Source organism: Desulfitobacterium dichloroeliminans LMG P-21439, from assembly GCF_000243135.2.
GTDB classification, from domain to species: domain Bacteria; phylum Bacillota; class Desulfitobacteriia; order Desulfitobacteriales; family Desulfitobacteriaceae; genus Desulfitobacterium; species Desulfitobacterium dichloroeliminans.
In genome coordinates this window covers 1,367,790-1,424,044 of the sequence record NC_019903.1, presented here as the reverse complement: position 1 = coordinate 1,424,044, position 56,255 = coordinate 1,367,790, and the positions used below count along the sequence as shown (strand labels likewise).

General features: G+C 46.3%; 65 protein-coding genes and 1 riboswitch (1 of these 66 only partly in view). Of the genes, 10 read left to right on the top strand and 55 right to left on the bottom strand.

What is annotated here, in order from left to right:
- Positions 1 to 84: 84 nt before the first annotated feature.
- From DESDI_RS06765 to DESDI_RS06740, 7 genes are all read right to left on the bottom strand, one after another.
- Positions 85 to 1,740 (bottom strand): recombinase family protein, encoded by a 1,656-nt coding sequence (locus tag DESDI_RS06765; protein WP_015261898.1) that lies wholly within the window; start codon positions 1,738 to 1,740, stop codon positions 85 to 87.
- A gap of 21 nt (positions 1,741 to 1,761) precedes the next feature.
- A complete protein-coding gene (locus DESDI_RS06760) occupies positions 1,762 to 2,661 on the bottom strand; it encodes a recombinase family protein (protein ID WP_015261897.1) in 900 nt (299 codons plus the stop codon).
- Complete coding sequence (locus DESDI_RS06755; RefSeq protein WP_015261896.1) at positions 2,630 to 4,261, bottom strand: recombinase family protein; 1,632 nt, start codon at positions 4,259 to 4,261, stop codon at positions 2,630 to 2,632. Before DESDI_RS06755 ends, DESDI_RS06760 begins: the two co-directional genes overlap by 32 nt.
- 80 nt (positions 4,262 to 4,341) lie before the next feature.
- A complete protein-coding gene (locus DESDI_RS18045) occupies positions 4,342 to 4,503 on the bottom strand; it encodes an SHOCT domain-containing protein (RefSeq protein WP_015261895.1) in 162 nt (53 codons plus the stop codon).
- A 19-nt stretch (positions 4,504 to 4,522) separates the two neighbouring features.
- A complete protein-coding gene (locus tag DESDI_RS06750) occupies positions 4,523 to 5,227 on the bottom strand; it encodes a recombinase family protein (RefSeq protein WP_015261894.1) in 705 nt (234 codons plus the stop codon).
- A gap of 560 nt (positions 5,228 to 5,787) precedes the next feature.
- On the bottom strand, positions 5,788 to 6,204 hold the full coding sequence (locus DESDI_RS06745; RefSeq protein WP_015261893.1) for a sigma factor-like helix-turn-helix DNA-binding protein: 417 nt from the start codon (positions 6,202 to 6,204) through the stop codon (positions 5,788 to 5,790).
- Between the two features lie 305 nt (positions 6,205 to 6,509).
- Positions 6,510 to 6,719, bottom strand: coding sequence for a hypothetical protein (locus tag DESDI_RS06740; protein WP_041219331.1), 210 nt, complete (start codon positions 6,717 to 6,719; stop codon positions 6,510 to 6,512).
- Positions 6,720 to 6,791: 72 nt separating this feature from the next.
- Positions 6,792 to 6,879: riboswitch (cyclic di-GMP riboswitch) on the bottom strand.
- Positions 6,880 to 7,115: 236 nt separating this feature from the next.
- Here DESDI_RS06740 and DESDI_RS06735 point away from each other — a divergent pair.
- The 4 genes from DESDI_RS06735 (at position 7,116) to DESDI_RS06720 (ending at position 9,135) form a co-directional block, all read left to right on the top strand.
- A complete protein-coding gene (locus DESDI_RS06735; RefSeq protein ID WP_015261891.1) occupies positions 7,116 to 7,532 on the top strand; it encodes a helix-turn-helix domain-containing protein in 417 nt (138 codons plus the stop codon).
- Between the two features lie 50 nt (positions 7,533 to 7,582).
- The gene (locus DESDI_RS06730) at positions 7,583 to 8,095 is read left to right on the top strand and encodes an ImmA/IrrE family metallo-endopeptidase (RefSeq protein WP_015261890.1); all 513 of its coding nucleotides are present in this window, start codon (positions 7,583 to 7,585) and stop codon (positions 8,093 to 8,095) included.
- A gap of 27 nt (positions 8,096 to 8,122) precedes the next feature.
- Positions 8,123 to 8,356: a hypothetical protein gene (locus DESDI_RS06725; RefSeq protein ID WP_015261889.1), complete on the top strand. Its 234-nt coding sequence runs from the start codon at positions 8,123 to 8,125 to the stop codon at positions 8,354 to 8,356.
- Between the two features lie 473 nt (positions 8,357 to 8,829).
- Positions 8,830 to 9,135: a manganese efflux pump gene (locus DESDI_RS06720; RefSeq protein WP_282432557.1), complete on the top strand. Its 306-nt coding sequence runs from the start codon at positions 8,830 to 8,832 to the stop codon at positions 9,133 to 9,135.
- 859 nt (positions 9,136 to 9,994) lie between these two features.
- Here DESDI_RS06720 and DESDI_RS06715 read toward each other — a convergent pair.
- From DESDI_RS06715 to DESDI_RS06690, 7 genes are all read right to left on the bottom strand, one after another.
- A complete protein-coding gene (locus DESDI_RS06715) occupies positions 9,995 to 10,231 on the bottom strand; it encodes a FeoA family protein (protein WP_015261888.1) in 237 nt (78 codons plus the stop codon).
- 171 nt (positions 10,232 to 10,402) lie between these two features.
- Complete coding sequence (locus tag DESDI_RS06710) at positions 10,403 to 11,854, bottom strand: ferrous iron transporter B (RefSeq protein WP_015261886.1); 1,452 nt, start codon at positions 11,852 to 11,854, stop codon at positions 10,403 to 10,405.
- Positions 11,838 to 12,434: a FeoB small GTPase domain-containing protein gene (locus tag DESDI_RS06705; RefSeq protein ID WP_015261885.1), complete on the bottom strand. Its 597-nt coding sequence runs from the start codon at positions 12,432 to 12,434 to the stop codon at positions 11,838 to 11,840. Before DESDI_RS06705 ends, DESDI_RS06710 begins: the two co-directional genes overlap by 17 nt.
- 345 nt (positions 12,435 to 12,779) lie before the next feature.
- Positions 12,780 to 12,932, bottom strand: a complete 153-nt coding sequence (locus DESDI_RS17855; protein WP_015261884.1) for a hypothetical protein — start codon at positions 12,930 to 12,932, stop codon at positions 12,780 to 12,782.
- Positions 12,933 to 13,076: 144 nt separating this feature from the next.
- Entirely contained in the window at positions 13,077 to 13,451 is a 375-nt protein-coding gene (locus DESDI_RS06700; RefSeq protein ID WP_015261883.1) for a carboxymuconolactone decarboxylase family protein, read from the bottom strand.
- 226 nt (positions 13,452 to 13,677) lie between these two features.
- Positions 13,678 to 13,872, bottom strand: a complete 195-nt coding sequence (locus DESDI_RS06695; RefSeq protein WP_242825449.1) for an SHOCT domain-containing protein — start codon at positions 13,870 to 13,872, stop codon at positions 13,678 to 13,680.
- Positions 13,873 to 13,969: 97 nt separating this feature from the next.
- On the bottom strand, positions 13,970 to 14,293 hold the full coding sequence (locus DESDI_RS06690; RefSeq protein WP_015261881.1) for a hypothetical protein: 324 nt from the start codon (positions 14,291 to 14,293) through the stop codon (positions 13,970 to 13,972).
- A 241-nt stretch (positions 14,294 to 14,534) separates the two neighbouring features.
- On the opposite strand from DESDI_RS06690, the gene DESDI_RS06685 reads away from it, so the two are divergent.
- Positions 14,535 to 14,810: a LysM peptidoglycan-binding domain-containing protein gene (locus DESDI_RS06685; RefSeq protein WP_015261880.1), complete on the top strand. Its 276-nt coding sequence runs from the start codon at positions 14,535 to 14,537 to the stop codon at positions 14,808 to 14,810.
- A 164-nt stretch (positions 14,811 to 14,974) separates the two neighbouring features.
- On the opposite strand, the gene DESDI_RS06680 is transcribed toward DESDI_RS06685, so the two are convergent.
- The 4 genes from DESDI_RS06680 to DESDI_RS06665 all read right to left on the bottom strand — a co-directional run bounded on the left by DESDI_RS06680 (position 14,975) and on the right by DESDI_RS06665 (position 18,312).
- A complete protein-coding gene (locus DESDI_RS06680) occupies positions 14,975 to 15,604 on the bottom strand; it encodes a hypothetical protein (RefSeq protein WP_015261879.1) in 630 nt (209 codons plus the stop codon).
- Positions 15,605 to 15,880: 276 nt separating this feature from the next.
- The gene (locus DESDI_RS06675) at positions 15,881 to 16,315 is read right to left on the bottom strand and encodes a helix-turn-helix domain-containing protein (protein ID WP_015261877.1); all 435 of its coding nucleotides are present in this window, start codon (positions 16,313 to 16,315) and stop codon (positions 15,881 to 15,883) included.
- A 413-nt stretch (positions 16,316 to 16,728) separates the two neighbouring features.
- Positions 16,729 to 17,358, bottom strand: a complete 630-nt coding sequence (locus DESDI_RS17275) for a hypothetical protein (RefSeq protein WP_015261876.1) — start codon at positions 17,356 to 17,358, stop codon at positions 16,729 to 16,731.
- 765 nt (positions 17,359 to 18,123) lie between these two features.
- Positions 18,124 to 18,312 (bottom strand): metal-sensitive transcriptional regulator, encoded by a 189-nt coding sequence (locus DESDI_RS06665; RefSeq protein ID WP_041219326.1) that lies wholly within the window; start codon positions 18,310 to 18,312, stop codon positions 18,124 to 18,126.
- 312 nt (positions 18,313 to 18,624) lie between these two features.
- Here DESDI_RS06665 and sigI point away from each other — a divergent pair, with 312 nt between their 5' ends.
- Together sigI and DESDI_RS06655 are read left to right on the top strand one after the other, a co-directional pair.
- A complete protein-coding gene (gene sigI, locus DESDI_RS06660; protein ID WP_015261874.1) occupies positions 18,625 to 19,347 on the top strand; it encodes an RNA polymerase sigma-I factor in 723 nt (240 codons plus the stop codon).
- 12 nt (positions 19,348 to 19,359) lie between these two features.
- A complete protein-coding gene (locus DESDI_RS06655; RefSeq protein WP_015261873.1) occupies positions 19,360 to 20,592 on the top strand; it encodes an anti-sigma factor domain-containing protein in 1,233 nt (410 codons plus the stop codon).
- 106 nt (positions 20,593 to 20,698) lie between these two features.
- Here DESDI_RS06655 and DESDI_RS06650 read toward each other — a convergent pair whose 3' ends face one another.
- From DESDI_RS06650 to DESDI_RS06535, 25 genes are all read right to left on the bottom strand, one after another.
- The gene (locus DESDI_RS06650; protein WP_015261872.1) at positions 20,699 to 22,387 is read right to left on the bottom strand and encodes a methyl-accepting chemotaxis protein; all 1,689 of its coding nucleotides are present in this window, start codon (positions 22,385 to 22,387) and stop codon (positions 20,699 to 20,701) included.
- 87 nt (positions 22,388 to 22,474) lie between these two features.
- The gene (locus DESDI_RS06645) at positions 22,475 to 23,935 is read right to left on the bottom strand and encodes a sensor histidine kinase (protein WP_015261871.1); all 1,461 of its coding nucleotides are present in this window, start codon (positions 23,933 to 23,935) and stop codon (positions 22,475 to 22,477) included.
- Positions 23,920 to 24,603 carry a response regulator transcription factor gene (locus DESDI_RS06640; RefSeq protein WP_015261870.1) on the bottom strand — a complete coding sequence of 228 codons (684 nt, stop codon included), beginning with the start codon at positions 24,601 to 24,603 and terminating at the stop codon, positions 23,920 to 23,922. The genes DESDI_RS06645 and DESDI_RS06640 overlap by 16 nt, the downstream gene beginning before the upstream one ends.
- An 85-nt stretch (positions 24,604 to 24,688) precedes the next feature.
- A complete protein-coding gene (locus DESDI_RS06635) occupies positions 24,689 to 24,985 on the bottom strand; it encodes a hypothetical protein (RefSeq protein ID WP_015261869.1) in 297 nt (98 codons plus the stop codon).
- A 55-nt stretch (positions 24,986 to 25,040) separates the two neighbouring features.
- The gene (locus tag DESDI_RS18395) at positions 25,041 to 25,172 is read right to left on the bottom strand and encodes a hypothetical protein (protein ID WP_282432553.1); all 132 of its coding nucleotides are present in this window, start codon (positions 25,170 to 25,172) and stop codon (positions 25,041 to 25,043) included.
- Between the two features lie 207 nt (positions 25,173 to 25,379).
- Entirely contained in the window at positions 25,380 to 25,736 is a 357-nt protein-coding gene (locus DESDI_RS06625; RefSeq protein ID WP_015261868.1) for a YckD family protein, read from the bottom strand.
- Between the two features lie 102 nt (positions 25,737 to 25,838).
- Positions 25,839 to 26,750, bottom strand: a complete 912-nt coding sequence (locus tag DESDI_RS06620; RefSeq protein WP_015261867.1) for a cation diffusion facilitator family transporter — start codon at positions 26,748 to 26,750, stop codon at positions 25,839 to 25,841.
- A 221-nt stretch (positions 26,751 to 26,971) separates the two neighbouring features.
- A complete protein-coding gene (locus DESDI_RS06615) occupies positions 26,972 to 27,346 on the bottom strand; it encodes an ArsR/SmtB family transcription factor (protein WP_041219323.1) in 375 nt (124 codons plus the stop codon).
- 121 nt (positions 27,347 to 27,467) lie between these two features.
- Positions 27,468 to 29,894 (bottom strand): heavy metal translocating P-type ATPase, encoded by a 2,427-nt coding sequence (locus DESDI_RS06610; RefSeq protein ID WP_015261865.1) that lies wholly within the window; start codon positions 29,892 to 29,894, stop codon positions 27,468 to 27,470.
- A gap of 501 nt (positions 29,895 to 30,395) precedes the next feature.
- Complete coding sequence (locus tag DESDI_RS17270; RefSeq protein ID WP_051015669.1) at positions 30,396 to 30,788, bottom strand: hypothetical protein; 393 nt, start codon at positions 30,786 to 30,788, stop codon at positions 30,396 to 30,398.
- Entirely contained in the window at positions 30,789 to 31,094 is a 306-nt protein-coding gene (locus tag DESDI_RS06600; protein ID WP_041219321.1) for a hypothetical protein, read from the bottom strand.
- Positions 31,095 to 31,263: 169 nt separating this feature from the next.
- Complete coding sequence (locus DESDI_RS06595) at positions 31,264 to 31,533, bottom strand: helix-turn-helix domain-containing protein (RefSeq protein WP_015261863.1); 270 nt, start codon at positions 31,531 to 31,533, stop codon at positions 31,264 to 31,266.
- An 11-nt stretch (positions 31,534 to 31,544) separates the two neighbouring features.
- Positions 31,545 to 33,362 carry a VirD4-like conjugal transfer protein, CD1115 family gene (locus DESDI_RS06590; protein WP_015261862.1) on the bottom strand — a complete coding sequence of 606 codons (1,818 nt, stop codon included), beginning with the start codon at positions 33,360 to 33,362 and terminating at the stop codon, positions 31,545 to 31,547.
- Between the two features lie 13 nt (positions 33,363 to 33,375).
- Positions 33,376 to 34,809 (bottom strand): DUF3991 domain-containing protein, encoded by a 1,434-nt coding sequence (locus tag DESDI_RS06585; RefSeq protein WP_015261861.1) that lies wholly within the window; start codon positions 34,807 to 34,809, stop codon positions 33,376 to 33,378.
- A 25-nt stretch (positions 34,810 to 34,834) separates the two neighbouring features.
- Positions 34,835 to 35,002, bottom strand: coding sequence for a hypothetical protein (locus tag DESDI_RS17850; RefSeq protein WP_156801122.1), 168 nt, complete (start codon positions 35,000 to 35,002; stop codon positions 34,835 to 34,837).
- Positions 34,977 to 37,883, bottom strand: a complete 2,907-nt coding sequence (mobP3, locus tag DESDI_RS06580; RefSeq protein ID WP_015261860.1) for a MobP3 family relaxase — start codon at positions 37,881 to 37,883, stop codon at positions 34,977 to 34,979. The genes DESDI_RS17850 and mobP3 overlap by 26 nt, the downstream gene beginning before the upstream one ends.
- A 2-nt stretch (positions 37,884 to 37,885) precedes the next feature.
- Positions 37,886 to 38,299, bottom strand: a complete 414-nt coding sequence (locus tag DESDI_RS06575) for a hypothetical protein (RefSeq protein WP_015261859.1) — start codon at positions 38,297 to 38,299, stop codon at positions 37,886 to 37,888.
- A gap of 525 nt (positions 38,300 to 38,824) precedes the next feature.
- Positions 38,825 to 39,103, bottom strand: a complete 279-nt coding sequence (locus DESDI_RS06570; protein WP_015261858.1) for a hypothetical protein — start codon at positions 39,101 to 39,103, stop codon at positions 38,825 to 38,827.
- Positions 39,100 to 39,282, bottom strand: a complete 183-nt coding sequence (locus DESDI_RS06565) for a DUF6103 family protein (RefSeq protein WP_041219320.1) — start codon at positions 39,280 to 39,282, stop codon at positions 39,100 to 39,102. Before DESDI_RS06565 ends, DESDI_RS06570 begins: the two co-directional genes overlap by 4 nt.
- Positions 39,283 to 39,372: 90 nt before the next feature.
- On the bottom strand, positions 39,373 to 39,663 hold the full coding sequence (locus DESDI_RS06560) for a hypothetical protein (protein ID WP_015261857.1): 291 nt from the start codon (positions 39,661 to 39,663) through the stop codon (positions 39,373 to 39,375).
- Positions 39,664 to 39,667: 4 nt separating this feature from the next.
- Positions 39,668 to 40,549 (bottom strand): ParM/StbA family protein, encoded by an 882-nt coding sequence (locus DESDI_RS06555; RefSeq protein WP_015261856.1) that lies wholly within the window; start codon positions 40,547 to 40,549, stop codon positions 39,668 to 39,670.
- Between the two features lie 31 nt (positions 40,550 to 40,580).
- Positions 40,581 to 40,940: a DUF6103 family protein gene (locus DESDI_RS06550; protein ID WP_015261855.1), complete on the bottom strand. Its 360-nt coding sequence runs from the start codon at positions 40,938 to 40,940 to the stop codon at positions 40,581 to 40,583.
- Positions 40,941 to 40,999: 59 nt separating this feature from the next.
- Positions 41,000 to 41,755: a DUF3849 domain-containing protein gene (locus DESDI_RS06545; RefSeq protein ID WP_015261854.1), complete on the bottom strand. Its 756-nt coding sequence runs from the start codon at positions 41,753 to 41,755 to the stop codon at positions 41,000 to 41,002.
- Between the two features lie 13 nt (positions 41,756 to 41,768).
- On the bottom strand, positions 41,769 to 42,425 hold the full coding sequence (locus tag DESDI_RS06540) for a DUF6329 domain-containing protein (protein WP_242825448.1): 657 nt from the start codon (positions 42,423 to 42,425) through the stop codon (positions 41,769 to 41,771).
- The gene (locus DESDI_RS06535; protein ID WP_015261852.1) at positions 42,412 to 43,569 is read right to left on the bottom strand and encodes a hypothetical protein; all 1,158 of its coding nucleotides are present in this window, start codon (positions 43,567 to 43,569) and stop codon (positions 42,412 to 42,414) included. The genes DESDI_RS06540 and DESDI_RS06535 overlap by 14 nt, the downstream gene beginning before the upstream one ends.
- A gap of 44 nt (positions 43,570 to 43,613) precedes the next feature.
- Here DESDI_RS06535 and DESDI_RS18040 point away from each other — a divergent pair, with 44 nt between their 5' ends.
- Positions 43,614 to 43,760: a hypothetical protein gene (locus tag DESDI_RS18040; protein WP_172635887.1), complete on the top strand. Its 147-nt coding sequence runs from the start codon at positions 43,614 to 43,616 to the stop codon at positions 43,758 to 43,760.
- Between the two features lie 35 nt (positions 43,761 to 43,795).
- Here the strand turns inward: DESDI_RS18040 and DESDI_RS06530 are convergent, their stop codons facing one another.
- Complete coding sequence (locus tag DESDI_RS06530; RefSeq protein WP_015261851.1) at positions 43,796 to 45,625, bottom strand: VirB4 family type IV secretion system protein; 1,830 nt, start codon at positions 45,623 to 45,625, stop codon at positions 43,796 to 43,798.
- Positions 45,626 to 46,002: 377 nt separating this feature from the next.
- Between DESDI_RS06530 and DESDI_RS17265 the strand changes: the two genes are divergently transcribed.
- The gene (locus DESDI_RS17265) at positions 46,003 to 46,665 is read left to right on the top strand and encodes a hypothetical protein (RefSeq protein ID WP_015261850.1); all 663 of its coding nucleotides are present in this window, start codon (positions 46,003 to 46,005) and stop codon (positions 46,663 to 46,665) included.
- Between the two features lie 94 nt (positions 46,666 to 46,759).
- On the opposite strand, the gene DESDI_RS06520 is transcribed toward DESDI_RS17265, so the two are convergent.
- The 6 genes from DESDI_RS06520 to DESDI_RS06495 form a co-directional block, all read right to left on the bottom strand.
- On the bottom strand, positions 46,760 to 47,350 hold the full coding sequence (locus DESDI_RS06520) for a hypothetical protein (RefSeq protein ID WP_015261849.1): 591 nt from the start codon (positions 47,348 to 47,350) through the stop codon (positions 46,760 to 46,762).
- Positions 47,343 to 47,612, bottom strand: coding sequence for a hypothetical protein (locus DESDI_RS06515; RefSeq protein ID WP_015261848.1), 270 nt, complete (start codon positions 47,610 to 47,612; stop codon positions 47,343 to 47,345). Before DESDI_RS06515 ends, DESDI_RS06520 begins: the two co-directional genes overlap by 8 nt.
- Before the next feature lies 1 nt (position 47,613).
- Positions 47,614 to 49,695, bottom strand: a complete 2,082-nt coding sequence (locus DESDI_RS06510) for a DNA cytosine methyltransferase (protein ID WP_015261847.1) — start codon at positions 49,693 to 49,695, stop codon at positions 47,614 to 47,616.
- Positions 49,692 to 50,252, bottom strand: a complete 561-nt coding sequence (locus DESDI_RS06505; protein WP_015261846.1) for a DUF7768 domain-containing protein — start codon at positions 50,250 to 50,252, stop codon at positions 49,692 to 49,694. The genes DESDI_RS06510 and DESDI_RS06505 overlap by 4 nt, the downstream gene beginning before the upstream one ends.
- Positions 50,249 to 51,154 carry a conjugal transfer protein TrbL family protein gene (locus DESDI_RS06500; protein WP_015261845.1) on the bottom strand — a complete coding sequence of 302 codons (906 nt, stop codon included), beginning with the start codon at positions 51,152 to 51,154 and terminating at the stop codon, positions 50,249 to 50,251. Before DESDI_RS06500 ends, DESDI_RS06505 begins: the two co-directional genes overlap by 4 nt.
- A 68-nt stretch (positions 51,155 to 51,222) precedes the next feature.
- A complete protein-coding gene (locus DESDI_RS06495) occupies positions 51,223 to 51,879 on the bottom strand; it encodes an HD-GYP domain-containing protein (protein WP_015261844.1) in 657 nt (218 codons plus the stop codon).
- Between the two features lie 207 nt (positions 51,880 to 52,086).
- On the opposite strand from DESDI_RS06495, the gene DESDI_RS06490 reads away from it, so the two are divergent.
- Positions 52,087 to 52,527, top strand: a complete 441-nt coding sequence (locus DESDI_RS06490) for a hypothetical protein (RefSeq protein WP_015261843.1) — start codon at positions 52,087 to 52,089, stop codon at positions 52,525 to 52,527.
- 73 nt (positions 52,528 to 52,600) lie between these two features.
- Here DESDI_RS06490 and DESDI_RS06485 read toward each other — a convergent pair whose 3' ends face one another.
- The 5 genes from DESDI_RS06485 to DESDI_RS06465 form a co-directional block, all read right to left on the bottom strand.
- On the bottom strand, positions 52,601 to 52,939 hold the full coding sequence (locus tag DESDI_RS06485) for a DUF3852 domain-containing protein (RefSeq protein ID WP_015261842.1): 339 nt from the start codon (positions 52,937 to 52,939) through the stop codon (positions 52,601 to 52,603).
- Between the two features lie 87 nt (positions 52,940 to 53,026).
- Complete coding sequence (locus DESDI_RS06480; RefSeq protein ID WP_015261841.1) at positions 53,027 to 54,721, bottom strand: DUF8193 domain-containing protein; 1,695 nt, start codon at positions 54,719 to 54,721, stop codon at positions 53,027 to 53,029.
- Positions 54,722 to 54,788: 67 nt separating this feature from the next.
- Positions 54,789 to 55,334: a DUF6550 family protein gene (locus DESDI_RS06475; protein WP_015261840.1), complete on the bottom strand. Its 546-nt coding sequence runs from the start codon at positions 55,332 to 55,334 to the stop codon at positions 54,789 to 54,791.
- A 101-nt stretch (positions 55,335 to 55,435) separates the two neighbouring features.
- The gene (locus DESDI_RS06470) at positions 55,436 to 55,987 is read right to left on the bottom strand and encodes a hypothetical protein (RefSeq protein WP_015261839.1); all 552 of its coding nucleotides are present in this window, start codon (positions 55,985 to 55,987) and stop codon (positions 55,436 to 55,438) included.
- On the bottom strand, positions 55,984 to 56,255 hold the 3' portion of the coding sequence (locus DESDI_RS06465) for a DUF4320 family protein (protein ID WP_015261838.1). The gene runs 124 nt beyond the window's last position; only the last 272 of its 396 coding nucleotides appear in the window; its start codon lies off the right edge, out of view — the gene reads right to left on this strand; the stop codon is at positions 55,984 to 55,986. The genes DESDI_RS06470 and DESDI_RS06465 overlap by 4 nt, the downstream gene beginning before the upstream one ends.

Below are 56,255 nucleotides of genomic sequence, written 5' to 3'. Positions count from 1 at the left end.
AACCCTCAGCGCATTGAGGATTTTAGTCTTAACAGCTTGTATCTCTATGCAGGAACGGCCTCTCGCAGCCGTTCCTGCCTTCTTTTAATCAAAGTATGAAACCCGCTGGTTCATCACGATTCCGGATTTGAATTGGATCTCTATCAGATCATCCTTGACGGCCTTGATATTCTGCAGGAGCCTCCTGACCAGATCGTTATCAAATTCCCTGACCTCGCAGGTTGTTTTCTTCAGGCAGGCGTCCATATCATCGAGCCTCTGCTGAAAATTCACCGCCATTTTCTGCTCCCGCACCAGCTCCAGCTTTTTCTGCTTCAGGTCGTTGATCTGCTCTGCGATTCTCTTATACCTCTCGTCAAAATCCTCTTTGATAGAGCCTTGCTTGGCGTTTTCCTCTATCAGGGCCAGCATCTCGCCCTGCAGCTTTTCGATCTGCCCATCAAACTCGGTGGTCATGTTTTTAGTAGAGTAGCTGCCGATGACTCGGATTACGTTCTCACGGAAGGCTCCGACAAACTCGCCGCGGTTTTCCACGACGCTGTTTATGGCGGTCATTATCGCTTCATGCAGAATTTCCTCTTTGAAGGTAGGGGAGTGCTTGCAGTTCTTGGTTCCGTTCTTTAGGCGGTTCTCACACCGCCACACAGCGCTTTTCTGACCGTATTTAGACCATACCTGTCTGCGGTAAGGCTGGCCGCATTCCTTGCATACCATAATGTCACTTAAAGCGAATTTGGAGCTGTATTTGCTTTTCTCCTTCTCTTGCTTTGCCCGTCTGGCTGCCGCAGTCTTACTAAGACTTGCCCGCCTCGCTTTTTCCTCCTGCACCTGATAATAAAGCTCCTTGGGGATAATGGCTTCATGGTCATCCTCTATGTAATACTGGGGGACGATGCCTTTGTTCTTCACCCGCTTTTTAGTGAGAAAATCGATGGTATAGGTTTTCTGCTGTAGGACATCCCCCATATATTTTTCGTTGCTCAGCATTTTATCGATTACGCCGGGACACCACTGGCTCTTTCCTGTGACGGTGGTGATGCCTTCCGACTCTAAAATTTTTGTAATCTGTATGATACTACTCCCTTCAAGGTAAAGGCGGAAAATCCGTCTGACCAGATCCGCTTCCTCCGGTACAATGACCAGCTCACCGTTCTTATCCTTGGTGTAGCCTAAAAACTTATTGTGGTTAACCGAGACGATGCCGTTTTCAAACCGTCTGACAAGGCCCCATCGGGTGTTCTCACTCAGGTTCCGGCTTTCCTCCTGCGCCTGGCTGCTCAGGATGGTTATTAACAGTTCGCCGGTCCCCTCCAGCGTATTCACACCCTCTTTTTCGAAGAAGACGGCGACGTTCTTTTCCTTGAGCTTGCGGATGTTCTGCAAGCTGTCTACCGTGTTTCTGGCGAAGCGGCTGACCGACTTGGTGATGACCATGTCAATTTTTCCGGCCATGCAATCCTCGATCATGGCGTTGAAGTCGTCACGCTTTTTGGTGTTTGTAGCGCTCTTCCCGTCATCGGCGTAGATACCTGCAAGCTTCCAGTTGGGATTACTCTTGATTTTTTCGGTATAGTAGGATACCTGGGCTTCATAGCTGGTTTCCTGTTGCTCCAGCGTGGTGCTGACGCGGCAGTATGCCGCAACCCGCAGGGCTTTAAACTGAGGCTTTATATTCCTGTCATACTCCGGCTTGGAGGGTATAATAGATATGCTTTTCTTTTTAGCTGTCGCTGTCTGCATTATTGTTTCTCCTTCCTTGGTTTAGTATTTGGCTTCCATGGTTAATCCGTTTATAAATTCAAACACCAGCCGATGATCAGCGTATACCGTGATTTGCTTTATCACCGTCAGAAACAGTTCCTCATCAAATTCTGTGAGAGGCTGTCTGCCTGAAAACGCCTGCTTCATCTTCTCGGTGTTATATTCGGCGTCATCGATTATTGCCGTTTTGTAAAGGGCCTGTGCCCGCTTAAAAATAAGAGCCGGAAGTTCGTTGGACGAATATCGCCCTTCTGCTTCCAGCTCCTTAATACGCTGATCCAATCTATTAAATTCGGGGTTATTGGGAATTGGTTCTTTCTTTGGCTTCCGGTCGAGGATTTGTATCCTTGCCAGAATCCGATTGGCTGCCTCAATAAAGGCTTTTTCAATCTGTTCATCCGTGAGGAAACCGCACCGGCAGCAAACTCGGTTCTTGTAAATGTACTTCTTGCATTTCCAGAAAGACTTCTCCGACACTTTGCCGCAGTGCTCGATGTATTTTCGGTAAACCTCGCCGCATTCTCCGCATCGGAGCTTTCCGGTGAATGGATACTGGCGGTTCGCACTGTTTGGCTGAATGCTTCGTCCCAGCTGTTCACAGCGTTCTTTACGGCGTTTCTGCACCTGCTCGAACATCTCGACATCAATCATCTGCGGATAGAATTCATCCCCAAGGTATTTGACATTCTCCAGTATCTTGCCGATTGACCCGTGGTTCCAGGAGGCTTTGTTGTTGGCGTTCGGAAAGCTCATTTCGGTCAACTGTTTTGCGAGGGCAGAGGTGGAAGTACCAGACAGATAGTCTGTAAATATTCTTTTTACAATAGCCGCCTTTGGTTCATCCAGCTGTATTTTACCATCTGCCAGCTTATATCCTATGGGCATATGCCTTTGCATCATCCTCTAACGCCTCCTTCCTGCAGGGTTCGGACAGCTCCAGCCGGTTGATTAGCCGGAAGGTGATTTGTCCGTTTTTCTGTACGATAACCTTGTCTATCGCCTGTAAAAATAAATCCTCACGGTATTCTTCAATAACGTGAGGATTGTTTCTGATAAGCTCCAGCAGTTGTTCTGTTCCGGCAATCTCTATGTCGAAGCCGTTGTTATCCAGAAGCTGGCTCCTTTTCTTTTTCACAGTGGCAAGCTCTATGGTCAGGGCATTTTGCCGTTCTATAAATACTGCAGGATCAATATATCCCTTTGATACCAGTCTGCTTAGTATATGACCCTGCTCTGTAAGCTCCATGATTTTGTTACTGCATTCCCCAATTTCCTGCTCCTGCTGTTCATTCATCCTGAGCTTTTTAAGCGTATCCAGCAGAGGAGTGAGGATTTCTGTATAATTGCTTACAAGCTTATTCCACATCACCGTAAAAGCCCATTGGATATCATCCTCTCTGATTGCCTTTTGGCTGCATTTGGCGTTATCCAGAATATGCTGGCGGCAGCACCATTGGGTTTTCTCATAGGGCTTGCCGATGTAGATTTTCTGCCTCCGGAACATACCCCCACATTCACCACAGAGGATTCTGCTGCTGAAGGCATACCGGCTTTGGTATTTATTCGTATCGTCCACCCCCATCTGCTTTCTGCGGTATTCAAAGATTTCTCTGACCGCCTCCGCCTGTTCATGTGAGATAATGGGAGCATGATTATCCTCGACCAGGTACTGAGGAAGCTGGCCCTTGTTTATCTGCCGCTTAAAGGGCAGCACCTCCGTGGTCATGGTTTTCTGATGAAGTAAGTTGCCTGTGTAAATGGGATTAAGCAGTATTTCTTTTATCACACCGTCGTTCCATTTTTCAGCCGAGCGTATGGTGGGGAGTCCTTGCTCCGATAAATCCTTGGCGATTGCATAGGTGCCCTTACCGTTTAAGTATTCTCGGAAAATGCGTCTGACTACTGCGGCTTCTTCCTCCTGAATTATAAGCTCGCCATTTTCATCCTTGGTATAGCCATAAGCAGGAGTGCCGAGGATGAAGGTGCCGTCTTTAAAGCGTTTGATCACCGCCCATTTGCTGTTGGTGGAGATGCTTTCGGATTCACCCTGGGCCAGAGAGCTTAAAATGGTCAGCATCAGCTCGCTTTTCTCTGACAGGCTGTCGATATGCTCCTTTTCAAAATAAACGGCGACGCCAAGTGCCTTTAAGCGGCGGATTGCCTCAATGCTGTCTACTGTGTTTCTGGCGAAGCGGGTCAAGGATTTCGTGATGATCATATCAATCTTGCCGTCCTCACAGTCCTTCAGCATTCTCAAAAAGTCATCTCTTTTTGCAAGCTTTGTTCCGCTTCTTGCTTCATCGGCATAAATTCCGGAAAATTGCCAGTCCTCTTTATTTTCAATCAAGGTGGTATAATACTCAAGCTGTGCGGTAAATGAATTCTGCTGCTCACGGGAGTCGGTGCTTACCCGGCAATAGGCGCAAACCCGCTTTTTCGGCTGCAATTGCCGGACGACCTGCTGCTTGACAGGATCAATTTTTGTTATCTTTTTTGCCATGGTTTTCTCTCCTTTCTCTCGTTTTTGACTCCTGTTAGCAACACACAATACCACACAAGCTTTGAGATATCCAGGTGTTTTTACGCATATACCTTGGAAAGCTCCGGCGTGAAGGTTTGGCGGTTCAATTCATCTATTTTTTTGTACTCGGCAGGGGAGATAAGACCGTTACGGAGCATGATATCCAACAGCTTTACCGCTACCTTATACTTCACTTCGTTGGCTGCCTGATTTTTTGACATATTGCTCGCCCTCCCTTCATCACAAAGAAAGGGAAGGGCTTCGATAATCTAATTGGATTTGACCCTCCAACGGCGAATAAAGCTCCACGCCCAGCTGATCCAGACCTCTTAGGAACTCCAGCAATTTTGCCGTATCCCGCCCCAGGCGGTCAACCTTCTTTACAAGCAATACATCCATTCTGCCATCACCGGCAGCCTTCATGACCTCTGCAAGACCGGGGCGGTCAGAATCTAGACCGCTTCCTATATCCTCAGATTCGCCAACGACTATAAATCCCATCTGCTCGGCGTAATCCGTGAGCTCCCTTTTCTGCCCTTTCAATACACCGTGGGTATCCTCCGGTGCATCGATTCTGCAGTAAATCCATGCTCGCTTCTGGCTTCCATGACTTAGAAATTCAAGAGCTTCATCAATACTCACAATCGGAATACTGAGAGGCTCCTTATCGCCCAGCTGCATCGGTACCAGCTCTTTCGTGATCTCCTGCAGAAGCTTCTGATCCGGGCAGCGGTTAATAAATTCTCCGAAGGTATCCAGCACCAGTCTGTCGAGCATATCCGTCAGAATCATCTTGTCCGCATGTTCCTTTTTCAGGATGATAAAGCTTGCAATGCCGGACGGGGATTTCTCAAAATAGAATTCCTGACATTCTCCGTCAAGACCGTATACATATCCGATAATTAAATCCTTCTTCAGTAATTGTGACAATGCTTCTCTTTCCATTTCGTTTTCCTCCCTGATATGTTGAATTTAATCTCAGAAGGATACGGCAGGACGAAAAAGCCCATCCTGCCGCATAGTTTCTGAGATCAAAAATGATCTGCTTGTTCTTCATTACGAATTTGCCGCTTCTATTCGACACTACTTCCCGAAGCGAAAAAGCCTTTCGGCTTATAGGGCGACAGCATAGATGGTTTGCCGGTTAAGCAAACTCCATAGGAATTTAACCTCTCCCAGGATCTCTGGAAGCCGCCCCCATTGCGATGTCTGTGGCTAGGCGGAAGTAGCATTATAACTGTCCATTTCATTGCGAAACAGTCCACCATAGACTGTTTTATGACCGGGCGTTCCCGCTCGTCACCTTCGATGCCATCGGTTCGACGGATAAAATTTATCCGCAGGCAGTCTTGGCGCGCCCATCAACGTCGCTGCCGCTTTTCACACAGCTGGACAGCTCATGTATTTATGCTGTCGGATATAAAATTTTTAAAGAGCAACAGGGGAATAAAAAAATCCCCTCACTTCTTTAGGGAAAAAAGTGAGGGGGTGCACGGAAAAACTTTTTATTTTTCCATCATTTTTTTTAGTTTCTTAAGAATCCTGCCCTTGCGGTCATGTATTGTCATCGCTGGAATACCGGTTTCCTTTGACAGCTGACGCTCGCTTTTACCCTGAAGATATAGCTCTGCGATGAGCATTCTTTCAGATTCATCTAACATTTCGACGCATTGGCGCAGCTTTACGATCAACATCTCGGTTATGATCTTATCCTCCATGGAATCTTCTGCAGCAGAGATTATGTATTCTACGGAGATACCTCTCTCTCTGCAACCTTCAATCGAGATGTTGTTTACCTCCGCCAGCTTGTCCAGGTACTTTTCCCTGTCACGGCATTGGTAATAGGCTTTATAGACCTCTTTGGTCACAGAGATTCGCTTGCCCCTGACGAGCAAGGAATAATTTTTATCATAGTTATCCATGAGCTTGTCCTCCATTTCGTGAATTTGAAAATCTGGAAATGAAGAACAAGCGGAGGAGAACGGCAGCGAGCTGCCATTATGAAATTGCAAAAAATATAAGCCACTTGTTTAGCTCCTTTCTGGGGAGCCAAAACGAGCAGCTTTTGAATGCAAAAACCGGCCGAGCCTGACGCATAGCAATAGTGCTACTCGTCAGGCCCGGCCGGCATCTTTATAATCACTCCGCTTTTATAAGGGGAGGATAGCGTCAAGCGCTGGAATCGAATATATAATATTTATTTTATTTGGCTGGAGTCTACCCTATATTAAGGAGTCCGAGACTTGTTTATCTTATAAACCTCGCTATTTTCCAGCATGATTGAAACCTGAGATTTGCACAGGTGGCATTTCAAGCTGAGAACATCGCTTTCGGCCTCACTCGTTTCAGCCACCAAGGCTAACGCCTCAGCATTTCCGCTGTAATCAGCAATTCGACGTCCGCAATTCGGACATTTGAGTTTAATCTTTTTGACCATCTCGTACCCTCCTACATTATTTTCTCTATCAACACAAACGCCTGCTCTAAAAAAGGGCAGGCATTCGCACAAATCGGCAGCTAGGCTGTCATGGCGCAACAAACGCTTTAGACCCTCGGCTTTGCGTCCCTGCCTTTTGGCAGGTTTGCCCTTTACTAAATATTTTGCTGTCAGAGTAATTAAAGCCGTCTTGCTTCTTTGCAGACGGTCGCTTTTAGGTAATCCTTTAAGGTTCAATTCGTTGGTACCACTGCAAAAATGCTTCTTGACACCATGTGCAACATAGATTATGATAAATATGCAGGTTATCTTCATATTTGAATTATATGAAATTAAGTTGCACTTGTCAATAGGTGGTAAGAATATTATCTGCTTAAACATAGGAGGGCGGTCAGCATGAAATTCGGAGAAAAAATAAAAAATGCCCGCGTCGCAAAAGGCATGACGCAGGCGGAACTGGCGAAGGCGGTTGGGGTATCCCTCCGCACGATGGTCAGCTATGAAAACGGAGATTGCTATCCTAAGAAGCGCGAGGTATATGGGAAGCTGGCTTCAGCTTTAGGCGTTGATGTGAATTATCTGCTGACCGAAAATGAGGAGTTTATAAACGCTGCCGGAGAAAAATACGGCTACCGTGGAAAGAAATATGCTCAGCAGCTCGTCACTGAAGTCAGCGGCCTTTTTGCCGGCGGCGATATGGACGACGAGGACTTGGACGCCGTTATGAGAGCAATCACCGATGCTTATTGGATAGCCAAGGAGAAAAACAAAAAGTATACTCCTAAAAAGTACCGCAAAGCCGACAAGGCGTAGTCCGTTTTTTGGGACTGCTGCTGTGAAGAATTAGCATAGGGGTGATTTCATTGAACAAGACACATATTTATGAATCCGCTGAAAAATATGTCCGGCGTTTTGGAACGCGTAACCCTTTTGTTATAGCAGACAGGCTGGGCATTGAGGTTCTGTTCCGCAATGACTTTACAAAGCTGAAGGGGCTTTACCGCGTAATTCAGCGGAACCGCTTCATTTTCATAAATAATAAACTACCTGAACAGGTGCAGACTCTGGTATGTGGCCATGAACTTGGACATGACGCACATCATCGTAATCTCGCTGATGACAGCCCGTTCCGTGAATATGTTCTTTATTCCATGAATACACGTCCTGAGTATGAAGCCAATTTGTTTGCGGCTTCACTGCTTTTTCCTGATAATGAGGTTCATGAGTATGCCCGTGAAGGCTATGATGTTGTCCAGATCGCAGCGATGATGAACACAGATATTAATCTCATGCTAATAAAGATGGGAGATATGAACTCCAGAGGCTACTCGTTCAATACAGCATACACCCCACGTTCAGATTTCTTGGGAAGATAACTGGTCTTTCCGAGGAGGAATGCATACATGGCTGATACTAAGGTTTATGTGCCTGTAATGACCGCTTTTGATAAGGACGGTATATTATTACCGCTCGAACTGACTTGGGAGGGCGGCTCTACATATCTCATTGACCGGGTTATTCACATCCGACCTGCGGCGGAAATGAAAGCCGGAGGGCAGGGCGACCGGTATACGATCAGCGTAAATGGACAACAGGGTTATTTGTTTTTCCAGAGAAATGCCTCAATTCGACAATAATATAGGACGCTGTTTTTTAACGGCGATTACGTATAAATTAACATAAAGCCCCTCTTACATTGGCAGCTAGGCTTCTTGTTGCTAGCTGATACAGTAGCAGATGATCCATTCTTGAATTAAAGAGCAAAAACGCTATACTCCAAAATTTAATACTCCAAGTTTAAAGCATTTCCAATCTGGCTCAAAAATCAGAGCAGAAAATGGCCGTTTTCGTCTAGGTGCATAAAAAACCTAAATGCCTTCACGCGGGGCTAAATATCGACAGTCGCAAAGCAGAAAGGTTTATAAACCGGAGAAGCCTGTCGAAAGAAAAGATTTCTTTCGTACAGGATTATTATTTCTACAATAGTCAGTCTTTCATATATTAAAAGCACGGATAAGAAAAACAACCACTAATGAAGGAGAATTTTTGTTGAACTATTACAATTATTGTTTTCGCACTGGCTTTGAACTTTAATGTTTTTATATTGTCCATGTATGTTAGGACAAAAGTTTTGAATACACGCGCCATCCCTTTTATCTCAGTTATGATTGGTTTTTGTCAAAGCCTGATACCCCTAACTGGATATCTAATCGGTAACATTTTAGGCACGGCATTTGGTGAAACGAGTACTAAGATTGGGGCCTTCTTATTAGTGTTTATTGGGCTTCAACTCATTCGTGAGTCTACAGATATTACCCCAAAACAAATCGGACAAAATCTCATTCTTGCTAACTTGGGAGTGGGGTTTGAAGATCTCATGGCTGGAGTAAATATGGAACTTTGGGCAAAAATTTAGTGCTTTATTTTAATCTTTTTCATAATATCAATCATCTCAAATTTTACAGCCTTTAATCTCGGGAAAAGAATTCGTGGAATTAAGCATTTTCGGGCTGAATTAGCCACTGGAGTTATTTTACTGACAATGGGAGTTATCCAGTTGCCTCGAGCTTAGCAATGTTTTATGAACATAAAATCCCCCTATGATCAGTCTTTCTATCATAAGGGAGATCAGTACATTAGAGAATTAACGGAAGATTAGCAAGCGCTACTAACAAAACCGCTTGGGCAAAGAAAACAGTCAAAGGAGGATACTCCTGAAAATTGGGAGATAAAACCCCGCCCAAGTATTCCATGATCGGAATGACACCAGGCAGAGAGAAAATCGTTGTAAAGAGAAGAAGAACAATGGAGAGTGAAATACCATAAATCGTCAACAACAACAAGGGAAATAGCAAGGAGTACGAGCGTTAAAATAATACCGATTCCCATTATGCGTAAGCCATTGTCTATGAGGAGTTTTCTAGCATATCGGAAGCGACTTTGCAGTAAATACCCTAATAGGGTGAGTAAAAATATCGAAAAGAAACTCAGGCCTAAGCGAATAATGCACAATCCAAGAGTTGGAGAACTGGCTATGAGAACCTGATTAGCCCATTCACGATTTAAGGTGAGCTGGTATATCTCTTTCCTTCTGCATTCCTGTGATGAATCGAAAACATGTCCGCCAAGATCTACAACCAGTTCTTTCCAGACTCTTCCAATAGCGAAGACACAGATTGCGCTACCTTTATGCCAAATCGTTAATATTAAGATGTAGTAAAGCTTAAGGTATGAACCACGAGTACCCGTAAGTTAGGTATTCGTGGTTCATATTTTTATACGTTAACTGAAATAACAGACGCAATTTCCCGATCGACCGCGACTTGAGTATATCCTACTTGAAAAACGTATGATGGGAATTTCTGAATAAGCTTAATCCGTGTTCCTGGCAGAATTCCCATCGACATAAGCTTTCGCAAAATACTCCCGTTATCCGTCGCTAGTTCGGCAACAACTCCCTCCTGCCTTCTTGTCATGTCACAGGATGAGATGATTTGAGAGGATTTATTCACCTTTCTCCCTCCGTTTCTTCTTAAGCCAGGCAATAAACTTAGGTTCCTTTGGGATTTCAAAACCGCAGTTAGGACATTTTACTTTCCCACACGATTTATGGAGAGGGCATCCCTGACATCCTATTTGGCTGTCAACTTCTAGAAATTCATAACCACAAAAACTACACGTTGTCATGGCAACACCTTAAGCGTTAGGAGTACCCAGTTTAAAACGAAACCGGCAATGAAAGCAAACGGGAAGATAAAACCAGCAATTGCGAGTGCCGTTTTAACCCCTCTTTCTTTTAACATCATAGAGAACTGGGCGATACACGGTACAAACAAGGTCAAGGTTGCAGCGGCAACGACCAATTGTCGAGGAGATAATACCCCGGCTTGTTGGAGGTCATAGAGTCCGGCTGCCCCATAATCTCGTCTAAAGAAACCAAAAAGGAAAGCCTCTGCTGCCTTGTCTGGTAAGCCGATAAAGTTTACGACCGGCTGCATCCAGCCAATAACGACTCCAAATAATCCAGTCAGATTACCGAACCAAATCAAAATGCTGGCTAGGATAAACAAAGGAACGATTTCTACGAAGTACCATTGCATCCGCGTATAGGTTTTGGTCAGCACATTGGATAATTTGGGAAGTCGCAAAGGGGGAACTTCCATATAAAAACTCGGTTTATCCCCGGGAAGAATTTTGGTCGTGAGATACCCTATGAGTAAAAAGATCAATCCGACAAATCCAAGCCAAACCCCTAAAGCTCCCGGAGCACTCGATAATAAAGCCAAGATGACACCGAGTTGCGCCGAGCAAGGAATAGCCAAAGCTAAAAGTAATGTAGCAATGACTCTTTCACGTTTCGTTTCTAACGTCCGACTTACCATCGTGGCCATCGTATCACAGCCGAACCCCAAAGTCATGGGAATAACCGCTCTTCCATTTAATCCGATCTTCTTAAAGACCCGATCAACCAGCATGGCCAGTCTCGGTAAGTAACCACTATCTTCGATGATCGAAAACATCAAGAAAAAGGTCCCGACGATAGGAAGAATAATGGCTACCGCATAACGAATTCCGAGGGTGATAATTCCGTAATCGTTCGCTAATAAATCTTGCAACCATGTCCAAGGGATATACGTTTGCACGACTCCATTAACCAAAGGATTGATATAAACTCCAAAAACATGCTCTTCGAGAAAGTCTACAACGGTCCCCGCCCCAAATTCTCCAACGAACTTATAGAGTCCATAATAGAGAACCAACAGCAATATAGGTACCCCCGTTAAAGGATTCATGGTTAGTCGGCTTAAGAAATCGGCAACACGATTTTCTTTCCCTTGAACCTTTGTCATCGCTTTTTCGGCGATGGCATCGACCTTCTTTTGCCGCGACAAGGAAATGATGTAATTCAATGGCCGGTTATAGGCTTGTTTTGTCTCCTCGATAATCTGAGAAATCTTAAAGTATTGGTTTTTCTCCTTCTCTTTTACCATTCCTAAGATATCCTCATCCTCTTGTAAGAGGAGCAAGGCAATGGCCCGTTTGGAAAGAACATATTGACTCTGTAAGCTGTTCATTATTTCCCCGATTGCCGCTTCAATCGTTTGATCATAAGTTACTTCAAGCCGCTTGGACATATTCACTCACTCTTTCCTTTAATCCTTCTATTCCCTTATTGAGCGCTGCAACCGTAGACAAAACAGGGATCCCAAGCTCTGCCTCTAACTTCTTGACATCAATTTTTAGTCCCAAACTTTCTGCCTCATCCATGATATTTAAGACCAAGAGAACGGGGACACCCCCCTCGATCATTTGAACGGTGAGCGGTAACATTCTCTGAAGGTTTTTCGCATCGACCACATGAACCACAGCCTTAGGCTTCTCACGAAGGAGCAGATCCCGCGTCACTTTTTCCTCCTCCGTAATGCATAACAAGGAGTACATTCCGGGTGTATCGATAATTTCATATTCCTTCGCCTCTATTTTTCCTTTACCACGCGACACCTCAACCGTGGTTCCGGGATAATTGGAAACAGTCACGTATGCTCCGGTCAGTATATTAAACAAAACACTTTTCCCGACATTCGGACTCCCGACTAAAGCAATCTTTTCTAGCCCCTGCGTCTCTTGGCTGACTTCTCCATGACAATTCCCGGTCCCTAAAAATGCAGACGACAGTTTTTTATACCAAGGTTGTTTTGCACTGCAGCATTCCATCGAATTCACTCCTTCTTTGATAATGATTATCATTTATATTGATTAAATTTTACTGTACTGACGTAACAAAAATGTCACAGGTTCTTAACATTTCTGTGACATTGATAAAAAAATTTAAGAGTACCTTCTCAGATACTCTTAAATTTAAGATCATATGAAATTCTTCATACCTCATCTACACTCTTTCTTCCACTTACCGCTAGGCTGTTCTTTCTCTTTAGTTCTGCGAAAAAGAAAAAGAAAAAGCTTATAGCGATTACCAATCCCCCCATTGTGTTCTGATTAGATCCAACGGTCAAAACCCACAACTTCCCAGAGATAAAGGAAGGGACTACTATCCAGAATTCAAAAATTCGTGTAAAGAGGAGGATATCCTGTAAATACGATGAGGAACAAAAGCCATAACCAAACATTTAGACCATTCGCAGTGTAAATTGAAATAATTCCTAGAAGAATGGAAGCCATTATCATCCGCAAGGTAATGGTAACTTGTGCCATAGACCTTCTCTCCTTATCGTTTGCTTTTTCATTTACACTGTTGTGATTTTGATATGCTTAACAGGCCTCACGGGTATAACATACTCGTTATAAACATTTAAAACGGCTGGAAACTTTGACCACCTGCCGTATATATCCAATCAATTATTCTGGCTTTACTAACATCCCATTATTAAAATGGTTCATGGCTGTAACAAAATCGATTACTGCGAGAATCTCGATGAGTTGTTGCTCTGTAAAACCTACCCCGTGCAGCTGTTTTGCATACATACTAATGCAAAAATCGCATTTATTTAATGTAGAAACAGCAAAGGCAATCGCTAACTTAGTTGGAAGATCAAGCACATCTGACCCCATCACGGTTTCCATCTTGTTTAAGACAAGCTTCAAATATTTAGGATGATGAGCCATCGCTCGGAAGGGTGCGGGGATTTCTCCATGCTTTTCTTTTAATTGAGCGAAAATTTCCTGAACCTCAGGACTTACACTATCTTCAGATAATAATTCAACATTCGGCATTTGCGTATTCCTCCCAAGAAAAAATTTTTGTATAGATTTTTGATTGATTCCCATAAGAATATGTTACCCTAGCTAAGTCACAGGATTTTAACAGGTGTTTAACATTTTTTTGAAAAGAAATGACAAGAAATGACGAGAATCGCTTTAGTGAAATTTGTGTTGAATGGATCCCGCACGATTAAAAAAGCTAGGCGGGTCTCAATACGACTCTCACCTAGCTTTGACTTTATCTGTGTAGATCCTGTTTGCGCCGCTCGTATTCTTCGCTATCGATCTCCCCTCTTGCAAAGCGTTCACGAAGAATACTCAATGCATCATCGCGACCTGCAAACGCTGGTTTACGAAAACCTGTACCGAGTTTACGGAATAAGTAAACAATCAGGGCAACTAGAAGAATCCAGAAAATTAAATTTATACTCATTCCAAGTAATCCAATCCCCCAGAATCCTTCACCCCAAAATGGACTACATCCCCAACCTCCAAACATGACCTTAGCCCCTCTCCATGACGACTTTTTGTTACCAGCACCACCAGCCGGACTGACCCATGCCCCAACCATTATAACCGCTCCAACGGGCATTTCCGGAATTATTCCACCACCCATTATTCCATCGATACCCTGGGTTCATGTAATTGTACCCATTGCCATAGTTAGGGTAATAGGCTGAACCCTGCTGTACCGATGGCTGAGTGTTTGGCACCGTTTGATTTTGATCCGCTTGTTGTGCCACCCAATAATTCTGTGGTGATAGCGGTGCAGCATTAACTTTTGCAGCTGATAAGCCAACTGTCAATACGGCTGCTCCCAAAAATACGGCTATAAACTTTTTCATACTTTTCATTTTTATATCCTCCTGTTCTCATTAAGTTAACTCTATTATAAAATTCACTCGACACATTCACGTTACAGAATTTTAACATTTTTGTAATATTGCTAGCTAGTCATTAAGGTTAAGGATTGGTCATACACTACTGATGCAATATGAAATATTTTCCAAAAATGCGTAGTGTACAAACACAAAAAAAAACATATTCTATATAATGGTAATACGCTAACTGTTGTAAAAAGTGGAGGGAAAGAGAATGTACGGAATGCGGGGTATGCAGGCCATGCAAGGCGTGCACGATATGTACGGTATGCAGGATCGCTGGCAAACGCAACGTCAGGATTATGTTCCAAGCACGTCGAAGATGTCACAACAATATAAAGCGCCAACCCGCACTTATACTGTGAATCGCGGGGATACTATTTATAATATTTCTCGGAAATATGGCACGAGTATGCAGTCGATAATACACGCGAATAGTCTTAGTAATCCCAATAGAATCTATCCCGGGCAAAAACTATGGATTCCTTAATAACTCCTCTCCAGTAATTCCTCTTAAACAATTCTTATTGAATCGGTCTACTCATAAATTAAGTTCGTAATTAATTCCCTGAAAAGTTTGATTTCAATTTAAAGAGTGATTGATTCGATAAAAGCGACAGGGCCTATCTCCCTGTCGCTTCAAATTTATGCATCTTACCAACCCATACTGCCGGACCCATTCCCGGACATTCGATTGCCATTCGAACCATAGTTGGAATTCCAATTAGGATTCGATTTTTGGACGTTTTGAGAGGGTTGGACTCGATTTTGCCATTGTTGTTGCATAGCCGCTCGGTTTTGCGGGTTTGCATATTGCTGCATCATTTGTTGATCCCACTCGATGCAGTTATTCACCATCTGATTATACAAATCGCTTTGACTCATGTTCGCTCCTGAGACGACAGGTTGACGCGGAGTCACCGATTGGGGGGCTGTTTGTGCTGCGGCCGGTTTTTGGGGAGCAACTTGAGCGGATGTGAATTGCTGTGGAGACGGTTGAACTGCGGGCTGTGTTGTCGGCTGCTGAGTGTTATTCGGAGTCGCCTGAGTGGAGTTACTGGAGCTTGCGCTGCTGGAATCAACCAGTGTTGCACCCGTCGGGGCTGCTGAGGTAGGAACGGTTGAATTCATGTTCATGACCATTGGATTGGGGTCATTTTTAATCCAATCCGCGATTCGTTGTGAATAATCCGTGGAAGTCGCCGCACTGGCAATCCCTACGCCTCCCATGACAATTCCTAAAGATAACGCACTGACTAAAAGAGAATTTTTTAAGTTTTTCATGATCAAATATCTTCCTTTCATTAAATATTTTTAGATTAAAGTGTGAAACGTTGAAGGTTCTTTGTATTCAACACACGTGGTGTTAATCGGGACATTAAGATTTTTCGATCCAAATTTCTAAGACCGATGTAAAAAGAATGAGATAAGACCCCACCATTGTTCAAGTTTGTTTTATTAGTCCGAACGCTAAATTGATTTGACTTCGGAAAAATAACAATTCCACTGGCACACATGTGGCACACTCCTCCTTTCTAAGCCTCTCTCGGTTTCATATAATCATTCGACAACCTTTACAGCATTTAGAGGGGTAGCTCTTAAATTGTTTTTAGTACGTTTAACCAAATTATAAAACTCTCCATAAAGTTCTTGTTTCCTTTGCCGCGAAAACTGAGACTCACTCATTTCTTTCAATGTCGTTTGCAGTAAAAGATTCTGCTCAATTTCCTGGCGCACACTTAAAGGAACCTTCCCTAACATCTCAAAAAGTCCGTTTTCATCCAGTCCAAAAAAAGCGGCAATGCGTGAAACTAATTCATCCTGAGGCATTTTCAGACCCCGCTCTAGTTCAGAGAGATACGAGGCATTGATCCCTAAACGGACCCCCAATTTGATTAAGGAAAGACTTCGTTGGGCCCGTAACTGATATAGATATTGACCAAACTGACTTAAGAGTTGCAATTCATTATTCAGGATGGCTTGAGCCTTTTTCATCCTACCATCCTCCTTTCCTTAAATATTTGAGAACCTTGCGATTAAGTTATAGAGAAAGTTATTCTTTTACTTTTTGCTGATAAGGTAGATAAGATTTTCCCATCCAAGAAGTACGCTTAATAAAATTCGCATCGTTTTTCCTCCAATTTGATTTCAACACTTTAGATTTTTATGCAAAGCATTTCTTTGTAAAATCAGAGACCACTCAAGTCCTTACATAACGGATTATAGAGAATATATTTAACAGCAGAATCACGATTGTATAAACTTTTTGTTATATTTGATGCGTGGGAATGAAAATCTTTATTAAAAATTCTTTGCTATAAGACCTTTAGATCCCATAAACCCAAAAATCCATCTAAAATGATAAAAGCGACAGGGCCTATCTCCCTGTCGCTTCAAATTTATGCATCTTACCAACCCATACTGCCGGACCCATTCTCGGACATTCGATTGCCATTCGAACCATAGTTGGAATTCCAATTAGGATTCGATTTTTGGACGTTGTGAGAGGGTTGGACTCGATTTTGCCATTGTTGTTGCATAGCCGCTCGGTTTTGCGGGTTTGCATATTGCTGCATCATTTGTTGATCCCACTCGATGCAGTTATTCACCATCTGATTATACAAATCGCTTTGACTCATGTTCGCTCCTGAGACGACAGGTTGACGCAGAGTCACCGATTGGGGGGCTGTTTGTTCTGCGGCCGGTTTTTGGGGAGCAACTTGAGCGGATGTGAATTGCTGTGGAGACGGTTGAACTGCGGGCTGTGTTGTCGGCTGCTGAGTGTTATTCGGAGTCGCCTGAGTGGAGTTACTGGAGCTTGCGCTGCTGGAATCAACCAGTGTTGCACCCGTCGGGGCTGCTGAGGTAGGAACGGTTGAATTCATGTTCATGACCATTGGATTGGGGTCATTTTTAATCCAATCCGCGATTCGTTGTGAATAATCCGTGGAAGTCGCCGCACTGGCAATCCCTACGCCTCCCATGACAATTCCTAAAGATAACGCACTGACTAAAAGAGAATTTTTTAAGTTTTTCATGATCAAATATCTTCCTTTCTAATATTACTTTTCTGATTTTGCTTTAATACATTTCTTCTCGAGTTTTACTTTCAATTTAGTTTGATGTTTCGAGTATGATGTACTCTGAATTCTACCTTCAGTTCTTGCAAATGAACATTGCTCGAAGCTTTTTTCAGGACCACCTCTCTTTTCACGAAGTCATTCGCAAACCCTTTTGACATTTTAGGGGGTGGCTCTTAGAAAATTTTATTAACTTTTTTTCCAACTTTTCAATCTATTTAGACTCTAAACTCTTAATCTATAAAATTTAATGGCGAAGCTACACTGTATAAATTCCGATACCACTTAATTTAGATTTAGATTTCAATTGAATGATTTATAAACTTTCTTGATCCCCCAAAGACTTGTGCCAAGGATCATAGTAAAAACTAACCCCAGAAAAGCAAAGAATGACACGATTGTTGCAATAATGGAAAGATAAATCATTAGTTACATCCTTTCTTAAACTTTATTGATCGATCTCCGAATTCCACAAATTACCTTCAAAATGCTCAGCCAAGAAGGACATATTCTGTTTTTAAGCCATTCGAAACGAAGAGCACAATCCCGATCTGACCAATTAATCTCTATGCGTGCTTAGTGAGTACCCATTCTGAATCGGGGGTTTTAGCCGGTATCAAATCGCCTGCAAAAAATAGAGCATTTTTATTTAAATCCAATAATTTTTCGATAGCCTCGTAGACTTCGTTTTGTTCTCCTCCTTGTTCTATAGATTTATCGATTTCATTTTGTACATAGTCCTGAGTTTCCAGAACTGAAACATGATGAATCGCGGAACGAACAGCCGTTAGCTGGGGGGAGGATTTCCTCAGGTGTCTTCTCCTCTTCAATCATTCTTTCGATTGCACTAAGCTGTCCGCGAATGATCTTAATTCTTCGTAAGATTTTTTCCTTTTCGTAGTTTTTCTGCATATATCAACGACTCCTTTACATTTCCTCGTTTCGACCTTGATTCTAATGGATGAGTATCACATTATTATCTCATTTGTTTAAACTCTTTGTGATTTTTATGTGAAAATTAGTTCATTTTTTAACAACTACATTTTGTATTTAGAGTTGGGATTTAAAATTCTCAGATCTTCAGCCGAAACCTTATGTAACAAAAAATCCTAAGAAATGTGACAGTTCTGTGACATTGAAAACTTATAATGGACTTTGATTTCTAAAGCTACCCCTCAAAACCTCTTTTAGCTTTACGAATGAATAATAAGCGGAGTGATAAAGATGCAAGGTCTGCCTTTCAAAGAAAACCTCGTCTCAGCTCAACAAGGCGATACTCTCGCTCGGGAAGAACTTATCCAATCCTATAAGCCCTTTATTGCGAAGGTGAGTTCAAAAATTTGCAACCGCTATTTAACGTGGGATAACGATGATGAACTGAGCATTGCCCTGTTGGCTTTTAATGAAGCCATTGACCACTTTAATCCTCAAGGCGGCGCGGAATTTCTTAGTTTTGCCCAAACCGTCATTCATCGAAGACTTGTGGATTACTTTCGTAAAGAAGGGAAGCATCAACATCTTTCTTTATCCCCGATGAATCCCGAGGATGAGGAACTGAGTCGCTATGATATGAATCTCTCCCAAGAGCAGTATCAAGAAGAACAAAAGAAGATGCAATTTGCTGAGGTTATCGAGAATTATGTCCGGGTTCTCAACGAATACGGCGTAACCTTAGATGACCTGGTGAAGGTTTCTCCAAAACATCGGGACAGTAAAGAGACGCTCATTCGTGTGACTCTGACTTTGGTTAACTACCCCCACTTACTTGCCCAACTCAAAAAACAAAAGCTCCTTCCGATGAAAGAGCTTGAACTTTTAACTCGGGTCAAACGCAAGGTCCTAGAGAAAGGCAGAAAATATATCATCGCTCTCGCTTTGATTCTTTCCGAATCCGAATTTTATGCTCTTAAAACCTTTCTCGAAATCACTACAGAACTTACAGAGTAAGGTGGTCGCGATATGAAAAAGAATTTAGGAATGGTTATGAGGATCTCCACAAAAATGATGGTCATCCTAACTGAAAAGGGGGATTTTCTGGAAATTCCAACACCTAACATTCCCCCGAAAATCGGGGATACGATCGAAGTTAATCTAAAACCCAAGCGATCTGGGCTGCCGAATCGTTCTTGGTGGAAATATACGGCATCAGCAGCCGCATTATTGCTTGGGATGAGTCTCACAGCGTTTTATGTTTTTGCCCTTCCAAACATGGCTGTTGCATCGGTTGCACTGGATATGGATCGAGGGGATAAGGATCAGAGCATCGAACTTCTTGTGAATAATGACGGAAAAGTTATCGAAGTGCGCGATATGAGCGGTGGGACTTCTATTCCTGATAACCAAACTCTCGAAGGGAAAGATGCTTACCAAGCGATCGATCTCATCATTGAAAATGCTGCAAAAGAGGGTAATTTAAAGTCGAACGAAAACCTTGTTCTCGCTCGACTCATCCCCTTATCTAAATGGATGAATAGCAATCTCGATAGTGAAGTACTAAAGACGTCGATCCAAAATGAAATGTCACGCCTCAATCTCCAAGGAAACTTAGTGGTTGGTCAATCGGATGAAAAAATCCGTGAAAAAGCCCTCGATCATGGTATGTCGGTAAATAGTCACCTGATTTATGAACGCTGCCAAGAAAGAGGAATTGACCTTCATCCTGATGCAATCCAAAGCGGTAATCTGCAAAAAGCGTTATCTGACGTCAAAACCAATGTAACGGACCTTTTCCCCAATGAAAGCATTGAAATCAAGTTACCACAGCAATCCATGAACAATGAAACCCACAACCAAGACCGCTCCGAACCGTGGAAACCGACGTGGAATTCAAAGGGCGGGAATCCGCAAAATCAATCGATGATGGGACCGAGCAATCCAAACAAACCACCATCTATGAATATGAACAAGCCATCGAGTGCTCCAGATCATTCAGAGAATTCGTCATCAATGAATATGAGCGCACCTCCCACTACGAACATGAACACACCCCCATCCAGGCCTCAAAATTCCCCTCAAAATCCTCCTCAACAGAGCCAGATGCCGCATTCCAACGCTTTGGACGATACCCAAGGAAGAAACTGGAATTCTGATACAGAACATGACCAAAAGTATCAATCTTCCCAGCCTATGAACTCCTGGCAAGATTCCCCTTCAAATCATGATTCGAATCAAGGTAGCTATCGTTCCTGGTAAACACTTAAAGGAGAAGGCGAGCACCATCTCGACCTTCTCCTTTACTTTTAACGTTATTCATTTATATGATAGTCAATTTTTCCTTTTCTCCTGATTTTGGAATAGCTTACACTTTAAATTGGTCAACTCTTTTCTGTAAATCTTGCAAAATGGATACAAAATCGAACATTTGGCTCGATAGAGCCGTCATGGTTGCGGCTTCTTCTTGACTCCCCGCTTGAATCTGTTCGGTTGATTCATTCACACTCCGACTCGCCAAAGCGATTTCCTGTATCGTTTTTTCAATGACCCGAGCTTCAGAAGTAATCCGTTGGATTGCTTGATTTACTTGTTCAACCGTTCTCACTGCTTCATCCGAAGCACTTAAAATGTGTTCAAAGCCTTCCCCAGACTCCCGAACACTCTCCATCCCCTGTTCCACGACCTGAGTCGTAACCTGCATCACGTCCACAACATTTTGCATTCCTTCACGAATGGAGGATCCAATCCCTGCGATTTCTTTGGCAGAGCGCGCAGATTGCTCCGCTAATTTTCTAACCTCTTCTGCCACCACAGCAAATCCTTGTCCGTGTGTACCGGCACGTGCTGCCTCGATGGCCGCATTTAAAGCCAAAAGATTCGTCTGAGCTGCTAATCCTGTAATAATTTCCACAATACTTTGTATTTGTCCTGATTCCATTACGAGTTGTTGAATCTTTTCGGTCATGTGTTGCTCTTGAAGAACAATATTTTTCATCTGGGCTATTGCTTTAGAATTAATAGTGTTCCCCGATAAGGCTCGCTCTCTATTTTGCCTTACCACATCAAGCGTATTTTTCTCCATCTGTTCAATATGAATAATTCCCTCCGCTGTTCGATTAACCGCTTTAAATATACCCTCAATGCCATTTTGTTGAGCATGCAAGTGCCCTGCAACTTCTTCAATCGAAGCCGCTACTTCTTCGGAAGCAGCTTGGGCTCCTTCTATTTGACCCGCTAGGCTATCGACGGTTTGTTTTGCTGTCTGTGCATTGCTTTGTACCTGCCTAATCAACTCACGTAGATTGTCTACCATTATTCCAAAATGATTTGACAACAGTTGCACTTCATCTTTTGCCGTTTCACGTCGATTCAACTTTAATGTCAAATCTCCACGAGCTATTTTCGAACTGATCTCTGTTAAATTCCTCAAAGGGCTGACTATACTTCTCGATAACCACAGCCAGCTTAAAGCAGCAATCAAAATGGAAATAAGGGTGATTGTGAAAGCAAGCATGAGTCCTCGTGATGAAATCTGCCGAATGTTGCCGATGTTCGTAGCCACAGCTTCTGTCTTATGTTCAAGGAGTTTATCGACATCCTTAATTAAGTCATCCGCAGCCATCATTTCTTCCCCATAATGAATCGTTTGGGCACCCTCTAGATCATTTTCCTGAACGTTACGCTGGACCGTTTCACTGAGCCTTAAATATGCTTCAAGTTCCTTTTCAAGAAGGTCAATTTTCTCTCGCTCTTCCGAATCAATCTTTAGAGTTTTAGCTTGCTGTATGTTTGCTTGAATCACCTTGGTTCGCTGTGAAATTTTCTCTAAATACTGGGGATTCTGTGTCACAATAAAGCTTAATTCACTCATCCCTCGACCTTGTATATTGGCTTGTATGTCCTTAAGTAGAACTTGGAAGGGATAGTTATTCTCGGCAAGGTCATTAAATCCTTCGATTGTTTTTTGCTCGGTAATGACGAAGGCACTTCCTAAGGTAATAATCAGAAAGACCATAATTAAATTCGCCAGGCCAAATTTGAAACTAATTTTCAACGTACAACCTCCTTTTATGATTCGATATCTCCTATAAATAAAATTGAGAAAGTCGGGAAATTCCCAGACCTTCCCTTTCTTTAAACGTTATTCATTTATTCCTTGACTTTCGTCTCCCACAATTAAAGGTAGATAAACCGTAAAAACAGTACCCCATCCGAGTCTGCTTCTTGCCAACACTTTGCCTTTGTGCATTTCAATAATCTTTTTCACGATGGAAAGCCCTAAGCCGGTGCCGGTTCCACGTCTTGACCTCGACTTATCGACTTTGTAAAACCGTTCCCAGATATTTTCAAGTTCCTCTTGAGGAATCCCCGGACCTTGATCCTTTACGGAGATGAACGCCCAGTCATTTTCAAACCCAAGTTGAATTCTTACCTTCGTACCGAATTCGGAATGCTTAATCGCATTATCCACTAAATTGGTAAGCACCTGCTTCAGTCGATCACTATTACCCCAAATCGTAACCGGCTCTTCCGGTAGAATAATCTCCAATTCAATCTCTCTCGACTCAGCCAATTGCTTGAAACGCTCGACAGAGATCTGAACGAGCTTATTCAGAACCACATAATCCATCTCAAAGGTTTCAACCGCTTCTAAGGCCTTAAGGTCGAGCAAATCATCCACGAGGCGTCTTAGCCTCTCGCTTTCGTCAATGATCAATTTTAAGTAGTGTTGCTCTTGCTCTTTCGATTTCACCAACCCATCTAGGACCGCCTCAGAAAATCCCTGGATTACCGTCAATGGAGTCCGCAGTTCGTGAGAAACATCAGACAAAAGTTCCTGACGTAAGCGGTCATATCGTTCGATCGCTTCAATTTTCGCCTTGAGTTCGGCGGACATAACATTAAAGGAATGGGCCAAACGTCCGACTTCATCTTCTGAAGCGACCTCAATTTGTCGGCCGAAATCCCCTTCCGCGATGTTCTTTGCTGTTTCTTCCATGTTAACAAGAGGTCGTATCAGCTTTCGGGAAATGAACATGCTGAGAATCGTTGCTAAGATAATGCCAAGGAGTGCCCCCCAAAAAGCAATCCATAATAAGCTATGAACATGTTGCTTAATCAAGGATAAAGGAGTACATATGACCACGGTTCCTAGGATTTGCTCTTGGACTCTTAAGGGAACGGCAACGAGAAACATTTCAATCTCTCCGCCCGGAAAGATTCCAGAGTAAACCACATTATTTCCACTGGCGATTTTCCCCTTAAAACCAGGCTCCTGTAGAATCCGTTTGAGGGATGCGCTAATCGGCTGTCCCGCTAAATGCTCTCCATTAAGATCGGCGATCACAATATCTGCGTTTAGGAAACTCCCTAGGATCTGAAACCTTTCCTTAAGCAATGTCGGATCCGTATCCTGATAAGTATTGTAAATCGTAACGACTTCTTCAGCCTCGTAAATATAAAATTTAGCCTGTTGATTATAAATAAGGGTCCGAATCTGTTGGGCTTGAATGAGAACGGAAAGCAAAAAAACTCCCAAGATGAGGCCCACAATAGTCAACCAAAGTTTAAGGATCAGGCTCTTTCTTAATGACCACTCCATTCGAATTTGTACCCCACTCCTCTAACGGTTTGAATAAAGTCGCTAAACCCAACTTGACTCTCAAATTTTGAACGTAAACGATTGATATGCGTATCAACCGTTCTTGAATCTCCGCAATAATCATACTCCCAGACCGTGTTCAGCAATTGATCGCGCGTAAAGATCCGGTTTGGCTTCTTGGCTAAAACTAACAGGAGATCAAACTCTTTTGTTGTGAGCTTAACCTCTGTCCCCTCCACAATCACTTCGCGGGTAATTTGATTGATGGTAAAATCCGGGTAGGAAATTAAATGCTCTTTGGTCTGTTCCCCTTCCAGTCGACGGAGAACAGCCTTGACCCGAGCGCTCAATTCTCTTGGACTAAAGGGTTTGACGACATAATCATCCGCTCCTAAATCAAACCCTAGGACCCGATCATTTTCCTCCCCTTTAGCGGTCAACATAATAATCGGAATTTGAGTTTCTTTCCGTAAGACTTTGCAGACCGTCCACCCATCGAGACCCGGCATCATCAAATCGAGAATAACGAGATCGAAGGAGTCCTTGCGAACCTTCTCCAAAGCACTATTCCCATTGTCCGCTTCTTCAATGTCATAGCCTTCCGCTTCCAGATAGAGGCGGACAATCTCTCGGATTCGCTCATCATCATCGACGACTAAAATTCTCATATCCTATCACTCCACGACGTTTTCATAAAATTACTTCTTTAAAATTTTACTTTAGATATTTCACTTTCCAATTATAAAATCCCCTTTACCAGCACCAATCATTCCGACCATTTTCACATTGGTCCTTAGGAAGAGTATACCAATCAAATAGAGGATTATAATTCGGGGTCATGGGACTGGGACTATACCACATGCCCCCCGCTCCATTTCCATCCGTAGTGGAGGAAGAAGACCCGGAATTTTGCGTAACCGACTCCCTTTGAGACACGGGTAAACTTTGACTCCATACTGGGGGATGAAGCATCGCGATGCCCTTAGGGATGAACACTCCTGCCAAAAAGGCCAAGAGGACAAGGAAAACGATTAGTATTTTGTTTCTCATCCGAACCCCTCCTGATCCATTGCGTCCTCTTTTTGCATCCTCTTTCTTGTCATTTTCAATGCTCCATCAGGTTCAATCGTAAATATACGGATTCCCATGCTCCCATCGGTCCACTCACGACAGCAATCTGAACAGAAATATCGGTTCCGTCCGATCTTTCCGATTTGATTTCCTTTACAGAAAACACAATTTCTCAAGAACCTCGACCTTCCACTCAAATCTTAAACCTACCCATTTCCCTTTTAGTTTATCCTTTGCTTGACTATGTTCATTATAGATTTCCTTTATTACAGAATTCTAACACCATTTTAACAAATTTGTTAAATATAGCGTACACAAAAAAAACGGCTCACAACGCAAGCCGTTTTACTTGATCACTTCTTTCTAATATCACTTACCAGCAACCACCGTAGTAACCGCCAGCATTCGCGCCCCAGCCTCCGCAGTAACCCCGTCCATAGCCGGTACCCGGACCATAACCTGGAACAGGTGCAACCGCCCCATTCTGCTGGGTATATTGCTGCCTGTATTGCTCAGCTTGGTCGATATTGGCTTTGCTTGCATCAGCTTGAGCCTTGCTAATTTCACCCGCCTCAGCATATTTGTCAACGATCTGTTTCTGTAAGTCGACAATTTGTTGGTTTAAAGCGTCAATTTCGGCTTTCTGCTGATCGGTCACGGCAGCGTATGTAGGTACTGTGACCATTGCGAGAATAAAGACTGATGCCAGAATGATGAAAAACCTTTTCATTTTCAAATAATACCTCCTTGTTTCGTATTGGCTTTAGTTTACATGGTAATTTTTACAGGCAAGTTACAGGATTTTAACAATTTTGTTACATAACAATCTGAGTTAGATACTCGGTTCAAGTCTCTTTAATTCTTCGGTCTCAAGTTGCAACGTGACATGATTGATTCCAAAACGCTCCTGAATCATGTGTTTACAAGCAAGGAGAATCTCTTGGGCATTCTTCGTTGGAGCAACGACGATATGACAGCTCAAAGATTCCAAACCCGAAGTAATCGTCCAAACATGCAAATCATGGATTCCTTGAACCCCATCCACTGTATGTAATTGCTGGTTTAATTCATTCACATTGATATGTCCCGGAGTCCCTTCAATTAAAACGTGAACGGATTCCTTAGTCACTCTCCACCCGCTTATCAATACCAGAGCTCCAACGATGATACTGATAATCGGATCCGCCATATACCAATCAAACAAGAGAATTAAGATTCCGGCAACAATAGCACCGACAGAACCTAACATATCCCCGAGCACATGCAAAAAGGCACTTCGTAAATTGAGATTTCCTTTCGTATCCCCCTTCATCAAAATGCCTGCAGATCCCAGATTTGCCAAAAGTCCTAACACCGCGATGACGATCATCATCCCACTTTGAACCATAGGGGGCTCTAGGATTCGTCGATAGGCTTCATAAAATATGATGAGAGAAATAACCGCCAAGGTCACTCCATTCACAAAGGCTGCAAGAATCTCGAATCGATAAAACCCGAAAGTCCGTTTGGCTGATGCCGGCCGTGCTGCCAGCCTCATAGCTATTAAACTAAGAGCGAGTGAAAAGGCATCACTAAACATATGACCCGCATCCGAAATTAGAGCAAGGCTATTGGCAATGATTCCGCCGATAATTTCTGCAATCATGAATGTTACCGTAATGAAGAGTGCAATAGAGAGTAATTTCTTATTCGAAGTTTGAGAATGCGAATGATGCTCCTGCTCGTGATTATGCCCAAAACCCATAGTAACTCCTCCTAGGTTATCTTTTTTATGCAGTTAAGATACGGCTTAGGCACAGTATTTATCATCTATTCCGAGATTATACTGAATGGCTTGGTGCGCCCTACACTCATGTCTTAAATATTCCTACATTTAATAGTACAAAGCTCATATGTTTACAAAACAAAACCCTGTATCACACAGTAAACGTGATACAGGGTAGAAATCAATTTAAAGGATTCAATTTACTCGTCGATGTGCTCTAGACCCTGACGGTATAGCTCTTGCACATGATTATCCTGTAAGGAATAATACACCATTTTCCCATCTCGCCGGTACTTGACCAGATTACTGTTCCGAAGCACTCGAAGCTGATGTGAGGTAGCAGACTGACTTAAGTCCAAAAGCTCCGCTAAGTCACAAACGCAGAATTCCGACTTCGCAAGTGCATCCATAATCCGAATCCGTGTAGGATCTCCAAGCGTCTTAAATAATTCCGCCAGTTGGGTTGCTCGATCAAGACTTAGAACTTGGTTTGAATACGAACTAACCACATCCGGATGAACACACACAACATCACAGATTAGGTTTTCAGTCTCATTATTTTGATCATTCGGCATCACGCAAGATTCACCTCAATATCCTAATCCCTACTTGTTAATATATCAGTAAATCTCCAATCGTACAAGCGAATTCGGATTCACGCAGGATCGATTCGGGCAATTTCATCAAAGCAAAAGCTTAGCGAGCGGTTACTTCTTTGACTGGAACGCTACTTCCTACCACTGCTTTTTGAGGATTTGAATACCGTCTTACTCGCGTGGCATTGAAGATCGCAAGCAAGGCCACTCCGACATCCGCAAAGACCGCTTCCCACATGGTGGCTACACCAAACATTCCAAGTACAATGAAACCGAGCTTGATCACTAAGGCAAACCCAATATTTTGCCAAATAATTTTTTTCGTGAACCGCGCAATATCCATCGCATCGAGTAATTTACTCGGCTGATCTTCCATGAGCACAACGTCGGCTGCTTCAATTGCAGCATCAGATCCTAAGCCCCCCATAGCTACTCCGATATCGGCGCGGGTCAAGACCGGTGCATCATTGATTCCATCACCGACAAAGACAACCTTTCCGTTCCCCTTTTCTTTCTCCAAATATTTCTCGAGCCAGGTCACTTTATCTTCCGGCAGCAGATCGGCATGATACTCTTTAACCCCTAACTTCTCGGATACCGTCTTAGCAACGGTTTCATGATCACCGGTGAGCATAACCGTGGTAATCCCCGCTTTATTAAGCTCCGCTACAGACTCTTTGGCTCCTTCTTTCTCGCGGTCAGAAATCATCAAGTACCCAGCATATTCTCCATCGACTGAGATATACACGAGTGTACCCGCTTCTCTTATTTCCTGGTCAGGAACAATCACTGAGTTATTGAGCAAAAGATCTTTCTTTCCTGCCAATACGCTTTTCCCACTGATTACTGTCCGAATTCCCTTTCCACCGATTTCTTCATAGCTTTCAATAAGGTCTTGACTGATTTCTTTAGCGAGCTTCTTACGGATGGATTTCGCAATCGGATGACTGGAATGTGCTTCAGCGGTTGCTGCAATTTCAAGGAGTTGATCCTCTGTATATCCATTAACAGCCTCAATCTTATTCACTTCAAAAACACCCTGAGTCAACGTTCCTGTCTTATCAAAAATGACCGTACGAACATCAGTCAATGCTTCTAAATAATTCGCTCCCTTAACCAAAATCCCGTGGCGAGACGCGCCACCAATTCCTCCAAAATACCCAAGAGGAACAGAAATCACTAAAGCACACGGGCACGAAATAACTAAAATCGTCATCGCACGGTATAACCATTCCTTAAAGTCTCCTCCCATGAAGAGCGGTGGAATCAAAGCAATTCCTAAGGAAACAACGACGACAGCCGGAGTATAGTAACGCGCGAACGTCGTGATAAATTTCTCCGTCTTGGCCTTCCGTGAACTTGCATTCTCCACAAGATCAAGGATTTTTTGCACGGAAGAATCGGCAAATTCACGGGTAACACGAACCGTGATCACTCCCGAACTATTGATCATCCCGGCAAGAACGGTATCCCCTACCTCAACTTTACGAGGAACGGATTCGCCGGTTAAAGCCGAAGTATCCACAAAGGAGCTTCCATGAACGATTTCCCCATCCAAGGGAACTTTTTCACCCGGTCGCACCAAAATTTGCTGCCCGATGTGAACCTCTTCCGGGTCCACTTTAGTTACGCTCAATTGGTGAACGAGATTAGCATAGTCCGGACGAATATTAAGGACCGCTTGAATTGAACGTCGGGACCGATTCACTGCGCGATCTTCGAAATACTCACCTACGGAGTAGAAAAGCATAACCCCTACTGCTTCCGGGAGCTCGTGAATCGCGATCGCTCCAATCGTGGCTAGCGCCATTAAAAAATTCTCATCAAACACCGAACCACGGAGAATATTCCGAAACGCTTTCTCTAAAACTTCATGCCCGACTAAGACATAGGCCACTAAATAAACGAGATACTCTAGGAACTCTAGAGATGTGCCATGCCAACGGGATCCGAAGATGAGTCCAATAACAAAGAGGACTCCTGCTGCGGAAATGGTTATGATTTTTTTCTGAGCTTCATTGCCTTCGGCCTCTTCGTTGTCAGCAGATTTCTTTCTTTTTTTACCTTCAATGGGTACAAGTTTTACTCCAGGCTCAATTCTTTCCATGATTTCCTGCGCCTGATTCATCATCGAAGGCGGTAAAAAAACGGTTTTCGTAGCATAGTTAATGGAAGTTTCCCCGATTCCCTCGGTCGCACTGAGGGCACGCTCCATTTTCGCTGAGCAATTCGCACAGAATTCCCCTTCAATCCGGTATTTTACTTTGTCCGAAGCATTGGACGCTTTCGTATCGTTTGCTGGAACTAGCTTAACTCCCGGTTCAATTTTATCCATGATTTCTTGCGCTTGTTCCATCCTTGATGGAGATAAAAAAACTGTTTTCATTGCATAATTGATGCTGGTCTCCCCGATTCCTTCTGTTGAACTCAAGGCTCTCTCCATCTTCGCTGAACAATTGGCACAGAATTCTCCCTCAATCCGGTATTTTACACGTTCCTCCCCCAGATTTGTTTGATTATCTTGCATCTCTTTTCCCTCCAAAACACTTAAAAAATATCTATTATTGTCTTCTCAATTTAATATATGAATATCTGTTCATATGTAGTATAGCAAATGCAAATTTTCCTTACAAGGTTTTTTTATTATTATTTTATTGGATGAGAAAAATTAGTTTTTTTAATAATTCTTTTTTCGTGAAAAATATTGCAAAGAAACACTCTAACGAGTAAACTACACACATGAACATCTACTCATAAGTAAAGATGTGGAGGAGAGTAAGCCATGTACATTGTCATTACCGAAGAAGCCAGGCTTTTTATCAGCGAAAAGTACGATTCCCATGTGACCATTGATTGTGTTTTAGAAGGCGGCTGAAAATGCAGTTCCAGCACGGCTATAGAAAGCCATGTCCCCTCGGTTCGAGGGGGTACACCCGACGATTCAGAATATCTTACGTACCAAATCGATCAAATTACAGTTCACCTCGATTCTAGAATCCGGCTGCGCAATCCTGAGGACCCCCTAAAACTAAGTTCCACAGGCTTCTGGATCTTTCGTACTTTGGAAATTTCGAATGCTCGCTGTGCTTGGCCAGGGGAAAAGGATTAAAGTAAACCGTAAAAAAGACATGTTAAGCATTAAACACACAACCTCAAAATGCACCTTATAGTCCTTTTGAAACACTGCGCCTCGGAACATTCCCCAACTTTTCAAATAGTTACAGAGATGCAGACACATTGAGCCGATGATTTCGTCGTCAGCTGCGGATTGATGCCTAGCAAAAAATGAATAGCAGTGCTCCCATGACCGATATCTGTGTTTCTCTATTTTGGCCGACTTATCATGAAATACAAGTGCATTATTCAGCAGAAAGGCAATATCAACCTGCTTCCACTGTATTGGTTTATGACCTGCAATCATTTAATAATTCGCTTGGCCTTTTGTTAATATTGCTGGGCGCTCCAGCTGTGTAGGCGCTGCATCATCCAAGTAGTACCTGAGTTTTAGGGTGGTGCTGTTTCCGCTTGGAGGTGTGACCAGCACTTCATATTTTGAAAAGCAAGGGATGCTACGCATTGCATCACAAATTGATTTGGGTATGTTGCCCAAGCCCATTTCCTTTTTGATATCTCCAGCACGAATATCCTTTATTGCGTACCCATCTTCTTTGGTCTGCTGCAGAATACGAAAGATATACCTTCTGATTTCCTTTGTTTGGTTGGCCAACTCCTACTTTAGTGTCCAATAAAACGGATAGTTATTATTTGTTGTTCTTTTTTCTGTCGGTATATCTTCTTAGAGTGATAGGTTAGCCTTCATGGTTCATCATGAACCCTTCCATAGTCCAGCAAGCAGTCAGACCTTCCCCTCGGCGGGGAAGGTCATTTTTAGCCTATCAGCCTGAATTCGGCTGCACCAAATAATACAGATTGCTGCTCTTGCCGCCGTTCTCACGCCATCTTTGCTCCTTGCGCAGACGGCCGCTTTTTTCAAGGTCAGCTATGGCACGTTTAACGGTACTTCGGGACAGCTTCAGCTCTCTGGCGATGGTACCAATCGCCGGGTAACATTTGCCGTCCTTATCTGCTCGGTCATGCAGGTACATATAGACAGCCCTGGCACGATGCGGAAGCTCCGAGGAATAAAGAGAAGAAAAGTAACCCACAGCTTCACCTCCTATTCAATCCGAACAGGCGATTTTGTCCTGACAGGCGCTTCAGGCTCCTGAAACGGTGTATGCAGTAACCCGCCCGATGCGGCTGCACCAGCTTCAGCTTCCTCCGCCACATCAACGCAGGCAGAGTGACGGCGGATGATTTCTTCCTCTACTCTGCGCCTGTCGGCATACTCCACCTTTCGAGCCGATTTCTCGGCAATCTCATAAGGCTTGCCGAAGGTTATGCCCCATTTCGTAAATAGCTTTAATTTGGTACGCATCGGGTAAGCGCCCGTCTTGGTGACAATAAAATGGCCCTTTGGCATAGACTTCAGCTCGTCCGGCGTCATCAGCGGACGCTCAATCATCTGCAGACTCTGCGACGGATCGTTTTTACCCCGGCTGATGGAGCCGCTCATGACCGTCTTGCTTCCCATGGCTTTTGATAAAATCTGCGCTGATTCGCTATTGGGAGCAAACCCCCCGAACACGGTATCCTGGCAGTTGTCTATGATGATAGCAGAGCCTTCGCGGCCATAGTTTTTCTCCAGCTGTGCAAAGCTCTGGATGATGGCTACAATGGACACACGGCGGGAACGGGAAGCCGAGAACATCATCTCCGCCGACTCGATTTTGGGGATGGTTCCGATCTCGTCGAGGAACATCATCACACGGTTGGGAAGCTTTCCGCCATGCTCGTCGGCCAATGACAGGATTTCACGGTAGAGCTGCTGTACGATCAGACTGATAATGAAATACTTGGTGTTGTCTTCCTCCGGCATTACCAGGAATATTGCACTTTTATTGATACAGAACTTCTCCGCATCAATGGCTGTGTCAAAGCACAGGATTTGCTCTAGTTCAGAGTCCAGAAATGCATTGAGCCGGGACAGCGCAGTGGAGAGAACGCTTTGCATGGCCTGCTCCGCAGTGTTGAGTGCCGCCCCAGCAAACCATTTTGTTTTATGCTCATCCGGCAGATGGGCAAGGAGCAGTTGAAACAAAGTCCTGCCCTTGACGCCGCTGGGCGCAAGCAGATCCTGAATGAGCTTGAAAACGGACACGATGTGCCTCTGTTTTGGTTCACAGTATTCCGCTATAAGCAGAATAACGGATGTCAGCAGTCCTTCCGCTGCGTCATAGAAAAAGGCATTTTGCCCGGCCATTGCTGTATCAAAACCTCCAGAGTTGATGATGGTCTTTGCGGTAATCTTCGCATACTTCTCAGCTCTAGCCTTAAACGCAAGATTCTGAGGATTTTTCAAGTATGCGTCCATATACCTGTTGACCAGGTGGAGAAGATTGTTTCCGTCCGAGCGGGTAGGGTTTCTTAGGTCAATGACAGCAACATCATAGCCGTAGAAGTCTTTGGCAATTCCGGCATAGTTGCGGTAGAGGTCGCCCTTGGTGTCGGTGGTCACAAAGCTCATGCCACAGGCGCAGGCATATTCCAGATTAGGATAGAGAAAGTTAGCGGTCTTACCGACGCCTGCCGCACCGATCATCAGGCAGTGGATATCGTCATCGTCTACCATCGCATATCCATGCGGAGCAGTATTGTCAAATAGCAACGCTTTCCTCCAGCCAACTATCAGACCCTGCGCTTTCGGAAAACTTTCGCCCTTTCTCCACTTCTCCGGCTCGTAGGGAACTTCCGTATAAGTCTTTTTAATCTCCCGCTTTGTTGCCCAGCGCGCCGTACCATGCTGGCCGTCGCCGACGATTTTGGACTTGATCCCGTTTAAGGTGTAGTAATGCGCTATGAGTGATAACATTCCGATAACGCCGAACATGGTCAGCCCGGCAGCGGTTAAGATAATGATTTGGGATGTCTGCAATGTGACCCCTCCTTTACATGGTCATAGAAAAATTTACTGCTTGCTCCTGTACAGAAAGCATAGTCGGCAATTCCAGCTCAACAAACATCATGGTTTTGACGCAGTCCAGCGCAAGGAGCTGATAGGAGGATAGGAGCTTTTCCTTATCCTCCAATGTACGGATGCCGGATGTATGAAGCTGACGGCTGATATTGGAAACATCCTGTCGCAGCTGCTCCGCCTTAGTGCGAAGCCAGCCCCGATCCTCATGAGGATGGTAGCTGTCTTGCAGCTTTTGAATTAGCTGCTCCATTGTCACTGGCTGTTCCATCTGGCGCAACTGCCTTTGCATGGCTGTCAGTGAGCCAGCTGCCATACACTGTAGACATTCCCGAGTAGCTTCCGCATTAAGAGCTGCTGTTTTACCGGAGGCAAGAAGCGGTTCCGCTGCCTCGGCGCACTCCGCGAGGAAGGAGTCAATGTCTTTATGCGCTGCAAGAGCTTTGCACAAATCGTGCAGCTCTGCGATAACCTTTGGCAGAAGCTCCAGCTTCCGATGCTCTCTCGCCGGAATGGGACTTACACCGTTTTTGGCTTTCAGATCCTCATTCCAGTCCTTGTACTGCGATTGCATTACGGAAATATCCCTATAGCCCTTTTCATACAGGATATCCTTCAGCCGACCGACAGCCTCAATGCCCGCCTCATCATGGTCCAGGCACAGCACGACGCTTTTCAGATAGGGATTAAGCTTCAACTGACAGAGCAAGGCGTGTTCCGATACTCCGTCCAGCGTGACATAACTGTGCCGCTTCCAGCCATCCTGATGCAAAGTGATGAAGGACAGCATATCCACCGGCGCCTCAAATACATAGAGGACGCTGCTCTCTCCAATCCAATGAAAGCTGTATTTCGGGTCACTGCCCTCCACATTCCCCTTATACGGTTCTCCATGAGTATAAGTACCTCGCTTGTGGGCATGACGGGGGATGCCTTTTTCATCCAATCCGACAAACACAGCATTGTGATATTCCTTGTCCTCGTAGATCAGCTTTTTATGTGCAAAGTGAGACAGCACCTCACGGTCAATGAACCGTTGTTTGATTAGATAGGCAAACACTCGGCGCATATCCGGATTGGCATCCGGAAGAGCAAATTCCTTACGGGGAGCAGGTGCACTCTTTACTGTCTGATTCCATTCCACGCCTGAGTCCTCTCCGAGCAGGAAGCTCACAGCTTCGGGAAAGCTCATGTCATAGAACTGCTGAACAAAATCAATAGCATGACCACCTTCCTTCCGGCTGTGGCGAAACCACTGATTGCCGCGCACGGTCACGCTGTCATGACGCTTCCAGCGCCACTCGCGGCCGGAGCGCACAAGCTGTTCTCCCTGACGCTGGAGGAAGTCAACCAGGTCGACAGAGTTTGCCTGCTGCTTTTGCTCGTCTGTAAAATGAATATATGCCATACTCCACTACCCCCTTAGTCAGCGTTTACGCCTGCCGCACCGGCGAAAAAAAGCCACCCGTCGATGAGCGGATGGCTTGAATAACGCCGGATTGAGTTTTTCGGGAAACGGTTTCTTTTTCTCCTGATGTTTTGTTTGTAACCTCAGCATGTAAACCCTCCTTTGCATTAATAGGTTGTTTGCTTGAGCTCATGATCGTCCGAAGCGTGACCCTGGGCGATCTTTTTCTCACGGAGCTTGCGGCGCAGCTTGCTTTCCACCTGCATGCCGGGTTCGACGGAATGCCTTCGCTGTTCCTCCTGAAAGATCCGGCTTAAGTGATGCAAAAGTCTTGTTGCCGCAAGGAACAGGGGAGGATCACGGAAAGAGTCAAGATGGTCGAGGAAAAACTGCGCATAGATATTGCCCTGTTCGGCAGACAAGGTCAGCCATCTAATGGCTGCCTCCCGGTCACGAGGTACATCTCTGCCTATGAGATACAGCTTTCCAAGGGCATATTGAGCATATTGATTGCCTTGCTCTGCGGATAAAATCAGCCACTTGACGGCCGACTCCGCATTCTTGGTAACATGCTCGCCAAGCAGATAGAGCTTTCCAAGTTGATATTGTGCGAATGAATTGTTCTGCAATGCCGATTTAGTGAACAGCTCCACAGCTCTTGGAATATCTTGAGGCGCATCTTCGCCGGTAAAGTACAGCTTTGCCAGTGTGTACTGCGCGTACTGATTTCCAAGCTCTGTGGAAACCGACAGCCATTTGACGGCGGTAGCCGCGTCCTTTGGAATATTCTCACCGTTAAGATACAGTTTACCTAATGCATAGGCTGCGTACTGGTTCTCCTGATCCGCTGACTGAATAAACAGGGTAATTGCTTTTTCCATATCTTGCTCCACATGACTGCCGTCCCGATAGAGCTTGCCCAGAGCATACTGCGCCAGACTGTTGCCGTTCTCCGCGGCTTTGGTCAGCCACTGGACGGCCCTTTCAGCATTTTCATGACCACTGTCCACATCCAGATAGATTTTGCTGAGCATGTATTGTGCGTGGACATTGCCAAGCCGGGCAGCCTTTTCAAAATATACAATGGCCACTTCCACATTCTTTTCCGTACCGGTTCCGCTGTAGAGCATCTGCCCCAGTCGGTACTGGAGCTTATCGTCATGGCTCTGTTCCTCCAGCCGCTTGAAGCCGTAAAAGGCTTCCTCGAAGTGCAGCTCTGCTTCTTCGCCGTTCTTCACCGTGCCGATTCCATCCCGATGCATCTTGGCCAGCTCGTAATCGGCATACGGCACACGTTGTCCGGCAGACCTGCGGTATAATTCAAAGGCGTTTTCAAAACTCTGGTCTACGCCCTGTCCCCGGTAGTACAGACCAGCAAGAGAATATTGGGCATATTTGTAGTTTCTCGAAGCCGACATTTCAAACCATCCAGCCGCTTCCTCATAATCCTGCTTCGTGCCAAGTCCTGCCGCATGCATTTTCCCGATGCGGTATTCCACATACCGATTTTCCTTATTTGCTTCTATTTCCAGAAATGTGGAGAGTGCTTTTTCATACCAACTGAATGCGGCTTCGGCATCCATATCCACGCCAAGCCCGTCTGCGTACATTCTGCCGAGGTCGTGCATGGCGAGCGCGTTGCCTGCTTCGGCTTCCGGCAAAAACAAACGGAGGGCCTGCTCAAAATAAGGCTCCAGTTCATCACTGCCATAGAGAAAAGCACGGGCTTCCTTATATCGATCACTCCACGCGATGTGAGGTCTTCCGGAACCAGCATCTTCGGAATCCGCACGGAATGAACCCTCCGAAGCAGGAGGCGGCATATCATCACCATCCTCCGGTGCTTCATCCGTGACCAGAGTTAGTTCATTCTCCGTCATCATGGAATCGAATTCTTGGGCCGTCGATACAGTTTCTTCATTTAATATATCCGCAGACTCATCGCCTTCAAATGTAAAATGGTGACCGCCGATATTCATGGCTTCGGAGATCACCATATTCTTGATGTGCTTAAATTCCTTCTGCCGTGAAAGCGGCAGCGGGTCAGGAAGCTTATCAGTATATGTTCGCAGGACTTCGTTCCGAATTTCCTGCCATTTTGCATAGGCTTCCGACACCTGCTCATTCTTCGCCAGTTCATCTACAATCTGATCCACGATGGCTTTAAGGGGCGCTTTGAGGTAACCGTACTGCTTCTTTCCGGAGGTGTGCTTCAACCGTTCTGCCAGATGCATGAGCAATGCCTCAATAGTTTCGCTCTCGCACACGCCCCTGTCCATTCTTCCTATAATTTCTTTCAGGGCTTCCCGGCTCTTTTCGGCAAGCTCGTTTCTTTGAGCGGTTTGCTCAGAATATATCTGTATCAAATCCTGCTGAAAGATTTCCTTTGCCAGACTGCTCCGCATCTTATCAATGGCAGACTTTGTGACATACCCTTCACGGGGGTTCACCGAGTATACTATCATGTGGCAGTGAGGATGATGGCCTTCGTTATGAAATGCAGCATACCAGCGCAGGTTTTCCGGAGCTATTTTCATCTGCTCGGCAAAAATATTCCTCTGCTTGCGGATGAGTGCCATCCACGCAGAGGTATTGTCATACCCCAACCGGGCAGCATCCTCTCGTCGCAGAGATATAATAGGCGTCCATACGTTTCCTGCATGACCTCCGACTTCCTCCGCTACTCTTGACAGCACCAGCGGAGTATCCTCATCGGAGAACAGTCCGTGATTGCCCAGCTTTTCGGCTCGGGGTCGGGTGGCGATGTAATTGACATAGACCTCCTGATGAGACAGCCGATCCAGATTCTGATCCAGCGCAGCTGTAATGAATTCTGAAGCATTTGCTGCAGTCGGCTGATTCAGGTAATCCTCATACTCAAATAAATCCGCAGTGTCAGGAAGCTGTGCCAGGATGTCCGCCATGAGCTTCTCCTGTTTTTCTGTAATTAGCATATTACGTTTATACTGTGATACCATCTCCACGCCTTCCCGCGTCGCGACGTATTCCACCAGGTTCTCCAGATGCACTACGGCGTTTTTAATATACCGGCACTTTAAAATAATACGCGGCATGGTTATTCACCCTTTTGGAATTTAGCGACATCCTCGAAGTTCACAGAGCCGATGGACTTCTTCACGTCGGCGACGCATTTTCCGCGCAGTCGGCGCAGGGTGTTTTCATCCACCTCCGCAGTAGAAGCCAGGATGTTCATCATCATGGACATCTCCACTGCCAGCTTGAAGACGAGACGTGCCATGCGGTTTTCTAGACTATCCACCATACCGGCCATGGCTGTGGTAATCGCGGCGGGCAGAAACCTCACGCCTTCCTCCGCTGAGATGTAGCCGCAGTAAAACTTGATTGCCTTTTCGATGAACTCGCTCTGGCTCTGGCAGTTATCGCGCTTGTACCAGTCCGATATCAGCTTCCTGGTTTCGGGATAGATCCACAGAGCGAACTTCTTTTTATTCTTGTTTTCTTCAGTCAAGATACATAGCCTCCTTTCTTTTTATAAGGACTGCAGCCCCTGCCGCAGACCCCATGAAAATCCTTTAAACTCGGGGCTTATTTGGGTATGTTTTTGTGTCCCAACCCCGAAGACGACCCCAAGAGGTAAAATCTGACCCCGGCACAAATCGTCCCCCGACCCGCATTGCGGGGCGGTGTGAAGAGGAGCGGGAAGCTTTGCAACCCCGCTCCTTTAACCAGCATCGTTTTCATGACCATGGTTCACCCCCGGAAACCAGAATGATGGCTTCCCTCAACCCGTCGCACAAAGCCCCAACACGGGGCCTTACTTTCTCAAAGGTGTTACTGTGTCATCCCTATCGGGAAAACGCGACACAGGGGCGCACAGGCGGCAACACGCGCGAAGCTGGCTGAGAAAGAATGCGCTCCAGTGCATCATGCTGATATTTGTTGAACCACAGCTAGATAGATATGCCCATATATGCTCCCCCGTTCTATGTCCCTCTGGGGCCGCAGCGCGAACGGCAGAAAGAAAAAGAAAAAGCTACATGCCGATTGTCTGCGTCGGGCAGTCCAGCGAGGGTTCTGCCGTAAGCAGGTACCAGTTTCCATCAGCCTCATTGAAATTGCAGCTTTCAACAATCTGATCCTTGAGTTCCTCCCAAGAGATCGGAATTTCAGTCCCCCGCACGCCTGCGTGTGCCTGTAATTGATCGAGTGGTATGTCGGGGGAGAGGGTGACGTAGCCTCCGGGTGACATGATTTGGATCACTTCGTTCGGATGCTCCAGCCGGAACTGCTCCAGCGTCATCTGTTCTTTCATACGTCGGTGCCTCCTTCCTGACTGTCAATACCAGCCCTGATTTCAGCTGGTACATGCTTTTCATAAAGAGTCTGCAGCTGAGTTTGCAGTTCGGTCTGCAGTGCTGTGTCATCCATATAATGCCGGAGGATGCACAGCTTTTCAGTGTTATATCGGATTTGAATGGTATCCTGCTTCATGAGCTTCGCGCTCCTTTCCATGTGTTTTTGAGTAAAAATTGCCATGATGGTATACTTTCACGACGAATGCCGGGAAGTATACCATCATGGTTACAATTCATCCAGTGCGTTAATCAGGCTGCTGGGAAGATCGCTCAGTTGAACAGCCCCACCCGGTTCCTCCTGTGCGTCCGTTGGAGTCAGTCGTAGCTTTCTTATTTCATCCCTGATTGCTTTTCGAACACACCTTTCCAGATGCTCTGCCTGATTTGCCGAAAGGATGCAGGTGACTACAAAATCGGAACGCTGTCTGGCAGCCTGCTTTAAGTAGAGGGCTTCGGCTTCCCGATGTCTTGGATTGTCCCTGTCGAAGGATAAAAAGTAGCGTTTTCGTTCTGCCATATCATCACCCCAGCAGGAGCTTATACCCGTCTGCGTTGGCAAACCGGTTCAGCACCGCTACCGTATTCAGGTTATCATCGTACAGCCGGGATTCCAGCAGCTCCGCGCCGCCGCCCGCGAACACCGTGGGGAGCTTTAGGTCCAAGCCCCTTTCTCGCAGAGCATTGAACAGCTCCTTACAATAAGCCACCACCGTCTGATCCACCACAGCCGCAATCTGCTTGCTGTCGGTGTGCTGGATTTCGCCGCGGATGGCGTCTGTGATGAGTTCATCGGATAGCAGGATATCACTTTTCTGGAGCGCATCCTGTATGCGGCTGTACAGAGTGATGGTCCCCATGCGCAGGCTGGCGCAGCTCGACCTGTCCAACTTGAAATTGTGGACTGTGAGCACATCCACGGTGTATCCACCGATGTCTACCAGCGTTATGCCCCGGTATTCTGACAGCCGCGGATAATACCGGCACAGTGCGGCATGCCCTTGGGCGAACACCTTACATTCCGTTATGTGGCAACGGTAGGAGGTGCCCTCGAACATAAACGAGATATTGTTCCGCAGAAAGTACCTGCGGAAAGCTTCCTTTTGGGTTCCATAGCTGTCGATGGGCAGCCCGACGCCCAAGGCTATTTCCGTGTTGGTCACGCCGGCTTTTTTCATGGCGTCCGCGATGGTCGGCAACGTCAGAAGAAAGGTATCCGGCTCCTTTGTTTTGTCCTGCTGGAAACGAAGGCGGCGTTCTCCGATAGCGTAATATTTTCCTTCATAAAAGAGCTGCATCTCCGGCGTGATGAATTCCTTGTCGCTCACCGCGTAACCGGAGGTATAGAGCATTTCTTCAGAGGATTTGGTGTTGTAGTTGCCGTTGTCCACTCCGAGCTTGATCATGATTGACACCCCCTTTTTCTTTTTCTGCAGATCACATGTTCATGGTCATGCCCTGGTTTTCCTGCTCTGCAGGGCCATCGGACTCGGAAGGCGCTTCTGGAGCAGAGGACGGTTCGGGCGCAGCCTGTTCCCGCTGGCGGCGGGTCTGCCGTGTAGGTCGTTCCCTGGAGTCGGCAGGTTGTTCCGGCACCGGTACCTGCTGTTGCACAGGAGCCTGTTCCGTGCGGCTCTCCACATACTCCCGCACCTGTGCGGGTACCATTTTTTCGTAAGTCTTGTCCAGGTAATCCTGCAGCTCCTGTTCAATGGTCTGGTCTTTTTTGCCGATAAAAAAGCGGAGAGCTTCCAGCTTCTCCGTAGGGAAGGATACATTTAGTTCAGTCATACTCATGTTTTTTTCCTCCTAATTAGATTTAATTATTTGTAGTAATAAAAGAGCTATTTCAATCGTCACTCCATTTTCATCCCGCCGATATGTGGAGCATCTTCAGAGGATTGTCCCTGAAGCTCCATACGCTTTTCCTTTGCCCAATCGGGTAAATGGTTTTCCTTAAGTACCCCGATAAAGTCATGACGGTTCCAACGGGTTTCTTCTCCGTCACCAAGACAGGTCGCATACACTGCCCGACCGGAGCCGGTCGGCCTACAGCCAAATCCCCCGGTCGCCAGCCAGAGCTGATCCTGCTGACTCCAGCAGCTTTCCTTGAGACTGTCAGTAGACAGCACCAACACTCTGCCTTCATAGTCTATTTCTCCGGAATCCGATTCACATTGCGTGTAGTCAAACAGCCCCAGTGCTTGGTATGTGCGGCGGTACTGGTTGATAAAGCCATCTAATACGGCAGGATGGCTGTCTACTACGAAATCAAGATTTCGGCTGTTCCCTGTGAAACTGTCCATATCCAATGGAATATAAGTTCGTTTTGCCCATAACTTATTGTCATGAGAAAAGCGTCCGTCCCATTCCTTCTGCTGTACGCTATTTGCCAACACCCAATTAACACGTTTAAATCCGTGCTCCGCGATGATACTCTCAGCACAACTGGCACTGAGGTGCATCCCGTTGAAGTCCCGGCGAATCGCTTCCTCAATAGCATTTTTGCAGGAGATGTTCTCCCTTCGACTATCCCGCCACAGGGCAAGCTGGTCGAGATGTTTTGCTTCTTCACAAGAATATGAATAAACATAAAGAAATTTATCGGTCATAATCCCTTCCTCCTTAAAATTTCATTGTCATGCCGGATTCCTCCGGTCCCTGCTCAGTCGCGCCCTCCTGAATATTGGGACAGTAGGCCGAGAGCATAATCATGTCGAACCCGTACTCCATGGGTTCGACTTCCGCCATCTCACGTCTTGTGTCTAGAACATCCATCAGCATGGCCGTGATGGTACTGTTCGAATCAAGGTTGATCTGGTACTTGTCTCTGAGTTCTTCAAAGTGAACGGCCCAGACGCCGCTTCTGGTGTTTTGCGTTCCCTCCCGGACGAGCTGATCGGCCAACTCATTCAGCCGGGCAGTTACAAAGTCCCTCGCTCCCGGCAGGAGGCTGGCATACCTTGCATAGTCGTAGCCTTCGCTTTGAACTAGGATACCTTCCGTGCTATTTTCACCAAGCACCAGAAGGCAATGTTGGATGCCGTTTCCATCCTGATACATCCTGTTTTTATTCTCTGCGATGAAATCGGCATCCCGGATCAGGTTGGAGCGAAAACGGGCATATTCAGTTGCCGGAAGCTCCACAATGTTTTCGATGACACAGTCTCTCTCAGGAAATTCATTGGTCTTTCTCTCAAAGACCGCCTTCAAATTCAGCATGGTTTTCTCCTTTCCGCCTGTCCATCCGACAGGCCATGGGTTGATGTTATTTGGTTTCATAGCTGATGTACGGAACCTCCAGCCACGCTTTCCAGCCACGGCCTTCGAGCTTTGTTTTGACGACGCCGTATTTTGTTCCCATGGCTTCGATCACTTCTCCATTGCCGATATATACACCGATGTGCCCCGATTTCCAAACGGCCAGACCCGGTGTATCAGGCATGGTATCCATGGAACCTTTGACGGTGGCGGCATTGTACATACCGTCCGCGCCCACATCCGGCATGCCGTTGGTTCCATACTCAATTGTCTTGGTGTCCGGGTTATACCAGCCATAGCCTTTGATGAGGCCGACACAGTCCGTTGTCCTACCGCCCAGCCAGTTCTCGCGGATGAAATCTTCATAGTTGCCAACGCCGTCCGGGTACTGCTCCAGCTTGTATTCAAACAGCGATTCCGTCAGAACGTCGCCGTAGGTCCCCCATACATACCCCCAGCCAGCGTTAAAGGCATTTTCGGCATAGGTTACTAGATCCAGGTTGTTCTTGGTTTCTGGATGAAGCAGGGTTAGCCCGTCTAATGCAGTGCCGCCTTTGCCGCCGTATTCGATCTCCCCGGTATACGATCCGGCGCCTCCATAGACAATCCTTTGGTAGATCTGCAGGGCGTTGGCCCTTGACTCCTTCGTGACCGGAATCCCTGACGCTGAGAGATTTGCGTATGCCGTGTCCAGACTGACTGGGACAGCAACCGTATGATTCTCAGAGTCCTTTTCATAAGTCACAAAACAGTCCATGAAGGCACGGGCCTCGGCGTCGGACAGGGAGAGATTTTCCGCGCCGAAATACAGAGAATAAAAAATGGATTTGATACGTACATTGTCCAGAGCGCCGCCGTTCATTCCGACCTCCGTGTCAGCGATTGCCTGATCCAGAACAGAAAAGCAACCGCTCATGTCCTCAATGTAAGCCGTGTATTCGGCAGGGACAGAGGAACCAGCAACGCCACCATTGAAACACAGGTCAATGGCGGCGTTGTTATGCTCCGAGGTACCGGAGAGCAGGCTAAGTATTATGACAATTACCAAAATAAAGGGTGTCAGAATGGTGGCTATCAGAATTCCTACCGCCTTCCATGTTCGTTTGTCGGTAGCGGCGGCGATGGCGGCTTTTACCGCCAGGGTAATGGTTGCAGGGTCTGCCACTGAGTTTTCCTCCTTTCAAAACGAAACAGGGTGCCTCCGACTAAATGGAAAGCACCCTGTTCTTATGTACTTCATATTTTGCTGCCTTACAGCTTCATGGGATCAATCATCCGAACTTCTTTGCCTTTGTGACGGGCAAACCGCACCGTATCCACGAGAATGCCTCCTTTGTATATACCTATTTAGCATAGCAGTGCTGTTAGTGCCGTCACCGAGCCCACAATGTTCATCGTCCACCCGCCTTTCCAAACAGCTCCGACTTGTATTCCGGTGCCTGAACCATGAGGTTGTACCGCTCGTTGCCGCATTTGTATAAACACACGCCGCGCTGCGGATACCGGATAAGGTCGTACTCAGACTTCTCCAGTTGAAGCGTATCCATATAGAATCGGGCGTCGATAGAACCGGCGTTGAACAGGAATTGGTGAGTCGGGATGGAGAACAGGGGCTTCGTCAGCTCCCGGATATGCTCCACGTTGAAATCCTCCAGATTTTGCGACGCCAGTATGACCGCACTTTCCTTTTTGCGGACACGCTTCATAAAGTTTCGGATGTATTCGATAGCCGTCAGGTTGGTCAGGAACAGGTACAGCTCGTCGATGCTGGCAGCGGTGTTTCCTGTAGTGAGCAGCTCGTTTGACATGTACGACAAAATATTAAACAGCAGGGCGTTTCGCAGGTTTTTACTTGCCTGCAGAAGCCCTTTGACGCCGAAGGTCACAAATTCATTGCTGGCGATATTGGTGTGTCCGTTGAAAAATTTAGACTCCGCGCCCTTACACAGGGAGTGGAGTCCAAGGCAGATTTCCCGCAGGATATCGGCGGTATAGAGCTGACGCCTGCCCTCATCAAAGATCTTGTATTCTTGCTCGATCAGGTCATACAGGTCGGACAGGATCGGATAGTCCGTTGGCTTTAAGCGATCAAAGTTGCTGTGGTCCGTGATGCTCCACTTGTCGTAGAGCTTGCCCAGCATGATTTCTATGGTGTCGATCTGGCGGTCATTAAAATCCTTATAGGCACGGAAGAAATCTTTCAGGAAGCTGATGTGCTGGCTGAGCTTGCTTGTCTGACGGAACGCCTGGGGCGCTTCCGTGTCCTTGGGATCGCCACTTTCATCCCATGACTTCGGCTCCAGAACATTGATGATAAATTCGCCGCTCATTAGGTCAATGAAACATCCGCCAAGGTTTATGGTCAGTTCCTCGTACTCCATCTCAGGATCAAGCGCCAAGATATGCATACCTGTTTCCCGCAGGTTGGTCAGGATGAGTTTTAGCAGATAGCTCTTACCCTGGCCGCTGTTTCCGAGGATGAGGATATTGGCATTGGTCTTGTCATCAGCGCGGCGGTTGAAATCCACGAGGATGTTGCTGCCGAACTTATCTCGCCCGATGCAGAAACCATTGGGATCGGTTTTCCCTGAATAATTAAAAGGGTAGAGGTTTGCAACGGAGCTGGCAGGCAGCACCCGTTCGAATTGATCCCCGAACACGTTCCAGCCCGATGGCATGACCGAAAGAAATCCCTGCTGTTGACGGAGCAGGAGTCTGTCCACATTGAGCTTGCTCCTGACAAGCTCGGTTAGCACCTCCGTTTGCAGGAGCTTGAGTTGGTCAAGGTCATTGGAGAACAGCTCGATATATACTGCTGTGTGCAGGAGCGGCTCTTTGCTCCGGTGCATCTGCGCTACGATATTGGCGACGTCCTGCAGGTTGCTTTCTGCCGTGACCGTCTGCTGGAGATCCTGGGTGCTGCTTCTTTGCATCCGGTTTTTATTAGCGGCATTGCTTATGATCTTCTTTTCCTCAACAGGGGACACATGCCGGGTATAGATGTGCAGGGTAACACCATCCTTTTCCCCCAGGTGCCGCAGGATGGCCTGCTCACCGGTTTCCGTTGGATATTCACGCAATGCCCACACGCATCGGTAAGTGTTGCCGCAGATAAAATGATCGGTGTTAAATTTTACAATGGAGGGAGCGATCATATCGAGGAATTCCTGTATGCGGATATCCTCCTGTGGTGTGTTCTGTGGTTTGATTCTTCTTGACATTGGCTTACCATCCTTTCTGGTCTTGATTGAAATAAAAAAAAGACCGCCACCTTTGTGACGGCATGGGAATAAAGCGATTTTCTCTTGACTTTTCTTTCTTGCAGAGTTGATATATACACCAACGGAGATTTTTCGGAAAAATAAAAGCGTCATGGCAGGCAGATATGTTACTAGCATATCCGCCCTGCACAAGGTGAAGAGACCACCCTGCACAACCGTTAAACGGCACCATGACAAGGCTATTTTATCTTGTTTTTTATGGCTGCACAAGGATAAACTTTCGCGTGTGCAAGGGAACCGGGCAATCAAGCCCCGCCTTTGCATGCGTTTTTATACTTAGGGAAATTTCCGACCAAATTATGAAAGGTCGGGATCATATGAACATCTTTGAAAACAGGAGCAGCTTTATTGGCACCTTTGAACCGGAGCGTACAAAAAACTCTGTTCAAAATCTCTTTAAACTTGCAAAAGAAATCCGTGAAAAGCTCGGCAAACAAGGCTATCTGCTTGACAGCTATCTATCCTCTGTGCTGGAAGCCGCAAACAACACCTTGCTCTACGAAGCCGCTGAAAAAGGCTTTGAAGCAGGTTCTGAGCTTCAAAATCTCTGCTATGCCGTGATGGATGGCAGCGGGGCACTGGAAGAACATCCTTTTTATCAAACTGTAAAACAGTCCTTCGATTTGCAACAGGACACCTATCAGGAAAGAACAACAATTATGAGCTTGCACAGCGTCTTATTAGCCGATACGTTTATGGATTATGCCACTCAGTCTTATGTGCGGGAACAGGTTGGTATGTTGAATATCCTGGATGATGTAAAACTATGCGAGCTTTATAAAAAAATCATTCTCCTTGTTGATGAAAACTTGATGGAACAATTAAATCTCGCGCTTAAGGAACGGTTTTTTATTGTGCCTGTGGTTGCAGGGTTCATGCAGGGACTCACCAACGATCTTTTATACAGTTTGACCTATCGTGACAGTGAAACAAGCAGACAAATATTTCAGTTGATTATGGATGACATGTCTATAGAATAATTCATATATGAAAAGGCAACCGGCAAGCCTTATGACAGCAGCATTTGCCGGTTGCTTTCTTGTGCTGTTTTTTCTCTCTGTAAAGGCGGGAAAATCAGTCATTTAAAATTATCCATCTTTCACCGTCATATTCTTCAAACTTTTCAGTAGTCACGTTCTGCTCAAAATAAATTGCCAGCAAGCGCTTAATGTCCTCCTTGCCGGCACGCTTTGTAGAAAAGCCCTGCTCACGCAGGGTTTTTTCTATGCGGTTTAAGTAGGGGAATACCTCGCTTTCTTTCTCATTTCGGAGCCGGATCACCACCAGGAATTCTCTGGCCGTCGCCATCTGCACCTGTATCCGGTCAAGCTGGGTCAGATCCTGCTCCAGCATCCTTCTCACTGCCGGGTTACCTTCCTGTTCCAACCGGGTTCTGAGAAACTGCTTGTTATCCTCAAAGTTCTCCCGGCTGTTCAAACATAAAAACTCCAGCTCGGCCATACCCTTAAGCACTGTCATCAATGCGTAGATCCTGGCGGAGATGCTTTCCTCGGAAAGAACGGAAATATTGGTCGGCTTGACGCAGAAGTATACTAACTCGTCGCCCCGGTTCGTCGCCAGGCTGTAGTCGGTGACGGCCTTGGTATTGATGAGCTGTCTTGAAAACTGCTTTTGCTTGGCTTTTTTCTTTTCTGTTTTATTCATACTTGGTGTACCCCCATTCGTAGACCTGCTGTTTCGTAAAGAAAAAGGCGCAGGCATATTTGATAAAGTCGAGGATGCTGGTATCGTCAAACCGTATGGTCAGAAACGCATACAGGGCGGTGATGACGATGGGCGGCAGGAAACGGAGCTGAGCCAGCGCAAACACAGATAGTAAAAGACCGATGCCGATCACGCCGATGTCGCGGAGCTGCCACAGCCACAGCACCGCCTTGGATTTCAGGTTGTCAGGGTAAATGTACATATCAGGAAGCCTCCTTTTCTTGCTTGAATTTCTGTAAAAAATAGGCAATCCCCCGGAGCACATGCTCCACACAGGGGATCGCTACACTATTGCCGAGTGCTTTGTACCGGGCGCTGTCCGATGCATCAGGGATGTCCGTCCAATAATCCGGAAACCCTTGAAGCCGTTCGCATTCCAGCGGCGTCAGCCTCCGGATCAGCTTACCGACGCGAACAGGATGCACGTTGTTGAGGGAGTACCCACCATCCGTTTTAGACTGGAGCGTCCCGCACAGATCGCCGTTTTCCACACCGTTCCGGCAGTCTAGCCCGGCGACGTCAGATTCGCACACCAGGTCGGTTGCATCCTTGTACTGTCTTGCGCTTTGGGTGCTGACCACCTCGTTTTGTGCGTATTCGTCACTTCGCTGCTGGGAAAAGACACAATGCCGATCAGTGGCCGTTACGGTATAGCTGATGTCAGGCTGTACGCCGATGCCGTTCCCGCCGTTATGATCCTGCCGGTCGATAATATTACCGGCGATACAGTAGGTTTCGTCAGGTGACAGATCGGCACATTCTTCATCTGGAAGAACAGCCGGCTGGGAAATCAGCGGCACGTTGTTACCCCCCGTGCCATATCGGGCGGACATCGTTGGGGCTATCTCATGGGGGCCAGTATAGCGCGAGTCAATGCCATGGTTCTCGAACAGTTCCGGTTGGTTCCCCAATACAAGAGGGGGATGTCCGTCCATCTGCGCCCGCAGCGTAGCTGTAATATTTTCAGTGATATCCATACGGTTGCCGCCCTGGTCATTCAGGCACAGCACCGATGGTACCATGTTTGTACCGCTTTCCGAAGCCTTTAGCGTTGGCGCGCATTCTTCCTGATAACCTATGCCTCCGGCTTTCGAACCCTGCCCAGCAGAAAAAGCAGCCGCAAACAGGAGTCCACCTGGATTTCTGCCACCGCCGCCGTCTGCGCCGGCCAAGGTAGGAGCAATACTTTCTTGAGTAAAAATTCGATCCTGTTGAGTATCCCAAGGTGTTAAACAATTTGAGCAGTCCTGATTCAGTGTTTCGGCAATAAAGGTCTGCTGCTTCATGCCAGGCTGAGCTTGTATCGCACCAGCCACGTCATTCAGTTCCCGCACTTCATCCCGCTGGTTACAGGCGAAGGCTACTGGCAGATTATCCGAGCAGGACAGGTTTTCTTTTTCTGTTGTTACATAACCATGTCCGCCGCCACCACCACTGCCGCTGTAGAGGGAGGGCCAAACACCGCCGCTTTCATAAATACGGCGGCTCTGCACATCCCACGGTGTCAGACATTCTCTGCCGTTATCTCCGTGATCGGACGGATTCCCGCCTGTATTTCCAGTGCCTTTTTCAGGACAGGCGGCAGCTCCTTGCCGCGTTTCTTCGCTCTCCGCAGAATCCCCAAACAAGCGGTCTTGCTCAAATAATATTTGGGGTGCGGTTCGGCCTGCAAAATCTGCGACAAGGTAGATGCGTTTCCTCCGTTGCGGGGTGCGGGGCCAGTATTGAGCATCCAATACTCTCCAAGCAACGGAGAATTGATCTCCCAATATGGCCCCAGCAGATTGCCATACCCCTCCCGGAGGTCGAGGTACAGATACGGTACTGTCAGCAATTCTGCAGGTTTCTTCGAGTACCGCCCTGAAGTCCTCGGAGTCTGAGGAACTGAAGGCTCCGGGGACATTTTCCCAGCACATATACCGAGGTCGAATAGCGTCAGCTGTCCTTCCGTTTGCTTTGTCATACGCTCTCATCTCCTTGATGACACGAACCTGCTCCATGAACAGCCCGGAACGCTCGCCCTGAAGGCCGGCACGTTTTCCTGCCACACTAAGATCCTGACAGGGTGAGCCCCCGCAGACCACATCCACGGGAGTCAGTTCGGCACCTTTCAGCTGTGTGATGTCGCCAACATGGAGCATATCCGGAAACCGTAATTTCGTGACTTTAATGGGAAACAGTTCGATTTCACTGGCCCATACAGGGGTAAAGCCCTGCCGGACGCCTGCCAGCGGAAATCCACCGATCCCGTCGAACAGGCTTCCGAGGGTCAGCAGTGAAGTCACAGCTGCAGCTTCATGCCGGGGGTGGGCGCTTCCTCCAGCTCGATCTCCCTTTCTTTCGGGAAGTAGGACACATTGGGTGTACGGATGTCCCGCATCAACCGTTCGGCTTCCGTTGCCGCTTCTTCATAGGTATCAAAGGTTATCGGCTTGCCGTCATTCTTCAGCCAGGCTTCCGCCGCCCCGCATATTGAGCCGGCGCTCCGTCTTGCCCAGATGCCGTACTGTTTCATAGCGATTCCTCCCTTTATTTGTTCTGTCGATATGTTCTGTATTGGTATGCCGAGCCGCTCGGCCTCCGCGATCTCACAGCCCATTCCGTGGCTGATCCGCTTACCGCAAATCCACACCTCATCGCAAGAGGCCAATACCCGCAAGCCCATCTGAATGCCGGCCTCTCTTTCAGCGGGGACTGAGTCATCCAAGATTTGTGGGTACAGCATATGGACAGCTATGGGCGCACACCCTTGATCTACAGCGTAGCGGCAGGCGGCTCTGGCAAACCGAAGATTGTTTTCGATATCTCCTGCATAAGGAGAACAGATATAGACCAGTTTCATTTCGCTGCCACCGCCTTTACCACAGTGCGCGTCATGTTGACAGCGGTTTGAGCAGTATATACCGCACTCATGAGGTTGGCCTTGGTGCTGGTGTCCAGTCCGAAGGCTCCGGCGATGCGTGGGATTTCTCCGGCTGCCAACATCAACCCCAGCCCCAGCAGAACGTGATCTTTGATTACCATCAATCCTGCGATGAGAATGGTAGACTGCAAAAAAGCCGTCAGACACAAGCCGACAATCTGCTTGCACCAGCTCACAAAACCGTCCAAGTATCCCCTTGGTACGCTAAACATGTAAAGGCTGCCAACCGCGATCTGAATGAGCAGAATACCGCCGCGCTTCAGATTTGCAAAAAACACCTTGATCACTGCATAGCCCATCATGATGAGAATGAACAGCATCATGATGGGGTTTATAGTACTTCCGGCACCTCCAAACACGCCGGCCGTTCCTGCAGCTTCCAATGTTCCAGCTGATGACAGTGAATTGATGATGTTACCCGCGAGAGTATCCACACCGGAGCCATATCCGGTAATGCCGGCCGTGAAGCTGCTCTGCAGGGAAACGGAGAGCTTATACAGCTCCACAGGCACCGTGGAAAACAACCCCACCGCCAGAAAGCCCTTGAGAATGTTGAGCGCTGTATCCTTCACGCTTCCCCGGCCGGACTGATACTCGATGCCGCACTCAAAGACGGATACCACCAGCCCTGTGCCGTAAAGCGCCCAAGCCAGATAAAAAAAGAACAGGACAATGGATTTCACCCAGGTCATTTCGAACAGATCGGCGCCCATATTGCCCATAGCAGAAAAAAAGTTGCCGAGAAAGCCGATGATCTGACCATAGACCCAATCCAGAATCTGTTTCAGCACGGTATCGGCTGCAAAGTCCCATATGAACATGGGCATCACCTCCTTGACAAAAAAATAAAGAGCCTGATCTTATATAGGCTCAAAATGGTTAATGAGAATTATTTTGATTGATGTTCGCAAATCTGATCTTCTTTCAGCCGGGCAAAGGCATTCTCATTTTCAAGAAAAATCTGTGTCAGCACCGGATCAAACTGAGTTCCGGCGTTTGCCTGTAACTCACGACAGGCAATTTCATGGGACATTGCGTCTTTATATGTCCTTTTGTTCGTGATGGTGTCGTAGGCATCGCATATTGCTATAATCCGGGCAATGAGTGGAATGTCAACCGTTCCAATCCCATAAGGATATCCTTTGCCGTCCCATCTTTCGTGATGATATTCCGCAGCTTGAAATGCCGGCAGCAACAGGTGCTTTGGAATCCCAAAAACCACGCCATCCTCGAATTCCTCGTACAGTATTCTCGCATGCACCGGATGAAGTTGAATCATTCGTTCTTCCTCTTTCGTAAGCGCCCCGTTCTTCACCAATAACTGCCGCGGAATCCACACCTTGCCGATATCGTGGTAAAATGCGGCCGCCCCAAAATGTTTGTACCCATTCCAAGCTGCATCGTCTTTGTAAATCCCAGATTCATATGCCATTTCAGTAAGCGTACCTGTCAGTACCCCGACCCGACGCATATGCTCTTTTTCCTTCTCCGGCAGAACATTGACAAAGCCTCGAATGTGGGTTCTTCGTTCCGTTTCTTTTTTCATTTAGCGTTTCCTTTCGTGTAAAAAAATTAGAGGGACAGGTTTGTTGCCTGTCCCTCATGGATCGCTGCACAATATTGTTCGTGGCCAATTATGACAGAAACCTGCCCCGCAATACTTGCATAAGGATGATGGAAATAAGTAGCATCATGTGATATGATCGAAATATCGATAAACAGGAATTTGTACTATTACTATAGAGGTAAGAATATGACAAATAGAGAAGTAATAGCATTTTACAAAAACAAAAATAGTCACTATGAGTTATCAGATGAATTTGTAAAAAAATATCAACAACCGAAAGGCGGATATATAGAATATGCTATAGAGTTAGGATTAACAGTTAATAAGTCTTTAGCGGAACCAAATCAGCGATGGCATTTGTTAGAATCATATTATGGTCAAAAGAAAGAGCAAAAAAAACTAGACTTAGATGCAAAAGCTACGTGCTGGGACCTCAAATGGCAAAATGGAGGTTTTATATGTCCAGAACTATTACTTTGGATGGCAGAGGCTGCTGGCTACAATATATCAGAGGCTATGCAAGAAGCTGAAAAACTTTGCGTCGATAACAAACGTTCACAAGCACATGAAAAAATCAAGAAATTAATTACATGGGAAATGATTGAAAACAAAATCAAAAATTCATAATGCGTCTACTCGATAACTTCCAATTTGTTGAGCAGGCCGAATCCTAATCAAAGGAGTCGACCTGCTCTTTTCGTCACATCCCAAGTATAGACCAGATATAGAGCGGAGCCGTTAACGTGAACACCAAACAGGCGAACAGGATCGCCGGCGCGGCCCATTCAAATTGACCATGTTTCCGATAATCAAAGTAAGCCGTACCCAACTTTGCAAAAAAGAACACGGCCAGGACCAAGTCAATGGCAGGAAACACAACCTTGTTGACCACGGTTTTGATCTGGCTGGAAGCGTCGTTCCATGTGCTCTGTATCGCACCAGCCACGTCGCCGCTACCTGCGGCATATGCGTTTGTCGCAAAAAGGCAGGTCAGAAGAAGAGCGACGCAGAGAACCGAGAGAATACGTTTCAGTTTCATAGAATAATTCCACCTTTCTATATAATTGTTTTACATGAAAAAGGACCGCAAAGATGTTACTCTGCGATCCTTTTTCTTTTCTGAGGGTTAGGGTTTTACAGGGGCGATATGCCAGTCCGACCAGAGGTTGCCCTGTATGTTGACAGAGTCTGTGAGGTTCGCTGACAACATTCCGGCTGGCGTCCAGCAGTCAATGAGCCATGTGTACGCCGTGTAACTTCCGTCCGGGAACCAAATGGGTGTGAAGTGTGTCCGGCGATTATAGGTCGAGTATTTGTTGGATGCGAACTCAAACTTGGCGTTGTATCCGGATTGCGTTTGCTCCAGCAGCCGCCAGTATGTCTTATATTGAGATTCAGGGAAATAGGTCACGGCGGTCTGTGCATCTGTCACTGCCGACGACTGGTTGGTACTGACATTTGCCGTGGTGGTCTGGTTGATGCCATAGCCGGATTTCAGGGTCTTACCCGAAGCGGTGGGGTCTTTGGCATCTGGAACGATGCTCATTACGGCGGAAAGGCTTGCTCTATAGGAAATCCAGTCGAACTCCCACCAGCCTTCGTCTACCCAATATCCGGTATCTTCACCCGTAGAAATCCATACCCAATTGGCATGCCACCAGGGGCGCCAGATTCCCCACGATGCAGAGGTATTCTGCGCTTTGCTTGGTACAGATGGTGTGGTGTAGGAGTTGTTGCGGTCATCCGCCACTGGATTGGGCGGATCATTTCCTGAGAGATCGATGATCTTTGCTGTGATAATCCCTTGGCTTGCCGAGCCGCCGCCAGTTACTGATACGCGAATAGTCATCGTTTGCGGAGTGGCCGGTGTTGTCCATCGCACCCACACCAGTTGACTGTCGCCTGACGGATAATAGACGCCGCTTACCGTATAGGTTTGGCCGCCGATAGTAAATTTAACCGTAACAGGATGATCCGGATCGGCCTGTCCGCCCCGCACAGTTACAGAGGTTATTACATCTGTGTTGACGCGGTATTCGTAGTCAACCGTGCTGACTTCGGTAGGGTCCGCTTCAGCTCCATTGAACCGCACGATACCAAGCCCAAGGGATGAGATGATGTCCGTATCCGAGGCGGCAGTAGTTGTGGAGCCGCTCCATGCAGGATAACCGAGATCCGCGGTTTGGAGAAACATCGCCAGTGGCAGATTTTTGTGGCTGAGAGACACCATCTTACTTCGCAAACCGCCATCCAGCTGCTGGTCAAAAAGTGCTGCCTCCGTAGCGGTCAGGGCGTACTTAATCCCGCCGAAAGTCATGTACGCAATGGGTTCTAGTAGAATCTTATACTCGCCATTGATTAATATATCGTAATTCATGCCAGTAACATCAGCAATGCGCATCAGTACATATTCCGAGCAAAAATATCGTTTAATTTCCTCAATGCTGGATTGCCCGCTACCAGAGCTAATAATTCGTGGCAGAGGTATATCAACTTTTATACACAAATACTTTGAAGTAGATGGTGTAATAGATCTTCCATTTGTATACGCTAACTTTGATATTTTCCCGAAATGTACAGCCACCGTAGGTGTTATATTGGTGAAGTCAATGGGAGTCGTGACTGCTGTCTTATCACTTGCCCGAACAACAGTTATCCTGACACCCTCATCCCCGGAATTCCAGTAATTTTCGCCGGTACCACTGCCCATCCCACCGCCTCCGTGGTCTATGTTTCCATCACCTTCAGCGTAGGCTTTAATGGGCGAAAACAAAAATATCAGCAGTACCAGTGTAAGGAAAATGCTGAGTTGTCGTTTCATTTATACCCTCCTTAAACAACAAAAAGCACCGAAACTCGGTGCTTTTTGCTTATTAAAAAACTATACTTCAGTTCATGTTGCCAACCTGTTTATTGATATCACCTTCACCGCCCACGGTTTCTTGATCGACACCCCCACCATTATCGTCAATCCATCCAAAACCGGGTACATAGATTTTTCCGTCCTTCTTATCTCCGGATTTCGGTGTTGAGGATGACGATGTACCGCTGTCAGAATTGGTGACCTTCTGTCCGTCTGGCTTTTGAGAGGGATTAGTTTTTGCTTCCTCCGAAGGCGCAGTGGGTTTCGTCACTTCTGCCTGAATGCTCTGATCAGTTCCAGTGGAATTTCCGGTATCTGTCACCTGAGAAGCTGATTCGGTCGGGGTCGTGGGCTTTACGCTGACTTCCGGAGTTGAAGTCGGAGTTCCCGCAGTCGCAGGAGTTGAAACAGAGGGAGTCACAGTGTTTGTTGCCATAGTGGAAGGCTGCACATCTGCTTCTTTGGGTGCCACTGCTATAAACTGCGAGGCTATCGCTATGACAAGGACGACACACACGACACCGAGTCCGGCAAGCGTGAGCCGCTTTTTTGCTTTTTCTGTCAGTTTCATGGTATGTTACCTCCTTTTAAACGTTGGTTGATAATTTCCTTTTTTCAGTATCACACATTACCACAGACTTTTCCGCAAGTCTATGGGCCATTTTTAAGTTCTTAAAATAAAGGCATATATTTTGCCTGAACCTTAACATTAATGATCATCGGCGGCAGAAGGTTTCCGGCAAAGGATACCGGAACCTCCAGCCGTATCACTGTATCAGCCAGAAAGCCGTTCGTATTGTCAGGATTCGACGGAGCCAGCGGCATGTTCCGAAGGCTGACTGACAGTCCGGATATCCTGAATTCCACGTTGTTTCCGGTATATTTCACTTGGTAGCCGTTCTCCTGCGTAAGCCCCAGCACCTTGTCCAGCCGGCTGTAAATGTCGCCGTAATTGAGACTTTGCTCGAACTCGGCCGCCGAAGGCTGATATGCTCCGCTATAGCCCTCCCTCACGCCGTGATACACGTTTTCATAATTATCATTTACGGTCGATATCACAGCGGATTGAACCGCATCCCTAACACCCTGGGCGATGATCATCAGCCGGATGCCTTCGGAAGCGGCACAAAGGAACAGCAGCAAGGCCAGGGTGACCGCAACGGTGAGGGGAAAGGCCGTCCCTTTCTTGCTTTTGAGTATAGCACATAATTTTCCATTTGTCACTTGTAATACACCTCGCTTTTACCGGACGCTTCAGCCTTCAGAGTAACAGGGAAGCTTCCAAAGCCGCCGAACAGCCCAATATCCGCCTGAGTGGTGAGCGTTACGGTGAATTCCTCGTTCAACTGGATTCTTCCGGTTTTAGACCATGTAATACTTGGAGTCAGCCCTGTCTGTTCCGTCAGGACCTGCGCCCGGAGGGTGGTTTCCGTGCCGACGCACCCGGCGATCTCCGCTTCCCGGCACAGCTCTGAGGCGTAAGTGTCCAGCT

Bases quoted from the DNA above. Each gene is read 5' to 3' on its own strand.
- DESDI_RS06620 (WP_015261867.1), bottom strand. From the start codon at position 26,750: ATGGGTTTTGGGCATAATCACGAGCAGGAGCATCATTCGCATTCTCAA.
- DESDI_RS06490 (WP_015261843.1), top strand. From the start codon at position 52,087: ATGACAAATAGAGAAGTAATAGCATTTTACAAAAACAAAAATAGTCAC.
- DESDI_RS06550 (WP_015261855.1), bottom strand. From the start codon at position 40,940: ATGAGTATGACTGAACTAAATGTATCCTTCCCTACGGAGAAGCTGGAA.
- DESDI_RS06710 (WP_015261886.1), bottom strand. From the start codon at position 11,854: ATGTCCAAGCGGCTTGAAGTAACTTATGATCAAACGATTGAAGCGGCA.
- DESDI_RS06480 (WP_015261841.1), bottom strand. From the start codon at position 54,721: ATGAAACGACAACTCAGCATTTTCCTTACACTGGTACTGCTGATATTT.
- DESDI_RS06735 (WP_015261891.1), top strand. From the start codon at position 7,116: ATGAAATTCGGAGAAAAAATAAAAAATGCCCGCGTCGCAAAAGGCATG.
- DESDI_RS17850 (WP_156801122.1), bottom strand. From the start codon at position 35,002: ATGAGCTCAAGCAAACAACCTATTAATGCAAAGGAGGGTTTACATGCT.
- DESDI_RS06610 (WP_015261865.1), bottom strand. From the start codon at position 29,894: ATGCAAGATAATCAAACAAATCTGGGGGAGGAACGTGTAAAATACCGG.
- sigI (WP_015261874.1), top strand. From the start codon at position 18,625: ATGCAAGGTCTGCCTTTCAAAGAAAACCTCGTCTCAGCTCAACAAGGC.
- DESDI_RS06705 (WP_015261885.1), bottom strand. From the start codon at position 12,434: ATGGAATGCTGCAGTGCAAAACAACCTTGGTATAAAAAACTGTCGTCT.
- DESDI_RS06500 (WP_015261845.1), bottom strand. From the start codon at position 51,154: ATGTTCATATGGGACTTTGCAGCCGATACCGTGCTGAAACAGATTCTG.
- DESDI_RS06640 (WP_015261870.1), bottom strand. From the start codon at position 24,603: ATGAGAATTTTAGTCGTCGATGATGATGAGCGAATCCGAGAGATTGTC.
- DESDI_RS06655 (WP_015261873.1), top strand. From the start codon at position 19,360: ATGAAAAAGAATTTAGGAATGGTTATGAGGATCTCCACAAAAATGATG.
- DESDI_RS17270 (WP_051015669.1), bottom strand. From the start codon at position 30,788: ATGATTGCAGGTCATAAACCAATACAGTGGAAGCAGGTTGATATTGCC.
- DESDI_RS06745 (WP_015261893.1), bottom strand. From the start codon at position 6,204: ATGGATAACTATGATAAAAATTATTCCTTGCTCGTCAGGGGCAAGCGA.
- DESDI_RS06505 (WP_015261846.1), bottom strand. From the start codon at position 50,252: ATGAAACTGGTCTATATCTGTTCTCCTTATGCAGGAGATATCGAAAAC.
- DESDI_RS06570 (WP_015261858.1), bottom strand. From the start codon at position 39,103: ATGAAAGAACAGATGACGCTGGAGCAGTTCCGGCTGGAGCATCCGAAC.
- DESDI_RS06515 (WP_015261848.1), bottom strand. From the start codon at position 47,612: ATGTACATTTACCCTGACAACCTGAAATCCAAGGCGGTGCTGTGGCTG.
- DESDI_RS06725 (WP_015261889.1), top strand. From the start codon at position 8,123: ATGGCTGATACTAAGGTTTATGTGCCTGTAATGACCGCTTTTGATAAG.
- DESDI_RS06625 (WP_015261868.1), bottom strand. From the start codon at position 25,736: ATGAAAAGGTTTTTCATCATTCTGGCATCAGTCTTTATTCTCGCAATG.
- DESDI_RS06530 (WP_015261851.1), bottom strand. From the start codon at position 45,625: ATGTCAAGAAGAATCAAACCACAGAACACACCACAGGAGGATATCCGC.
- DESDI_RS06720 (WP_282432557.1), top strand. From the start codon at position 8,830: ATGTATGTTAGGACAAAAGTTTTGAATACACGCGCCATCCCTTTTATC.
- DESDI_RS06545 (WP_015261854.1), bottom strand. From the start codon at position 41,755: ATGACCGATAAATTTCTTTATGTTTATTCATATTCTTGTGAAGAAGCA.
- DESDI_RS06755 (WP_015261896.1), bottom strand. From the start codon at position 4,261: ATGGCAAAAAAGATAACAAAAATTGATCCTGTCAAGCAGCAGGTCGTC.
- DESDI_RS06485 (WP_015261842.1), bottom strand. From the start codon at position 52,939: ATGAAACTGAAACGTATTCTCTCGGTTCTCTGCGTCGCTCTTCTTCTG.
- DESDI_RS06560 (WP_015261857.1), bottom strand. From the start codon at position 39,663: ATGGCAGAACGAAAACGCTACTTTTTATCCTTCGACAGGGACAATCCA.
- DESDI_RS17265 (WP_015261850.1), top strand. From the start codon at position 46,003: ATGAACATCTTTGAAAACAGGAGCAGCTTTATTGGCACCTTTGAACCG.
- DESDI_RS06765 (WP_015261898.1), bottom strand. From the start codon at position 1,740: ATGCAGACAGCGACAGCTAAAAAGAAAAGCATATCTATTATACCCTCC.
- DESDI_RS06540 (WP_242825448.1), bottom strand. From the start codon at position 42,425: ATGAAACCAAATAACATCAACCCATGGCCTGTCGGATGGACAGGCGGA.
- DESDI_RS06475 (WP_015261840.1), bottom strand. From the start codon at position 55,334: ATGAAACTGACAGAAAAAGCAAAAAAGCGGCTCACGCTTGCCGGACTC.
- DESDI_RS06520 (WP_015261849.1), bottom strand. From the start codon at position 47,350: ATGAATAAAACAGAAAAGAAAAAAGCCAAGCAAAAGCAGTTTTCAAGA.
- DESDI_RS17275 (WP_015261876.1), bottom strand. From the start codon at position 17,358: ATGAAAAACTTAAAAAATTCTCTTTTAGTCAGTGCGTTATCTTTAGGA.
- DESDI_RS06645 (WP_015261871.1), bottom strand. From the start codon at position 23,935: ATGGAGTGGTCATTAAGAAAGAGCCTGATCCTTAAACTTTGGTTGACT.
- DESDI_RS06685 (WP_015261880.1), top strand. From the start codon at position 14,535: ATGTACGGAATGCGGGGTATGCAGGCCATGCAAGGCGTGCACGATATG.
- DESDI_RS06700 (WP_015261883.1), bottom strand. From the start codon at position 13,451: ATGCCGAATGTTGAATTATTATCTGAAGATAGTGTAAGTCCTGAGGTT.
- DESDI_RS06690 (WP_015261881.1), bottom strand. From the start codon at position 14,293: ATGAAAAGTATGAAAAAGTTTATAGCCGTATTTTTGGGAGCAGCCGTA.
- DESDI_RS06665 (WP_041219326.1), bottom strand. From the start codon at position 18,312: ATGCAGAAAAACTACGAAAAGGAAAAAATCTTACGAAGAATTAAGATC.
- DESDI_RS17855 (WP_015261884.1), bottom strand. From the start codon at position 12,932: ATGGCACAAGTTACCATTACCTTGCGGATGATAATGGCTTCCATTCTT.
- DESDI_RS18045 (WP_015261895.1), bottom strand. From the start codon at position 4,503: ATGTCAAAAAATCAGGCAGCCAACGAAGTGAAGTATAAGGTAGCGGTA.
- DESDI_RS06760 (WP_015261897.1), bottom strand. From the start codon at position 2,661: ATGATGCAAAGGCATATGCCCATAGGATATAAGCTGGCAGATGGTAAA.
- DESDI_RS06675 (WP_015261877.1), bottom strand. From the start codon at position 16,315: ATGAAAAAGGCTCAAGCCATCCTGAATAATGAATTGCAACTCTTAAGT.
- DESDI_RS18040 (WP_172635887.1), top strand. From the start codon at position 43,614: ATGGAAAGCACCCTGTTCTTATGTACTTCATATTTTGCTGCCTTACAG.
- DESDI_RS06615 (WP_041219323.1), bottom strand. From the start codon at position 27,346: ATGCCGAATGATCAAAATAATGAGACTGAAAACCTAATCTGTGATGTT.
- DESDI_RS06695 (WP_242825449.1), bottom strand. From the start codon at position 13,872: ATGAGTATAAATTTAATTTTCTGGATTCTTCTAGTTGCCCTGATTGTT.
- DESDI_RS06495 (WP_015261844.1), bottom strand. From the start codon at position 51,879: ATGAAAAAAGAAACGGAACGAAGAACCCACATTCGAGGCTTTGTCAAT.
- DESDI_RS06740 (WP_041219331.1), bottom strand. From the start codon at position 6,719: ATGGTCAAAAAGATTAAACTCAAATGTCCGAATTGCGGACGTCGAATT.
- DESDI_RS06680 (WP_015261879.1), bottom strand. From the start codon at position 15,604: ATGAAAAACTTAAAAAATTCTCTTTTAGTCAGTGCGTTATCTTTAGGA.
- DESDI_RS06750 (WP_015261894.1), bottom strand. From the start codon at position 5,227: ATGGAAAGAGAAGCATTGTCACAATTACTGAAGAAGGATTTAATTATC.
- DESDI_RS06585 (WP_015261861.1), bottom strand. From the start codon at position 34,809: ATGGCATATATTCATTTTACAGACGAGCAAAAGCAGCAGGCAAACTCT.
- DESDI_RS06635 (WP_015261869.1), bottom strand. From the start codon at position 24,985: ATGAGAAACAAAATACTAATCGTTTTCCTTGTCCTCTTGGCCTTTTTG.
- DESDI_RS06555 (WP_015261856.1), bottom strand. From the start codon at position 40,549: ATGATCAAGCTCGGAGTGGACAACGGCAACTACAACACCAAATCCTCT.
- mobP3 (WP_015261860.1), bottom strand. From the start codon at position 37,883: ATGCCGCGTATTATTTTAAAGTGCCGGTATATTAAAAACGCCGTAGTG.
- DESDI_RS06565 (WP_041219320.1), bottom strand. From the start codon at position 39,282: ATGAAGCAGGATACCATTCAAATCCGATATAACACTGAAAAGCTGTGC.